The sequence below is a fragment of the uncultured Pluralibacter sp. genome (assembly GCF_913775985.1).
GTDB lineage: Bacteria > Pseudomonadota > Gammaproteobacteria > Enterobacterales > Enterobacteriaceae > Pluralibacter.
The window spans coordinates 1-49,753 of record NZ_CAJYMB010000029.1; the positions used below are offsets into that span (position 1 = coordinate 1).

Sequence of the window (49,753 nt, forward strand, 5' to 3'; positions counted from 1 at the left end):
TGCAGGCTATTTCCGGCGTGCATCAGCGCGCCGTAGCGATTTTTAAGCCCTTCCCGGTACAGCGTTTTTAGCCGACCGATATTTGAGGTGCCGTACTGCGCCAGCTCAATATCCTGACCCGGTGCGATATAGCACGGCATGCTGAGCGGCCACATGCGCTCGTCACCTATATTGCGGGCGGCAAAGCGGTGAACGTCGCGCAGCAGCGTGAGCATGTGATCGATATCGCCGTCGACCGGAGTAATAAACTCCAGCAGCGCTTCGGCAAAATCGGTAGTTATCCATTTGTGGGTCAGTGCTGAACCGAGCGCAGCGGGGTGCCCGGTTGTTGCCAGTGAGCCATCCGCGTTTACGCGCAGCGTTTCGCGCTCGAGACCGCGCTGGATCCCCTTTAATGCCTGAGGATGTTTTTCCAGCCAGGTCAGCGCCTGTGATACGTCCGGGATCAAATTGACCTCCCGCCTGTCGAAATTATTTTATTAAGCATAATTGCCATCGTTGACGAGTAAGAGTCTGCCCCAGCAGGCGTTATTTTCGCAGTCATTTTAGCCACGGGCAGCGCGGATAAACCGACGCGCCAATGAAAAGCTCGCGCCGCCCCGCAGGGCGTTCAAAATCCACTGGATCCTGGTCGGGCGCAGCCCGGGGCTAAACCGGCAGGGAAATCGCCTGATGCAGCAGGCTCCTGGGTCACAATCAGTCCAATTATTGCCACCACGTCATACCCTGCAGCGTTACGACTGTAATAAGCATATAGCGTAACGCCTTGCCAAGGCATAAAAAAAAGAGCACGGGTCCCCAGGCGACGCGCATCCAGCCGGCCAGCACACACAGCAGGTCGCCGATGACCGGCAGCCAGCTGAGCAGTAGCGCGGCGGCGCCGTAGCGGCTTAGCCAGCCCGCGGCCCTGTCCCGCCAGCGGGAAGTGCTTCGCATGGGAAACAGGCGCCCAAGAATAACGTTAGTTACCCCTCCAGCGCTATTACCGATTGTTGCGGTTAACGCCAGCAGCCACGGCTTGCTGACGCCGCCGAGCAGCATGCCGGTTAATACCAGTTCGGAATTGCCCGGCAGCAGCGTGGCGCTGAGAAAGCTGCTGGCCAATAAAGAGGCCAGCGGCAGCGCATCGGTCACAGCAGGCGCACGTCTACGGCATCCATGCCGGCCCGGCGGGCGGCCTCAAGGCCAAAGTCGGCGTCTTCGAATACCACACATTTTTCCGGCGCAACGCCCATCCGCTCGGCGCAGAGCAGGAAGGTATCCGGCGCCGGTTTATGATTCTGCACGTCGTCGGCGGCAACTACCGCACTGAAATACTGGCGCAGGCCAAGGTGGTTAAGCAGCGCTTCGGCAATCGCGCTTTCGCTGCCGGTACCGACAGACATCGGGCGGCGGCCGTGCCACGCTTTAACAACGTCAATCAGCGGCAGCGGGCGGACAGTGTCCAGCAGCATGGCTTTTACCGCCTGCGTTTTTTCCAGCGCCAGCTGATGCGGATCGAGCGTCGCCCGGTTGAGTTCAATGATTGCCTGCGCAATGCGCCAGGTGGGTGAGCCGTTCAGGCCAACAATGGCCTGCTCGTCAAAATGCATATCGTAACGACCGAGCACATCCCGCCAGGCCTGGCGGTGTGTGGGTTCGGTATCAAGGATGGTGCCATCCATGTCGAAAATCAGCCCTGCATAACGATCGTACATTAGGTCTCCGCCAGCAATATATAAGGAAGTTACTTTAGCTCAAACCGGGGAACTTGTCGCTGCCGCCAAAAACAGCAAAGGCACCTGACGGTGCCTTTGCTGGCGCAGAATGGGTTATTTTATCTGCATGTCGTTCTCAACGATGCGAACGCCGTTGATGTTGCGGGTGATCTCAATAGCCCGGTTAGCAATCTTCTGGGAAGAGACAAAGCCGCTCAGCTGAACGCGCCCCTTGAACGTGACCACTTTAATTTCAGAGGATTTCACGTCTTTATCGGCCAGCAGCTGGGATTTTACTTTGGTGGTAATGACTGAATCATCAATGTAACCGCCGGTGCTCTCCTTGGTGGAAGAACCCGCGCAGCCCGCCAGGGAGACTGCAACAATGGCGGCGGCGCCAAATGTACAAGCCGATTTAAACCATTTCATGGATTTCTCTCCTTGCTATCTAAAAATAGAGTCTGACTGCTATAAATTAGACGTAAATCAGAAAGATGCAAGCGTAAATGTGCAAACAGAAGCGGATTGAAGATGGGCAGAATTAGCCATCAAAACAAGTGGTAGTACAGGGGATTATTGACTGAAGGGGGATGGTGTTCTCAGGGAAGAGGGTGCTTGCGATAGACCCGCAAACCATGAAACAACAGTTTAGCTGTTATCTCGGAGAAGATGGTGCATCCGGGAGGATTACTCGGCTGCGCCTCGCCCTGCGGGCCGTTGCTGAAGCAACGTTATCCTCCCTGGTGCTTGCGATAATGCCGCAGACCATGAAACAACAGCTTAGCTGTTATCTCGGAGAAGATGGTGCATCCGGGAGGATTCGAACCTCCGACCGCTCGGTTCGTAGCCGAGTACTCTATCCAGCTGAGCTACGGATGCATTGGAAAAACTGATGTACTGCTGATACCGCGTGACGCGTAGATGGTGCATCCGGGAGGATTACTCGGCTGCGCCTCGCCCTGCGGGCCGTTGCTGAAGCAACGTTATCCTCCCTGGTGCTTGCGATAATCTCGCAGACCATGAAACAACAGTTTAGCTGTTATCTCGGAGAAGATGGTGCATCCGGGAGGATTCGAACCTCCGACCGCTCGGTTCGTAGCCGAGTACTCTATCCAGCTGAGCTACGGATGCATCGGGAAACTGATGTACTGCTGATATCACTGCAATGCATAAGACGACTTTCTGTCTTATGGGCCGCTGCTTAAGCAGCGTTCTCTTCCCTGGCGCTGAACCTGAGGTTTCAGACCACTCAACAACTTTGCCACCGTTATTGAAAGAAGAAGATGGTGCATCCGGGAGGATTACTCGGCTACGCCTCGCCCTTCGGGCCGTTGCTAAAGCAACGTTTTCCTCCCTGGCGCTTGCGATAAACTCGCATGCCATGAAACAACAGCCTGGCTGTCATCTCGTATAATATGGTGCATCCGGGAGGATTCGAACCTCCGACCGCTCGGTTCGTAGCCGAGTACTCTATCCAGCTGAGCTACGGATGCAAATGGCGGTGAGGCGGGGATTCGAACCCCGGATGCAGCTTTTGACCGCATACTCCCTTAGCAGGGGAGCGCCTTCAGCCTCTCGGCCACCTCACCATACGCCTCTTGCGAGTGCTTCGAAGAACTTGTTTAAGCTCATCGTCGCTGCGTGGCGCACATATTACTTTCTGGGACTTATAAGTCAATGGCTTTTTCCAACACTTTTATTTGATTGCACACTTCACGCGCAATCAGGCGTCAAAAACGGCAAAAAGAGTGAATTATCAACAAAGAATCATTGGTTATAGGCGGTTTAAGCCATTTTTAGAATGAGAGTCAGGGAGACAAAAAAGGAAGAAAAGCAGAGAAAAACGCGGGCGGGAAAGGTGTATGCGTCTCACCTTGCGGTGAGACGCATAAAAATCAGTAACTGGACTGCTGGGATTTTTCAGCCTGAATACGCTGGTAGATCTCTTCACGATGGACAGAGACTTCTTTAGGGGCGTTGACGCCAATGCGTACCTGGTTACCTTTTACCCCTAAAACTGTCACGGTGACCTCATCTCCAATCATGAGGGTTTCACCAACTCGACGAGTCAGAATCAGCATTCTTTGCTCCTTGAAAGATTAAAAGAGTCGGGTCTCTTGTATCCCGGCATTATCCATCATATAACGCCAAAACGTAAGCAATGACAAACACGTATCGTGTTTGCCGTCACGGCATTACCTTCTGGTAAACGTAAGTTTAGCCGATATACACAGTTTCAACCTGACTTTATCGTTATCGGTCTGGCTATGACAAGGCGCTCCGGCGAGAAGATCCGGGCGCCTGCCGTTTTTGTGTTCTTACAGTTTTGCGCTGACCCAGCCTTTAACGCTGGCCAGTGCGGCCGGGAGAGCCGCTGCATCCGTACCGCCGGCTTGCGCCATATCAGGACGACCGCCCCCTTTACCGCCCACCTGCTGGGCGACCATACCAATCAGTTCCCCTGCTTTAACCCGGTCAGTCACATCCTTAGAGACGCCAGAAATCAGAGAAACCTTACCGTCTGCTACCGTAGCCAGAACAATAACGGTCGAGCCGAGCTGATTTTTCAGATCGTCAACCATGGTACGCAACATCTTCGGCTCAACGCCGGCAAGCTCGCTCACCAGCAGTTTAACGCCATTGATCTCTTCTGCTTTACCGGAAAGGTTTGCACTCTCCTGCGCCGCCGCCTGCTCTTTCAGCTGCTGCAGCTCTTTTTCCAGCTGGCGAGTCCGCTCCAGCACCGAGCGCACTTTCTCGCTCAGGTTGTGGCTGTCGCCTTTCAGCAGCTGCGCTACGTCGTTAAGACGATCGCTGTCTGCGTGCAGGCTGGCAATCGCGCCTTCACCGGTTACCGCTTCAATACGGCGAATGCCGGCGGCGGTACCCGATTCTGAAACAATGCGGAACAGGCCGATGTCGCCGGTGCGCGAGGCGTGAGTACCGCCGCACAGTTCGGTTGAGAAATCGCCCATGCTCAGCACGCGAACGCGGTCATCATATTTCTCGCCAAACAGCGCCATAGCGCCTTTTGCCTTCGCCGCTTCAAGCTCCATGATGTTGGTTTCAATCGGCAGGTTGCGGCGAATCTGGCTGTTTACCATATCTTCGACCGCGCGGATCTCTTCCGGTTTCATCGCTTCGTTATGGGAGAAGTCAAAGCGCAGCGCTTTGTCGTTAACCAGCGAGCCTTTCTGCGCAACGTGGGTGCCGAGAATCTGGCGCAGCGCTTCGTGCATCAGGTGCGTTGCGGAGTGATTCAGGCGGATGCGCGCGCGGCGCGCGGCGTCCACGTCGGCCTGCACCGCATCGCCGACTTTCAGGGCGCCGGCGTTCAGTTTACCGATGTGGCCAATGGCCTGGCCGTACTTCTGCGTGTCGCTCACGGTGAAGCTGGCGTTGGCGCCTTTCAGCTCGCCTTTATCACCCACCTGGCCGCCGGACTCACCGTAGAACGGCGTCTCGTCGAGAACGACAACGGCGTCCTGGCCGGCAGCAATGCTGTCAACGCTCTTGCCGTCAACAAACAGCGCGGTGACTTTGCCGTTCAGCTCAAGATGGTCATAGCCTTTAAATTCAGAGGTGCCGTCAACGCGGATCATCGCGTTGTAGTCGGCACCGAAGCCGCTGGCATCGCGCGCGCGGCGGCGCTGCTCTTCCATCGCGGCTTCAAAGCCGGCTTCGTCAACTTTAATATTGCGCTCGCGGCACACGTCGGCAGTTAAATCTACCGGGAAGCCGTAAGTGTCGTACAGGCGGAAAGCGGTTTCGCCGTCCAGGGTATCCCCTTTCAGCTTCGCCAGCTCCTCGTCCAGCAGGGCCAGCCCACGCTCAAGGGTGCGGGCAAACTGCTCTTCTTCGGTTTTCAGCACCTGCTCAACCTGCGCCTGCTGGCGCTTGAGGTCTTCACCGGCGGCACCCATCACGTCAATCAGCGGCGCAACCAGCTTCCAGAAGAAAGTCTCTTTTGCACCCAGCATGTTGCCGTGGCGAATAGCGCGGCGGATGATGCGGCGCAGCACGTAGCCGCGGTTTTCGTTGGACGGGATCACGCCGTCCGCCACCAGAAACGCACAGGAGCGAATGTGGTCCGCGATAACCCGCAGGGATTTATTGCTGAGATCGGTTGCACCGGTCTCTTTCGCAACGGCTTTGATCAGGTTGCGGAACAGGTCAATCTCATAGTTGGAGTTGACGTGCTGCAGTACCGCGGTGATGCGCTCCAGGCCCATCCCGGTGTCGACAGACGGCTTCGGCAGCGGCTCCATCGTGCCGTCGGCCTGGCGGTTGAACTGCATAAAGACGATGTTCCAGATCTCAATGTAGCGGTCGCCATCTTCTTCCGGGGATCCCGGAGGGCCGCCCCAGATGTGGTCGCCGTGGTCGAAAAAGATTTCGGTGCACGGGCCGCACGGGCCGGTATCGCCCATCTGCCAGAAGTTATCTGACGCGTAAGGCGCGCCTTTGTTATCGCCGATGCGGATAATGCGCTCGCGCGGGACGCCAACGTCGTTAGCCCAGATATCAAAGGCTTCATCGTCGGTTTCGTAGACGGTCACCCACAGTTTTTCTTTCGGCAGGTTGAACCAGTTTTCACCGGTCAGCAGTTCCCACGCGTAGTTGATGGCGTCGTGTTTGAAGTAGTCGCCGAAGCTGAAGTTGCCCAGCATTTCGAAGAAGGTGTGGTGACGTGCGGTGTAACCGACGTTTTCCAGATCGTTGTGCTTACCCCCCGCGCGCACGCAGCGCTGGGCGGTGGTCGCGCGGGAATAATTACGCTTGTCGAGACCAAGGAATACGTCCTTGAACTGGTTCATCCCGGCGTTGGTAAACAACAGAGTCGGATCGTTGTTCGGCACCAGGGAGCTGCTGGCAACAACCTGGTGTCCTTTACTGTGGAAAAAATCGAGAAACGCCTGACGGATCTCAGCGGTGCTCTTGCTCATAATTATCCTGAAATCAAGCTAATGATGGTCGCAGTCAGCCGGTGAACAGTTTCTGTCCAACTGACTGACTGACGGAAAAAGTGGGAATAAGATAAGTTTTCTTTGGAGGGAAGTAAAATCCCGTATAGGGTCATTCGTCAATATTTCGCCAGATATTCTGAATATCCTCCATCAGATAGCCGCGATTGAGCAAAAATCGCTGAACTTTCACTTTCTCCGCAAAAGTTACCGGCAGCGGCTCGCCAAACTTGCGCTGCGCCTGCTCGCGGGCCTGCTGCTGCCAGTCGGTTTCGCAGTCGTACAGCGCGCTGTCTATCTCCGTTCGCGCGAGCCCTTTCTGGTTCAGCTCCTGGCGAATGCGCGCCGGGCCGTAGCCCTTGCGGCCACGGCTGGCGATAAACTGGCGGGCAAAGCGCGCGTCGTCGAGATAGCGGCACTCGTAGCACCACGCAATAACCTTTTCGACATCCTCAGGCGGCGCATCCGCCGGCTCAGGGCCGTTTTTGGTCATCACCGGCTGCCCCAGCTTGCGCCGCAGCTCGTGCTCGCTGTGATCCCGCATTGCCAGAATGCGGATAGCCCGGTCGAGCAGCCGCGCGTAGGCGGAGCGCCGGGGTTCGTTTTCAGACATAGATCTTTACCCGAATTAAAAAAACAAAAAGGGCCGCATCCGCAGCCCTCATTAACGTTAACATCAGTAGTAATCAGAAGTCTTCGTTAGTTTCTTCAACGTCGTTTTTGCCCGCCGCAGGAACCGGCTTGTCATCCTGATTGCTCAGCAGCAGCTCGCGAACTTTCTTCTCGATCTCTTTCGCCGCCGCCGGGTTCTCTTTCAGCCAGGAGATGGCGTTTGCCTTGCCCTGACCAATTTTGTCGCCGTTGTAGCTGTACCAGGCGCCCGCTTTTTCGATCAGCTTCTCTTTCACGCCGAGATCGACCAGCTCGCCGAGGAAGTTGATACCTTCGCCGTAGAGGATCTGGAACTCGGCCTGCTTAAACGGCGCGGCGATTTTGTTTTTCACCACTTTAACGCGGGTTTCGCTGCCGACAACGTTATCGCCCTCTTTCACCGCACCGATGCGGCGAATGTCCAGGCGCACGGAGGCGTAGAACTTCAGCGCGTTACCGCCGGTGGTGGTTTCCGGGTTACCGAACATCACGCCGATTTTCATACGGATCTGGTTGATGAAGATCAGCAGCGTGTTGGACTGCTTCAGGTTACCCGCCAGCTTACGCATCGCCTGGCTCATCATACGCGCCGCGAGGCCCATGTGAGAGTCACCGATTTCGCCTTCGATTTCCGCTTTCGGCGTCAGAGCCGCCACGGAGTCAACAACCAGCACGTCTACCGCGCCGGAGCGCGCCAGGGCGTCGCAGATTTCCAGCGCCTGCTCGCCGGTATCCGGCTGGGAGCAGAGCAGGTTGTCGATATCAACGCCCAGCTTGCGGGCATAGACCGGGTCCAGCGCATGCTCGGCGTCGATAAACGCGCAGGTTTTGCCTTCGCGCTGCGCGGCAGCGATAACCTGCAGCGTCAGGGTGGTTTTACCGGAGGATTCCGGACCGTAGATCTCTACGATACGGCCCATCGGCAGGCCGCCTGCGCCCAGCGCAATATCCAGAGAAAGCGAGCCGGTGGAGATCGTTTCGACATCCATAGTACGGTCTTCACCCAGGCGCATGATGGAGCCTTTACCGAACTGTTTTTCGATCTGGCCCAGTGCTGCCGCCAACGCTTTCTGTTTGTTTTCGTCGATAGCCATTCTTACTCCTGTCATGCCGGGTGTTAATACAGAGGAATTCTGTTTCGTTGCGCTAATTATACTGTATGGTCATACAGTATCAAGCATTTTGTCGAAATTGTTGCCACAGCATTCGCAGGGCAAAAATCGTCGCCTGGCGACGCACCGATTCCCGGTCGCCGTCGAAGCGTTCAACGTGGGTAATGCCCTGCCCGCTGGCGCAGGCAAGCCCGAACCACACGGTGCCGACGGGCTTCTCCGCGCTGCCGCCGTCCGGCCCGGCGATGCCGCTTACCGACAGCGCGTAGGTGGCTTTTGCTGCGCGCAGCGCCCCGACGGCCATCTCTGCAACCACTTGCTCGCTCACCGCGCCGTGGGCCTCAAGCGTCGCTTCACTCACGCCGATCATCTGGGCTTTTGCTTCATTGCTGTAGGTTACAAAACCGCGCTCGAACCACGCCGAACTGCCGGCAATATCGGTGAGGGTTTTGGCTATCCAGCCGCCGGTGCAGGATTCGGCCGTGGTGACCGTGGCGCGGCGCGCTTTCAGCGCCAGCCCCACCTGCTCGCTAAGCTGCATCAGTTCTGAATCTGTCATGGTATCCCGCCTTGCCGGATGAAAAGAGGTGACAAAGATAGCACTTCCGGCAGAGATATGGGGACGAGGTGGGAAATTTACGAGGGCGGTTCAGAAAAGGTTTCGCCCCGCCTGCGCGGGGCGAGAAAACGCTACTTCATGCTGTCGGCCAGCACATCCACGTTGTGGCGCATCATTTTCACATAGCTGTCCGCCACGCCGCCCGGCGCAGAGAGCGCTTCCGGGTAAAGCTCACCACCTGGCTGAGCGCCGGTGGCGGCAGCAATCTGTTTCACCAGACGTGGGTCGAGCTGGTTTTCCATAAACCAGGTGTGCACGTGCTCGGTTCTGATCTGCTTAATCAGCGCCGCCACGTGGGCCGCGCTGGCTTCGCTTTCAGAAGAGAGCCCCTGCGGTGAAAGGAAGGTGACGCCGTACGCCCGGCTGAAGTAGCCGAATGCGTCGTGGCTGGTCAGCACTTTACGCTTCGCCTTTGGAATGGCGGCAAAGCGCTGTTTCGCCCAGCTATCAATCTTGTCCAGCTCGGCGATGTAGGCCTGCGCGCTGGCGTCCATCGCGGCTTTGTCTTCCGGGTCGGCTTTCTCAAACCCGCGAAGAATGTTCTTCGCGTACAGCGCCCCGTTGGCGGCGCTGTTCCACGCGTGAGGATCGGTCACCTCTTTGCCGTCGTCTTCAAATTTGTGGGTCTTCACGCCATCAGAGGCGACAATCAGCTCGCCCTTAAATCCGGATGCCTTAATCAACCTGTCCAGCCAGCCCTCCAGTCCGAGACCGTTAACCACTACCACATCGGCCTTGCTGAGCAGCGCGCTGTCTTTCGGCGACGGCTCAAAGGTGTGCGGGTCGCCGTCCGGCGGCACCAGCGAATCAACGTGGACGTGCTCACCGCCCACCTGTTTTGCGATATCGCCCAGTACGGAAAAGCTGCTGACGACGTTAAGCGTTTTTGCCATTGCGCCCTGAGACGCCATGCCTGCTGCCAGCGCGAGCGCCAGCATAACTCCGGTACGTTTCATCATTATTGTTCCCCTATCCCCTCAATTTTCGCCAGCCGGCGGTAAACCGGCTGTGCGTGCCAAAAAAGACCGAAATGAAAAACACGCCGCTGGCGGTAAGAACAATCGCCGGCCCTGCGGGCAGATTCGCCGCCCAGGAGAGGCTGAGCCCCATCCACGCGCAGAAAACGCCGCTTGCCCCGGCCAGCAGCAGAATACGCGGCAGGGTGTTGGCCCAGCAGCGCGCCGCCACCGCCGGGAGCATCATGACGCCCACCGCCATCAGCGTGCCGAGCACCTGAAAACCCGCCACCAGGTTAAGTACCAGCAGCGCCAGAAACAGCCCGTGCAGCAGCGACGGCAGCCGGGGCGCGTTCACCTGCAGCCAGTCGCTGTCGAAAGCCTCGCTGACCAGTCCGCGATAAAACAGCGCCACGCAGAGCAGCGTCAGGCTGGCAACGCCTGCCACAAACAGGGCCGAATCGCGATCCACCGCCAGAATCGAGCCAAACAGCAGGTGCAGCAGATCCACGTTAGAGCCGCGCAGCGACACCAAAGTGACGCCGAGAGCCAGCGAGCCAAGATAGAAGCCGGCAAAGCTGGCATCCTCCTTAAGCGGCGTGCGGCGACTGACCCAGCCCGCCACCAGCGCAACGATGATGCCGGCAATGAAGCCGCCGACGGTCATCGCCAGCAGCGACATGCCGCTAAGTAGATAACCCACCGCTACGCCGGGCAAAATCGCGTGGGAGAGCGCGTCGCCCATCAGGCTCATACGCCGCAGCAGCAGAAAGACGCCGAGCACGGTGGTGCTGAGCGATAGCGCAATGCACACCACCAGCGCCCGGCGCATAAAGCCAAATTCGATAAACGGCTGAAAAAAAGTGTGCCAGATCATGCCTGCCCCGCCGCGGTAAAGTCCGGCAGCACATCCCGGGTGTCGCCCCAGCGCAAATGCCCTTTCCCGAGAAACAGAGTTTGCGGGAAGTGGCGCGTCACGCGCTGGTTGTCGTGCAGTACCGCCAGCACGGTTTGCCCCTGCTGATGCATGTCGAGGATAAAGCCCATCAGCGCCCGACTGGTGGCTTCGTCGATGCCGGTAAAGGGTTCGTCAAGCATCACCAGCGGCGCGGCCTGCACCATCACCCGGGCAAACAGCATCCGCTGAAACTGCCCGCCGGAGAGCGCCTCAATCGGCGTTTTCGCCATCGCCAGCAGCCCGACCCGCTCGAGGATCTCGTCAATTCGCCGCCGCTCGCCGGACAGCAGGCCCCGCAGCAGCGACACCCGCGGCCACGCGCCCTGGCTGACCACGTCGCGCACCACCAGCGGAAACTGCGACTCCAGCATGTGCCGCTGCGCCAGCCAGCCGATAACCGGCCGCTTCTGCGGCCAGCGAATACGCCCGCTGACCGGCGGCAGAAATCCGGCCAGGGTTTTCAACAGCGTGGATTTCCCGCAGCCGTTGAGTCCGACAATAGCGGTCATACTTCCTGCCGCCAGCGTGCCGCTCAGGGGCGGCGTAATGGCGGTACCTTCGTAGCCCGCCACCAGGTTATCCAGTTCGATCATGGGAGTGATATCGCCCAGCCCACCGCCAGCCACAGCAGCGCCAGCAGCAGCAGAGCGCCGCCCAGCCGCGCCGGCCCGGAGAGAGAGAAAAGAGAGAAAGAGTGCATTTTTACCTCACGTTATAACGTAACAATATACCGTCAATGACCGGAAGTAAAATAAGGGTGAAGCGGATGCTGTTTCGAAGTATGTCAAACGCCGCGCCCGCAGGCGCGGCAGGAGAGATTATTGACCGCGGGCCATAGAAACCGCCTGGCCGAGCTGCCAGACCGCCATCGCATAGTGCGTGCTGTGGTTATAGCGGGTAATGGCGTAGAAGTTCGGCAGGCCGTACCAGTATTCGTAGCCCGTTCCGACATCCAGACGCAGCAGGCTGGCTTTCTGGTTATTTCCCAGCGACTGGGTAGGCGACAGCCCCGCCGCCGCCAGCGTCGAGATGCTGTAGCGCGTCTTAAAGCCGTTCTCCAGGCCCGGCGCCTGTCCCATTGCCGGGACCGCAACCGGCTCGCCGGTCACCCAGCCGTGATGCTTGAAGTAGTTCGCCACGCTGCCGATGGCGTCGTCCGCATCCCACAGGTTGATATGCCCGTCGCCGTTAAAGTCCACCGCAAACTCTTTATAGGATGACGGCATAAACTGCCCGTACCCCATCGCCCCGGCGAAGGAGCCTTTCAGATCCAGCGGATCGTCCTGCTCGCTGCGGGCCATCAGCAGAAACGTTTCCAGCTCGCCGGAGAAGTAGGCCGCGCGGCGCGGATAATTAAAGGAGAGCGTCGCCAGCGCGTCGAGGATGCGGGTTTTACCCATCACGCGGCCCCAGCGGGTTTCCACCCCGATAATCCCAACGATAATTTCCGGCGGCACGCCGTAGACGCGCGACGCGCGGTTCAGCGCATCCTGATGCTCGTTCCAGAACACCACGCCGTTCTGCACGTTGTCCGGGGTGATGAATTTTTTACGGTAGCGCAGCCACGCGCCGTTCGGGCCGCTCGGCACCTGCGCCGTGGGCGCCTGCCTGTCCATCAGGTTCAGCACGTAGTCCAGCCGCTTCGCCTGGGAGAGGATTTCATGCAGCTGCTGGCGGTTAAAGCCGTGCTTGCTGACCATTCTGTCAATAAAGCGCTCGGCGTTGGGGTTGTTGGCGAAATCGCCGCCCATCATCGACACATCGTGTTGGGGCTCAAGCAGAAAACCGCCCGTCGGCGTACCGGCGGTCGTCGGGGCTTCTGCAACTTTGGGTTTGCTGCTGCACGCGGCGACCAGCACGCAGAGCGGAAGAAGAGTCAGGTAGCGACGCTTAAACATGTGAATTCCATTTAACTGAATCGGCAAGAGGGTAAGTATGGTAAAGCATGCGGCAACCCACAAGGAAGCGGCAGGCGGGGAAATTATTTGTTGCGGGGCTTTACCCCTTAACGTGAAGAAAATCGCATCTCTTCCACCCGACTGCCCCGCCAGCCCTAAAACAGCAATCCGATATTCGGCACAAGCAGGTGCCATCAACCTGCAGCACTTCTACCAGGCCGGGATCCTTTAAGCCCCAGCCGCTTTGCCAGCCGGTGCAGGTTGGCGACGTCCAGATCCAGCGCCCGGGCGGCGGCGGCCCAGTTGTTACCGCTGCGCTGAAGAGCCCGGGCGATGGCCTCGCGCTGGAATGTCTCGGTGGCCGCCCGCAGGCTCACGCCCTCCTCCTCCGGCGTGCTTACCGCAGCCGGGGCCGGCACTGCCGCTGCGGCTTCACCGCCGCGAAAGTGGCGGGGCTGGAGCACCACCTCTTCGCCCTCTCCTGCCGCCACCGCCAGCACAATCGCCCGGTGAACGGCGTGCTCCAGTTCGCGGACGTTGCCCGGCCAGGTGTACTCCAGCAGATAGCGGCGCGCCTCCGGACCGATAGCCACGCTGGCAAGGCCCATCCGCAGCCGGGCGCGCTCGCAGAAATTGCCCGCCAGCAGCAGCACGTCGTCGCCCCGCTCGCGCAGACCCGGGGCCGCGAGCGGGAAAACGCTGAGGCGGTGGAACAGATCGGCGCGAAAGCGCCCGGCCAGCACCTCTTCGCGCAGGTCGCGGTTGGTGGCGGCCAGCACCCGCACGTCTACCCGCAGGCTGCGGTCGTCGCCGACCCGCTGAATATCGCCGTACTGCAGCACCCGCAGCAGCTTGGCCTGCAGCGCCAGCGACAGCTCGCCTATCTCATCAAGAAACAGCGTGCCGCCGTCCGCCATCTCAAACTTGCCGCTGCGGCTGCTGATGGCGCCGGTAAACGCGCCTTTGACGTGGCCAAACAGCTCGCTCTCGGCCACGCTCTCCGGCAGCGCCGCGCAGTTAAGGTAGACGAGCGGGCTGGAGGCGCGCAGCGACTGCCGGTGAATAGCCTGAGCAATCAGCTCTTTGCCGGTGCCGGTTTCGCCGCTGATAAGCACGTTCAATTCGGTAGGGGCCGCAATGGCTATCTCTTTTTTCAGCTGCGCTACCGGCGCCGACAGTCCAATCATCTCCTGGGCCGCCTCGCCGCCGGGCGCGGCGGCGCTGCCCGGGCGCACGGTCTGGCTTTCCAGCCGGTCGATAAGCAGGGCGTTGTTCAGGGCGCCGGAGACCAGCGCGGCGATAAGCCGCAGGGACTCGTCGCTGAAATCGTCGAACTGGTGCGCGTCCATGCCGTCCAGGGTCAGCGCGCCAATCAGCGTTTGCCCGGCAAACAGCGGCAGCCCAAGGCAGGCGTGCACCTTCAGGGTTTCATGGTGCGGGATAAGCCCGTCGTAGGGGTCCGGCAGATCGCTGTCCGCCGGGAAGCGCACCACATCACCCGCGCGGGCGATGGCCTCCAGCCGCGGGTGCCCCTCCAGCATAAAGCGTCGGCCGAGCACGTCTTTTGACAGGCCGTCGATCGCCAGCGGAATAAACTGCCGCGCTTCGTAGCGCAGCAGCGCCGAGGCGTCGCACCCCAGCAGCTGGCGCAGGGTGGTAATAAGGCGGGAAAAGCGATCCGGATGACCGAGATCGCTCTGCAGTTCAATGGCCATTTTCGCCAGCGCCTGGGTGGAAAAATCCATAGCTCTCCATAGTCATAATGACTATTAACAGTGTCTTTTTGACAGCAATAACCATAGTCATTTTGACAAACACACGCAAGCCGTAATAATTAAAATGGTTAACTATCAATAAGATAAAATCTGGCACAGGTCTTGATATAGCCAGTCCACGTATCTGATTAACAACATCATTCGAGGACACCATGGCGATTCAGGTTAAAAACAATATTCAGTGGGTTGGGCAGCGCGACTGGGAAGTGCGTAATTTTCACGGCACCGAATACAAAACCCTGCGCGGCAGCAGCTACAACAGCTACCTGATTCGCGAAGAGAAAAACGTGCTGATTGATACCGTGGACCACAAGTTCAGCCGCGAGTTTGTACAGAACCTGCGGGGCGAGATTGCGCTGGAAGAGATTGACTACATCATCATTAACCACGCCGAAGAGGATCACGCCGGAGCACTCACCGAGCTGATGGCCTGCATTCCCGACACGCCGATTTACTGCTCCGCCAACGCCATCGACTCCATCAACGGCCACCACCACCATCCGGAGTGGAATTTCAAGGTGGTGAAAACCGGCGACAGCCTGGATATTGGCAACGGCAAGCAGCTCATTTTCGTGGAAACCCCGATGCTGCACTGGCCGGACAGCATGATGACCTACCTCACCGGCGACGCGGTGCTGTTCAGCAACGACGCCTTCGGCCAGCACTATTGCGACGAGCACCTGTTTAACGACGAAGTGGATCAGGCCGAGCTGTTCGAGCAGTGCCAGCGCTACTACGCCAACATCCTGACGCCGTTCAGCCGCCTTGTGACGCCGAAAATCACCGAGATCCTCGGTTTTAACCTGCCGGTGGAGATGATTGCCACCTCCCACGGCGTGGTGTGGCGCGATAACCCGACCCAGATTGTCGAACTGTACCTGAAGTGGGCCGCCGACTATCAGGAGGACCGCATTACCCTGTTTTACGACACCATGTCCAACAACACCCGAATGATGGCCGACGCCATTGCTCAGGGCATCAATGAAGTGGATCCCCGGGTGGCAGTGAAAATTTTCAACGTCTCGCGCAGCGATAAAAACGAAGTGCTGACCAGCGTATTCCGCTCGAAGGGCGTGCTGGCGGGCACCTCCACCATGAACAACGTGATGATGCCGAAAATTGCCGGACTGATGGAAGAGATAACCGGACTGCGCTTTCGCAACAAGCGCGCCAGCGCATTCGGCTCTCACGGCTGGAGCGGCGGCGCGGTCGACCGCCTCTCCACCCGGCTGCAGGACGCGGGCTTTGAGATGTCCCTGAGCCTGAAAGCCAAATGGCGGCCTGACACCTACGCGCTGGAGCTGTGCCGCGAGCACGGCCGCAGCATTGCCCGCCAGTGGGCGCTGTCGCCGCTGCCGCAGGCCGCCGCTCAACCCGCAGCTCCCGCCCAGACTGCGACCGCAGCAGAAACCGCCGATCTCGGTCCGTCGATGCAGTGCGGCGTCTGCCAGTGGATTTACGATCCGGCTAAAGGCGAGCCGAATCAGAACGTGGCCCCGGGCACCGCCTGGAGCGACGTCCCTGCCGACTTCCTGTGCCCCGAATGCTCGCTGGGCAAAGAGGTGTTTGACGTGCTGGCAACGGAGGCAAAATGACCCACGGCATTGTGATTATCGGCGCGGGCTTCGCCGCCCGCCAGCTGGTGAAAAATATCCGCAGGCTCGACGCAGCGGTGCCGCTGACCCTGATTGCCGCCGACAGCATGGACGAGTACAGCAAGCCGGAGCTGAGCCACGTAATCAGCCGAAATCAGCAGGCCAACGACCTGACGCTGCAAACCGCGGAGGCGTTCGCCGAACAGTATGATCTGAACCTGTTTCCCCGAACCTGGATCGCGGAGATCGACAGCGCCGCAAAGGTAGTGAAAAGCGCCGACCGCCGCTGGCAGTATGACAGCCTGGTGCTGGCCACCGGCGCCCGTACCGCGCTGCCGGAAGTACCGGGCCGCGATCTGCTGCTGACACTCAACAGCCAGCAGGAGTACCGGGTTGCGCAGCAGCCGCTGCGCGATGCCCGGCGGGTGCTTATCGTCGGCGGCGGACTTATCGGCTGCGAGCTGGCGATGGACTTTCAGCGGGCGGGGAAAATCGTCAGCGTGGTGGACAGCGGCGCCAGCCTGCTCTCCTCGCTGATGCCGCCGGAGGCGAGCGCCCGCCTCCAGCACCGGCTGGTGCAGAGCGGCGTGCGGCTGATGCTGAACGCCCGGCTGGGATCGGTAGAACAGCAGGACGGCGGCGTGCGGGCGACGCTGGACGACGGGCGCGAAATCGTTGCCGATGTGGCGCTGGCCGCCACCGGCCTGCGCCCGGAAACCGCCCTCGCCCGCCCGGCGGGCGCGGCGGTCAACGGCGGCATTGTGGTTGACCACCAGCTGCAGACCAGCGTCCCGGGCATTTTTGCCCTCGGCGACTGCGCCGAAATCGGCGGCGCGGTGCGGCCCTTTCTGCAGCCGGCCCTGCTCGCCGCCGCCTGCCTGGCGAAAAATCTGCTTGGCCAGCCCGCAGGACTGGCGCTGCCGCCGATGCTGGTTAAGGTCAAAACGCCGGATCTGCCCCTGCAGCTGGGCGGCGATGCCCGGCGGGCAGATTTACGCTGGGACATCGCCTGCGACGGCGAAGGGATGACGGCGCGAGGCGTGGACGACGGCGGCCGGCTGCGCGCCTTTGTGGTTAGCGAAGGGCGGATGAAAGAGGCATTCGCCCTGTTAAAAAGCCTGGCGTAGGCGCTATCGGTAATACCCGCAGGAACGACAAAGGCCGGATAAACCGGCCTTTGTGCAGTTTTCATCGCCCGGCGCCAGGCCGGAAAACCGTCGGTCAGGCGCTGGGCAGCGCGTCGTATCCCCGCCAGCGGTAAACCACCATCGACACAATCCAGCAGGCGACGAACAGGCCGATCACCACAAATCCGGCATTGCCGAGGTTGTCGTTAAGCGCGCCGACCATGTCCCACAGGCCGCCGCTGAGGTTGAATTTATCCATCACCAGCCCGAGCGCTTCAAGGCCGCCAATCACCAGCGCCACCACCACGGAGGTGCCGGTAATGGTCATGTTGTAGTAGAGCTTGCGCTGGGGCTTGTTAAAGGCCCAGCCGTAGGCGCCCACCATCAGCACGTTGTCGATAGTGTCCACCAGCGCCATGCCGCTGGCGAACAGCGCCGGGAAAATCATGATGCTCCAGATAGACATTCCGCTGGACGCGCCCGCAGCCGAGATCCCCAGCAGCCCCACTTCGGTGGCGGTGTCGAAGCCGAGCCCAAAAAGAAAGCCCACCAGATACATGTGCCAGCTGCGGTTGACCAGGCGGAAGGTTCTGCCGAACAGCCAGCTCATCATGCCGCCGGACGGCACCGCGTCGGCATTGAACGGCTTGCCCTGGCGAAACGCGCGGAAGCTGAGCCAGACGCTGCGCAGGATAACCAGGTTAACAAAGGCCATCGCCAGCAGAAACAGCGATGATACCGCGGTACCGATCAGGCTGCCGGTATCGTGAAACCAGCCCATTTTCTGCTGAAAGGCGGTCGCGGTGGCGGCGATGGCCGCCGAGGCCAGCACCACGATTGACGAGTGCCCGAGAGAGAACCAGGCCCCGACGCCGTACGGGCGGCGGCTCTGCTGCATCATTTTGCGGGTCACGTTGTCGATGGCGGCGATGTGGTCGGCATCCACCGCGTGCCGCAGCCCGTAGCCCCACGCCAGCAGGCTGGCGGCCATCAGCGAGCCGCTGTGGCCGAAAGTCTGCCACGCCCAGATCCAGGCCAGCAGATTTGCCATCGCCAGCCCCGCGACCAGCACCACCGCGCGCGGCTGCTGGCGTACTACCTTCATCAACATGTTTCGTTCCTTTGTTGCAGAGTGCGGGCGGCGGCAACCACCGCCTGCCCGTATGAAATTCCACCGTCGCCGGCGGGCAGCCGGTGCGGAAACAAACATTGATACTCGCTCAGGTGCGCCGCCAGCCGCTGGCGCAGTAGCCGGTTGTGCAGCACGCCGCCGCTGAACGCCAGGGTGGTAATGCCCCGCGCGCGCGCCTGCTCGCACATCAGCGCCGCCGCGCCGCGGGCCAGCGCATCGTGAAACGCCCACGCTTTCTCCCTCGCCCCGGCGTCCCAGGCAAACCAGCTGCGCCAGAAGGCCGCCAGATCCAGCGTATTGCCGAGCAAGGGCATCACCAGCGGATGATCTACAGCGCCGCCGCGTCGCGCCAGCGCCTCCAGCCGACAGGCCGCCTCCCCTTCGTAGCTCAGCGCCTGCGGCGCGCAGCCCAGCGCGCAGGCCACCGCGTCAAACAGCCGTCCGCAGGACGAGGCCTGCGGGGCGTTGATGCCGCGCGTCACCGCATTGGCCAGCGCGTCGATATTGGGCTGCTGGCGCAGCGCGTCCAGCGTGCGCCAGTGCGGGATGAACGCCATTCCCTGCGCCAGCAGGTTGCGCCACGGCTGGCGCGCCGCCAGATCGCCGCCGGGCAGCGCCACCGCTGGCAGGCCGCCCAAATGCTCGCACTCGCGGTAGTTAACCCGCAGGCACTCGCCGCCCCACAGCGCCCCGTCCTCGCCCATGCCGATCCCGTCGAGAACCAAGGCAATCACGTCGCCGCCGTCCAGCGGCCAGCCGTGCTCTGCAATGCAGGCCGCCGCGTGGGCGTGGTGATGCAGCACGCGCTCCCGGGGCAGATCCCGCTCGTCAAGCTCGCGGGCGGCGCGGTAGCCGGGATGCGCATCCAGCGCGATCCGCGCCGGGGTAAAATCGTAAATGGCCTGCATCCGCGCCAGCGCCCTGTGCCACTGCGCGGCGACGCCGTCGTCGCCCAGATCGCCAAAGTGCTGGCTCAGCACCGCCTGCCGCCCGCGCGCCAGGCAGAACGTATTTTTCATTTCTGCCCCGAGACACAGTATCGGCGGCACGTCTTCAAATCCCGGGGGCAGCGGCAGCGCGTCGGGCACGTAGCCCCGCGCCCGGCGCAGCATCGCCCCGTCCTCCTGCACCACCGAGTCGTCCATGCGCTGGACAATGTCGCGGTTGTGCAGCAGAAAGCCGTCGGCGATACCCGCCAGCGACGCCAGCGCTTCACCGTTGGTGATGGCGGGCGGCTGGCCGCTGGGGTTACCGGAAGTCATCACCAGCGGGCGGCCCAGCGCCTGCATGAGCAGGTGCTGGAGCGGATTAGAGGGTAGCACGATCCCCACCTCATTGAGTCCGGGGGCGATCCCTTTAGCCAGGCTGTTGACCCGCTGTTTATCCACCAGCACCACCGGCGCGGCGGGAGAGTGAAGCAAGGATTGTGCCAGCGGCGGCAGGTCGTCGGCGTTCGCCAGCATCACCGCCAGCGGCTTCCCCGGACGGCGCTTGCGCTCGCGCAGTCGCGCCACCGCCTGCTCGCTGCTCGCATCGCAGGCCAGGTGAAAGCCACCCAGCCCTTTAATCGCGACGATCTCGCCGTTCGCCAGGCTCGCGCAGGCGGCAGCCAGCGCTTCATCGCGGTGCAGCACCTGCTCCCCCCGCTGCCAGCTGAGCTGCGGCCCGCATTCGGCGCAGGCCACCGGCTGGGCGTGGAAGCGGCGGTCGCGGGGGCTGCGGTACTCCCGCTCGCAGGCCGGGCACAGCGGAAACGCTGCCATCACCGTCAGGGGGCGATCGTAGGGCATGGCGTTGATGATGGTGAAGCGCGGCCCGCAGTGGGTGCAGTTGATAAACGGATAGCCGAAGCGGCGGTTGCGCGGATCGTTCATCTCCGCCAGGCACTGCGGGCAGGTGGCGGCGTCCGGCACGATCTGAGTGCTCATGCTGCCCGCTCCGCTATTGAGAATAGTGAAATCCTCCGGGACGCGGGGCCACGAATAAGGCACGCACTCGGCGGCGTCAATACGCGCCAGCGGCGGGCAGCCGGCGCGCAGGGCGGCGACAAAGCCGCCCTCCTCTCCCGCGAGATGTATTAGCACCCCTTCCGCGTCGTTGCTGACGTCGCCGGTGCGGCCAAGCTCCTGCGCAAGCTGCCAGACAAACGGGCGAAAACCCACGCCCTGCACCTTGCCGCGAATGCGGATGGCCGTACCGGAAATCATCATCAGGCTGTCGCCGCCTCTTTCAGTCGCGTTTTCATCTGCTGGTAGGTGGTCTGCACCCAGTTTTCCGCCCGGTGCTGGTCGGCAATGGCGGCAAGCCGCACGGCGCAGTACTTGGTTTCCGGGGTTTTAGAGACCGGATCGAGATTGTCCTGGGTCAGCTCATTACAGGCGCCGATCCACCACTGGTAGGTCATATACACGCAGCCCGCGTTGATGCGCCCGCTGACGCTCGCCCGGCTGATCACCTTGCCGCGCCGGGACTCGACCCACACCAGCTCGCCGTCGGCGACGCCGAGCTGCCGGGCGTCCTCCGGATGCATCTGCACCCGGCCCGGCTCGTCCGCCAGCGCCTGCAGCGCCGCGCAGTTGCCGGTCATCGAGCGGCAGGAGTAGTGTCCAACCTCGCGCACGGTACACAGCACCAGCGGGAACTGGTCATCGATCACTTCCGCCGGCGCGCGCCACGGGGCGGCAAACAGGTGCCCCTTGCCGTCCGGAGTATCGAACTTGCCGCCTTCGTACAGGTACGGCGTACCCGGGTGCTCCAGCGTCGGACACGGCCACTGCACGTGGCCCATGCTGCCCATTTTTTCGTAAGTCGCGCCGAAAAACAGCGGGCACAGCGCGCGCATCTCGTCCCAGATTTGCTGGTTACTGTCGTAGTGCATCGGATAGCCCATTTCCCGGGCGATCAGCGAGATAATTTCCCAGTCGCGCTTGACGTTACCTTTCGGCTCCACGGCTTGTTCGAAGCGCTGGAAGCCGCGATCCGCGCAGGTAAACACGCCGCCGTGCTCCCCCCAGGAGGTGGCGGGCAGCAGGACATCCGCCTGCTCGGCGGTTTTGGTCATAAAGATATCCTGCACCAACACAAAGTCGAGGGCGGCAAAGCCTTTGCGCACCAGGCCAAGGTCGGCCTCGGTCTGCAGCGGATCTTCGCCCATGATGTAGTAGGCCTTAACCTTGCCCTCCAGCGCCAGGTGCGGCACTTCGGTAATGCGCACCCCGACCTCATCATCCATCAAGGCGCTGTCGATGCCCCAGGCGCGGGCGAATTTCTCCCGCACCTGCGGATCGGTGACATCCTGATAGCCGGGGAACTGGTTGGGCAGCACGCCCATGTCGCAGGCGCCCTGCACGTTGTTCTGCCCGCGTACCGGCCCGACGCCGACGTTCTTACGCCCGAGGTTGCCGGTGAGCAGCGCCAGGCTGGCGAGACCTTTGACCACGTCCACCGCCTGACCAAACTGGGTGACGCCCATGCCCCACATGATGGTGGCGGAAGGTGCGGCGGCGAAGATGCGCATTGCGTCGCGGATCTCTTTAGCGGACAGCCCGGTAAGGTGTTCGACGCGCTCCGGGGCGTAGTCCTGCACCTGTGCGCGGTAGGCATCAAGCCCGGTAGCGTGCTGCGATACCCAGGCTTTGTCGTACAGCTCCTCTTCCAGCAGCACGTAGCCGAAGGCGTTCACCAGCGCCATGTTGCTGCCGTTTTTAAGCTGCAGATGGCGGTCGGCGATACGCGCGCTTTCGATTCGCCGCGGATCGCAGACAATAATTTTCGCGCCCTTCTCTTTGGCTTTCAGCACCCGGCGGGCAACGATGGGATGGGAGTCGGCGCAGTTGTAGCCGAACACCAGCAGACAGGCCGAGTTTTCGATGTCGCCAATACCGTTGCTCATGGCGCCGTTGCCCAGCGTCTCCTGCAGGCCGGCCACCGACGGGCCGTGGCACACCCGGGCGCAGCAGTCGACGTTGTTGGTGTGCAGCACGCCGCGGGCGAATTTCTGCATCACGTAGTTGGTTTCATTCCCGGTCCCGCGCGATGACCCGGTGGTCATGATCGCCCGGGGGCCGAACTCTCTCTTAATCTCAGCGAGCTTTTTCGCCGTGTAGCGAATGGCTTCATCCCAGCTTACGGGCGTCAGCTTGCCCCCCTTTTCATAGCGGATCATCGGCTGCGTCAGGCGCGGCGTCAGCAGCCGGGTATCGTTAAGAAAATCCCAGCCGTAGTAGCCTTTCAGGCACAGTTCGTTCTGGTTGGTGACGCCGTCGGCGGCTTCTGCGCGGACGATTTTGTTGTTATCGACAACCAGATTCAGCTTGCAGCCGGCGCCGCAGTAGGGGCATACGCTCGTGATTTTTTTCATCAGTAACAGACCTGTTAAAAGTGAAGTACGTTGAGTGAGTTAGAAAGAGAGAGACATCGCGTCGTCCAGCGCGGCACGGCGGCGCTTTTCAGCGCTGAGCTTCTCAAGAGAGGCGCGATCGACGCAGTGCAGCGCGTGGGTCGGGCAGGCACTGACGCACGCCGGGCCGCTGGCGCTGTGGTGGCAGAGATCGCACTTGTTGGCTTCGGCTTTTTCCATCCGCACCTGCATGCTGGCGCTGTCGCGCACCACCGGGCGAACCACCACTTCCATCGCCCCGTACGGGCAAGCCACCACGCAGGTTTTACAGCCGATGCAGCGCTCCTGCATCACGTGGACAAAGCCGTTCTCGCGGGCAATAGCCCCATTGGGGCAGACGTTGGCGCACGGCGCGTCTTCGCACTGGCGGCAGGCGGTGGCGGTAGAGATATTTACGCCCTTGATGACGTGGATGCGGGGCAGAAAGGTCTGCGGGGTCAGCGCGGCGCAGTCCTGATCCTGCTGGTGGGACACCACGCAGGCCACTTCACAGGTGCGGCAGCCGATGCACTTGCTGGCGTCGGCGATAATAAAACGGTTCATTCACTTCTCCGGCGATTGTGATTACTGCCGGTGAATTGCATTATCCGTGCCAGAAATTAAATTCACTATTTATCAAACAGATAATAGGTTTTCAGCACAATCAGGCGCTGTCATCGTCATTTTTGTCAATGACGTCGAGAGGAGTGACGGCGGACAAGCGGTGCCGAGAGAGTACGATGAGGGATGAGCGCCTGGTGGGTTATCACGATGATGGACGGTTAGATCCGCTTTCGGATAGAAAGACGGCTTATAGGTATCAAGCACGAATGGTAATATATATTCCAATTTAAATCGCTCTGCTGAGGATGGGTAGTAAAGGACTTAGGTAGATTTATAGTGGAACGATTAAAATAGCAAAGACGATGATCAGGGAAATCTCTGGGTATTAATGAATATGGTCAAAGGGATTTTACGATATCGCTTTAGATCATTATCTAACGATTACTTCTTATGGAATCAACTAATATTAAGGATAATATGAATTACAATAATGAAATTATAAATCATTTGCAGGCTAATAAAATCCTTGCATTGAAATTAGATCGCGCATTAGCAGGCGTAGTAGAATCGGTATCTAACCAGTTAGAAACTATTGGCGCAGGTGCGAAACGTGGACTTTATTATACATCGTGCTTTACAGAAGAGTATCAGGATGTCTGTCAACGCCAGAAAAAAGAAGATATTCGTTTCAAAAACGGTGTTATTCATCTTCTTCAGAATCGTGACATTATCTATGACATGCTCAGCGTTTATTTTGAAGAGATATTTAGATATAAAACATCCGAACAGTTAGAGCATATAAAAAGTATGCTGATGGCTGTGAATATTCATATTGCAGCCACGTCACTGACAAACACTGGGTTTGCCTTAGCTACCGCAACTTTTGTTGCGACGGGTATGAATCTTAGTCTTGAAATGAGTGCACTTGCTGGACGAAAAATAAGTTTTGGGATTGCAAGTTTAGGTATGTACGGGATTGTTCAAAAAGCGGCCGATAGTGCGTACCGCCTATATATCTCTTATCCCGCTTATTACTCTGCACTATATAGCCAGGATTTGGAGATGATGTACTTCCTCATTGAGCCTCTATTTCAACGTGCTGATGCATTTAAAGCACAATGGATGTCAGATGATGGGATTAAAGACATAATAATTCGGATGGTGAGGTAATCATGATAAGTATCATCAAAAGGATATTTAGGAGATTATTTTTCTCTTTTTTTTATTACTATATTCCGACATTGCTTACAATATTATTCGCAGTATTTCAATGATTATTCCTCCCTGATAGTCCAATATGGCTTATACCTATATTTCTCATAATTATGATTATTATTTTTTAAAATAATCATAATACAAATTAATGGTGTATTTATAAGGAAATAACATGTCTACACCCGCACATTTATGGCTTGAAGATGAAAATGGCTCCCCTATCGTTGGTAGCTGCGTGATGCCGTTGCGCCTCGGCTCTATCGAGTTAAAATCTTTCGCTCACGGCGTTACTATTCCGGTAGACGCCAGCTGGGGAAAACTCACAGGTACTCGCGTTCACAAACCCATTACAATCGTAAAGGAGTTTGATCAGACAACGCCGCTGCTTTATCGAGCCGTCTGCGAGGGTAGAACAATGAAAAAAGCAACGATTAAAATGTACCGTATTCATGACTCGGGTATCGAGTCCGAGTATTTTAATATCATTATGGAGAACGTCAAATTCACAACGGTCTCGCCTTTCCTGTCTCCTAATGGTATGAGCAGCACTCATCTTGAAACGCTCGAATTACGCTATGAGGCAATAACCTGGAAATACACAGAGGGAAATATTATCTATCGTGATGCGTGGAACGATCGCTGCTGTGCGTGATTGTTAACGGTATCCGGGGGAATAAACTTCCCCGGATATCAAGGGAATAATCAATATCTATGGGCAATGTAGGCTCATTCAGCCCATTTTCTCCATCCCCCTACAGCGCCTCAAACCCCCCATTCCCTTCCCAGCCCGCCAGCCGCTGGTATACCGTGTCGACCGCCTCTTTGATCTTCTCGGTCATCGGGAAGTAGAAGCCGACAATATCCGGCTGAATGCCGAGGAAGATAACCTCGCCAACATCGTCCCGCAGCTGCTCAACCAGGTAGTTGAGAGGCATGTTGTGGGTGGTCATCATAAACATCTCGGCGATATCGTCCGGATCGACGATGCGGATCTCGCCCGGGTTCAGCCCCATGTCGGTAGCGTCAACGATCAGCAGGAGGTCTGGCCGCAGATCGCGCACGGCGACGGCTTCATTTTCCGGGGCGCTGCCGCCGTCGAGCACCTGCCAGCCTTGCGGCGGATTGGCGGCGCACATCTCTGCCAGTAGCGGCCCGGCGCCGTCGTCGCCCATCATGCTGTTGCCGACGCAAAGCAGTACGTTAGTCACGCAATCTCCTCACCATCAAATAGATAGCATTCTCCTGATGAATATCGTGCAGCATGCCGAGCAGCTGATTGCTCCACGCCTGCTGCGCCGGGGTCTGGCCCGCGCGCGCCGCGTCGAAGGCTTTTGCCAGCATCGTCACGTGGTTAATGTCGATAACGATTTCGCCGTACTTCGGCACGCCCTCCATTTTGCGGCGGGCGTCACTGCCCGCCTCCAGAGTGCCTATCCACGCCAGATAGTCGTCCCACGGGCAGTTTAGCGCCGCCTCCAGGCAGTCGATCACCCCGAGGTGGTGGCCGATGGCGAGACTGTAATAGACCACCTGCCGGGCCTTGTCCGGGGTATCGTCATTTTCATCGACAAACTTGCGGCTCAGCTGGCTGAACACCACGGTTTCACTCATCGGATCCGCGCCTCTTCCACCACCTGTGCAAGCTGCGCGACGATTTCATTGAGGCGCGGATCGGCTTCGGCATCGAGCCAGCGCTGCACCTGCCCTTCGCCCTGCGCCAGCTGGCGCAGGTAGTCGTCGGCGATCTGGCGGCCGTAGCGGTAGCCCGCCAGGCGGCGCGCGGCGCGATCCACCTGCACCCGCAGCGGCTGCACCATCTGCGGATGCAGAATGCCGGCGGGCCGGGCGTCCAGCTCGCCGGGAGCGCGGGCGTGGATTTTCTGCTCCAGCAGTCCCAGCGCCATAGCGAAGCCGTACAGGGTGGCGGCAGGCGTCGGCGGGCAGCCGGGAATGTAGACGTCCACCGGCACGATCTTATCGGTTCCGCCCCAGACGCAGTAGAGATCGTGGAAGATCCCACCGCTGTTGCCGCAGGCGCCGTAGGAGATGCAGATCTTCGGATCCGGCGCGGACTCCCACGCCCGCAGCGCCGGAGAACGCATCGCGCGGGTCACCGCGCCGGTGAACAGCAGGATGTCGGCGTGGCGCGGCGACGGCACCACTTTGATGCCGAAGCGTTCGGCGTCGAACAGCGGCGAAAGCGTGGCGAAAATCTCGATTTCGCAGCCGTTGCAGCCGCCGCAGTCAACGCGGTAGACATAAGCCGAGCGTTTAATTTTTTTCAGCAGCGACGCCTTCATGCTGGCAATGGACTCATCCACGGTCATCGGGACGGGCAGGCCGCTGGCGTCGCGCGGCCCCAGTAAATTACTCATCAGCTGGCCTCTTTCATGTGGCGAGTCAGTTCAATGCGCTCCGACGAGACCAGGCATTTCTGCCGCCTGCAGGCCGGACAGGTTTCAAAGCTCTCGCGGTGTTTTTCCGCCCGGCTGTCGCCGTTGTGCGCGAGCAGAGCAATGGCGTAATCAATCTCTTTTTGCACCGCGAACGGACGCTCGCAGACCCGGCAGCGGCAGAGATCAAAGCGCGACTGCGTAAGAAAGTCCTCTTTCTTCCACACCGCCAGCTCGTACTCCTGGGAAAGCCGAATTGCCGCAGTTGGGCACACCTCTTCGCAGCGTCCGCAGAAGATGCAGCGTCCGAGGTTGAACTGCCACGCCAGCTGGCCGTCGGCGAGATCGGTTTCCACCGTCAGGGCGTTTGACGGGCAGGCGTTGACGCAGGCCGCGCAGCCGATGCACTGCTGCGGGTTATGCTCGGGCTTGCCGCGAAAATTTTTATCGACCGGCATCGGCTCCAGCGGGTAGCGGCTGGTGGGCGTGCCGGTTTTAATCGCTTTTTTGATGAAATTAAACATGATCGCGTCCTATTTCAGCGGCGAGTTTTTGCGTTCGATGCTGTAGCGCTCAAGCTCTTTGTACGGCACGGTTTTGCTCTTCTTCTTGCGCACGTCCACCACCGTCATGCGGTCGGTGCAGGAGTAGCACGGATCGAGGCTGCCGATGATCAGCGGCGCGTCGGAGACCGTATTGCCGCGCAGCATGTAGCGCAGGGTCGGCCAGTTGGCGTAGGTGGCCGCCCGGCAGCGCCAGCGGTACAGCTTCTGGTTGTCGCCGGTCATGCTCCAGTGGATGTCATCCCCGCGCGGCGCTTCCGAGAAGCCGAGCGCGAAGCGGTGCGGAATGTAGGTGAAGCCTTCCACCATCAGCGGGCCGCCCGGCAGGTTGTCGAGGCCGTAATCAATCATGTTCAGGGCGGTGTAGACCTCGTTGATCCGCACTTTCAGGCGAGAGATAACGTCGCAGCCCTGCTCGCTGTGGACTTCCATCGGCAGCAGGCCGTAGCCGACGAACGGGTGATCGGCGCGGGTATCGCGGGCGTGGCCGCTGGCGCGCACCATCGGGCCGACGTTGCTGAAGTCGCGGGCAATCTCCGGATCGAGGCGGCCCACGCCAACGGTGCGCTGCTCCATGTTCGGCGTGCTGAGCAGCATCTCCACCAGATCCTGCACCTCGCGGCGCATCTGCTGCGCCAGCAGGCGGGTCTGGATCATGTCCTCTTTCAGCAGATCCCGGCGAATCCCGCCGATCAGATTCATGCCGTAGGTTTTACGCGCGCCGGTGAGGATCTCGGCCATTTTCATCGAGGTTTCGCGTACCCGGAAGAACTGCATAAAGCCGGAGTCGAAGCCGGTAAAGTGGCAGGCCAGGCCGAGGTTCAGCAGGTGCGAATGCAGGCGCTCAACCTCCAGCAGAATAGCGCGGATCATCTGCGCCCGCTCCGGCACCACGATGCCCATCGCGTTCTCCACCGAGGTGGTGTAGGCGGTGCTGTGGGCAAAGCCGCAGATGCCGCACACGCGGTCGGAGAGGAAGGTCACTTCGTTGTAGCCCATCCGGGTTTCCGCCAGCTTCTCCATGCCGCGGTGGACGTAGAACAGGCGGTAGTCGGCGTCGATGATGTTTTCGCCGTCAACGAACAGGCGGAAGTGGCCCGGCTCGTCGGACGTGACGTGCAGCGGGCCGATGGGCACCACGTTGTTCTTCTTGCTGCCCAGCTCGTTGATAAACTCGTAGGTCTCGCTGTCGGTGGTGGGTGCCGGGCGCTGGCGGTAATCCATGCTGTCCTTGCGCAGGGGATACAGCTCGTCCGGCCAGTCGTCCGGCAGCACCAGGCGGCGCTCGTCCGGCAGGCCCACCGGCACGAGGCCGTACATGTCGCGCACTTCGCGCTCGCCCCATACCGCCGCGGGGACCCGCGGCGTGACGGACGGATACTCCGGCTTGTCGGCGTCCACTTCCACCCGCACGGTGATCCAGCACTTCGTGCCCTTCTCCATCGACAGGACGTAGTAAACCGCGTAGTGGCCGTTCAGCTTGCGCTCGTCGTTGCCGAACAGCACCGACAGCCAGCCGCCCTGCTGGTAATAGAGATATTCCACCACTTCCGGCAGGTAGTTCAGCTTGACGGTGATCGTCAGCTGATCGCGGGTTTGCCAGGCTTCATCCAGCACCACGCCGGGAAACGCCTGGTGCAGCGCGGCCAGATAGTGTTGACCGATTTTTTGTTCAGACATGCGTAAACTCTCTTAAATCACGCCGCCAGCAAGGAGACGAAGGCTAAAAAGGCGAAGCCAAATCCGGCCCAGACGACCCGGGAGGTGGCGTTAAAGCGCAGGCGCGCCATGCTGTTTTCAAACAGGGCGATGCTCCCTACGCCCAACAGCAGCTTGATGGCGGCGATAAGTACCGCCAGCAGCAGGCCGCCGACGCTGAAAGTCTGCATCTGGCCCCAGGGCACGAACACCCCGAGGAACATCTGCAGCACCACCAGTTGTTTGAGGCTGATGCCCCACTTGAGCACCGCGAAGCCGCTGCCGCTGTATTCGGTCAGCGGCCCCTCCTGCAGCTCCTGCTCCGCCTCCGCAAGGTCGAAGGGCAGCTTGCCCATTTCGATAAAGGTGGCGAAAGCGCAGGCGCAGAGCGCCAGCAGCAGCGGCAGACTCTGCGCCGCGGGCCAGTGCTGCACCGTCGCGGCGATATTGCCGACGTAGGTAGAGTTAGCCACCAGCGCCGCCACCCACAGGCCGAGCAGCAGTACCGGCTCCACCAGCACCCCGAGCACCGCCTCGCGGCTGGCGCCGATGGCGGTAAACGGGCTGCCGGTGTCCAGCCCGGCGATGGCAAAGAAAAAGCGCGCTACGGCAAAGAGGTAGATAAGCGTGATCAGATCCGCCAGCGGCGGCAGCGGCGAGTCGACGGTGACAACCGGCAGCGCTGCGGCAATGGTCAGCATGATCCCGGTCATCACGAAAGGCGTCAGGCGAAACACCCAGCCGGACGCCGCCGGAGCAACGCTCTGGCGACCGAGCAGCTTGAACAGGTCGCGATACTCCTGCAGCACCCCCGGCCCGCGCCGGTTGTGCAGCCGCGCCCGCAGCACGCGGGTAACGCCGCTCAGCAGCGGCGCGAGCGCGAACAGCGCCAGCGCCTGAATAACGGCATAAAACAGATTCATGGTCAGGCTCCTCGGGAAACGACAATCACAACCAGCGCGGCCAGCTCGACAAGCGCCAGCACGCGCAGCACGCCGGGTGCCGCCGCGCTCTGCCAGCCGGGCACCAGGCGCAGCGGATTTAGCGTGTGGCGCAGGGCCAGCACCGGGGCGAACGCCTCTTTAATCGGCAGCGCAAAGCCGTGGGCGGTGATCACCATCGACGATTCATGCTCGTAGCCGCAGACCCACGCCTTGCCCCGGGTGCGGGCCGGCAGACGGTCACCCTTCATCAGGACGGCAATCAGGAACGGCAGCAGCGTGGCGGCAATCAGCAGCAGCGCAATCATCGGCTGGGATACCGCGGTATCGGCGGTGTGCAGCGGCAGCGGCACCGCGCTTTCCAGCAGCGGCAGCAGCCAGGGCGCGGCCACCCCGCCGATAATGCAGCAGGCGGCCAGCGCCGCGGTGCAGGCGGCCATCAGCAGCGGCGCGCAGCGCGCGTCCTCCGCTTCCCGGCTGCGCGGAGCGCCGAGGAAGGTCACGCCGTAGACTTTCGCCATGCACATCACCGCCAGCGCGCCGGTAATTGCCAGCCCTACCGCCAGCAACGGCCCGAGCAGGCGTCCGATAAAGCCGCCGTCGTGGCTCAGGCGGAAGAAGGCCTGATAGATAACCCACTCACCGGCAAAACCGTTGAGCGGCGGCAGCGCCGCCATCGCCATCAGCGCCACCAGCATCGCCAGCGCCGTCACCGGCATGCGCTTGCCGATGCCGCCGAGCTTCTCAATATCGCGATGTCCGGTGCGGAACCAGATGCTGCCCGCGCCGAGAAACAGGGTGGTCTTAAACAGAGTGTGGTTGAGCAGATGATAGAGGCCGCCCACCGTGCCCAGCGCGATCAGCGCCGGCTGGCGCAGGGCCACGCCGGTGACGCCCGCACCGAGACCGAGCAGGATAATGCCGATGTTTTCCAGGGTGTGGTACGCCAGCAGCCGCTGGATGTTGTGCTCCATCAGGGCATACAGGCCGCCGATGAATGCGGTAATTGCGCCCAGCACCAGCAGCGCCGCGCCCCACCACAGCGGCGGACGGCCGCCCAGCAGGGAGATAGTCAACACCCCGAGCAGGCCGACTTTCATCACCACGCCGGAAAACACCGCCGCCGCCGGGGCATCGGCGCTGGCGTGGGCCTGCGGCACCCAGCCGTGCAGCGGGATAATCCCCGCCAGCAGACCAAAACCCACGGTTCCTAACAGCCAGATATCGCTGCCGAGCGGCAGCAGCCGCGCGCGCTGGTTCAGCACCGCCAGATCCAGCGTGCCGTAGCGCTGCCAGGCCAGCCAGCAGGCCAGCGCCAGCAGCAGCGTGCCCAGCCGTCCGAGGACGAACCACGGCTTGCCTGAACTGGCGCAGCCGGTAAGGAACGCCGCGCAGAGGGCCATGATTTCCGCCATCAGCACCAGCCCGCCGAGGCTGCCCGCGACGATCGCGCAGGTAGCGGCAGCCAGCAGCAGGTTCAGCAGGCCACCCCGGCATTTCACCTGCGGATGACGGTGCCAGGCGATGTTGTAGAGGCTGACGAACAGCCCGCACAGCCCCAGCGTCAGCAGCCAGACCGCATTAAGCGGGGTCAGCAGCACCGCGTGATGAATCAGCGGCACCGTGCCGCTGGCGACGGTAGCGTTCAGCAGGGTGGTTATCGCCGCCGCGGTGGCGCACAGGCTGGCCGCCGCGCCGCCGAGACCGGCAATCAGGCCGCTGAAGGTTTTATTCATCTGCAGCAGCCACCCGGCGAGCGCCGCCGCGGTGAAGATCGCCACAGCGCTGTTAATCAGTGACAGAACCGTCATCGTCCCTCTCCGTCCAGAGACTGCAGCAGCGACAGGTCGCCGTAGTCAGTCATGATGTTCATTTCGCGTTTGCGGCGGCTCGCCCGATCGATATCGCGGCTGTCTACCTGCATCAGCGCGCCGGTAGGACAGGTGCGCACGCAGGCGGGCCCCTGTTCATCGAACTGGCACAAATCGCACTTCACGGCGATGGCGCGCACGCCGGGTATCCAGTCCAGCAGCGAGCTGACCCGGGCCGGGGCCGGCGGCGCGGGCAGCGCCTTCGGGGAGTTGGCATTGGCGGGAATATCCAGCGGGCGGCTGCCGCTAAATTCAATGGCGCCGAACGGGCAGGCGATACCGCACAGTTTGCAGCTCACGCACAGGCTTTCATTAAGCTGCACCGCCCCGTCCACTCGGGTAATGGCGTTGACCGGGCAGACCCCGGCGCAGGGCGCGTCTTCGCAGTGGTGGCAGAGCTGCGGTGCGGATTCTTTGTCGTTTCTCACCACCTGCAGGCGCGGCATCGACTGCAGGCCAACGCGGCGGTGGTTCTCGGAGCAGGCGGCTTCGCAGGTGCGGCAGCCGATGCAGACGCTGGGATCGGCAATTACAAAACGGTTCACCGGGCTATCCTCGGATGACAGTCATTTTTGACGAAAAGTGTGACGCAGTCGTCATTTTTGACGCTGACGCCGCGGGCGTAGTCAGGCATGCAGCGCCTGCCCCGACAGCAGCTGGGGGAGATCCACCGGCAGGTCGTTCTCAATGGCGTCGTACAGGCGCAGGTATACCGGCTCGATTTTTTGCAGGTAGTGGTTCAGCACCTGCTCTCTGTCAAGACAGCTGACACCATCATCCACGGTGCCGTCGCTGCCGAGATGCGCTTCGCCCACGGCAAGGCTCTCCGCGTCGTCGCGGGTGGCCAGCCGGTAGTGAATGGTGTGGCTGTTGAAGCCCGTATCCAGGGTGATGTGGATAAGAAAGTGGTCGAACAGCACGAAGCTCAGCCCTTCCGACGGCGTGCTGCTTACGGCGTGATGCAGGCGGGCTTTGGAGAGCGTAATGCCCTGTACCAGCGAGTTGCAGTAGCTGTGCCACAGCTTCTGCTGGCGGCGGTGGCGGTCGGCGATGTAATCCGCCTTTTCACTAATTTCCCAAATGGTCATCTCAAGGTACCCGATTTCAAATGTCACACCGGATAAGCACGTTTCATGCCATTTTTTATTTCATTGTTTCTAAAGGAAAATTAACGAGATCCGCGCCACCGCCGACATGTCATTTTCGTCATTTGCCCGTCGACATCGACAGTTTTGAATACCTGGCATCGTTATTGCATTTATGGCGCATCACCCCTCGGGAGGCAGCATGCACGAAATCACCCTCTGCCAGCGCGCGCTGGAAATCATTGAGCAGCAGGCGGCGAATAACGGCGCCCGCCGCGTCACCGGCGTGTGGCTCAGCGTCGGGGCCTTCTCCTGCGTCGAGCCCGCGGCGCTCAACTTCTGCTTTGAGCTGGTGTGCCGGGGAACCCTGGCGGAAGGCAGCGCTCTGCATATTGAAGAGCAGCAGGCGGAGTGCTGGTGCCCGACCTGCCGCCAGTACGTGCAGCTGCTGTCGCCGCACGTCCGGCGCTGTCCGCAGTGCCAGAGCAGCGAATTAAGGATCGTGGCCGACGACGGCTTGCAGATCAAACGCATTGAGATAGATCAGGAGTAAATTATGTGTACAACCTGCGGTTGCGCAGACGGCAACCGGTATATTGAAGGCGACGAGCGCAACCCGCACTCCGCCTTTCGCAGCGCGCCGTTCGCGCCGGTGTCCCGCCCGGCCCTGCGCATCACCGGGCTTCAGGCGCCGGACTTTGCCCCGGCGCGCTCCGCCGAGGGGGATCTGCATTACGGCCACGGCGAAGCGGGCACCCACGCCCCCGGCATGAGCCAGCGCAAAATGCTGGAAGTCGAAATCGACGTGCTCGATAAAAACAACCGGCTGGCGGCACGCAACCGCGCCCGCTTTGACGCCGCCCGCCAGCTGGTGCTGAATCTGGTCTCCAGCCCCGGCTCCGGCAAAACCACCCTGCTGACCGAAACCCTGCTGCGCCTGAAGGGCAATACCGCCTGCGCGGTCATTGAAGGGGACCAGCAGACGGTCAACGACGCGGCGCGCATTCGCGCCACCGGCACCCCGGCGATTCAGGTGAATACCGGTAAAGGCTGCCACCTCGACGCGCAGATGATTGCCGACGCCGCGCCGCGCCTGCCGCTGGACGACGGCGGCATTCTGTTTATTGAAAACGTCGGCAACCTGGTGTGTCCGGCGAGCTTCGATCTGGGCGAGCGCCACAAGGTGGCGGTGCTGTCGGTCACCGAGGGCGAAGACAAGCCGCTGAAATATCCGCACATGTTCGCCGCCGCGTCGCTGATGCTGCTGAACAAGGTGGATCTGCTGCCGTACCTCGATTTCGACGTCGACGCCTGCCTGGCGAACGCCCGGGCGGTCAATCCCGACATTGAGATCCTGCTGGTCTCCGCCACCAAAGGCGACGGTATGGACCGCTGGCTGGCATGGCTGGAGGCGCAGCGATGTGCATAGGCATTCCGGGCCAAATCGCCCACATTGACGGCTGCCAGGCCAAAGTGGACGTCTGCGGCATCCTGCGCGATGTGGATTTAACCCTGGTGGGCGCCTGCGACGAGCGGGGAGAGCCGCGCCTGGGACAGTGGGTGCTGGTTCACGTTGGCTTCGCCATGAGCCTGATTGACGAGGCGGAAGCCCGGGACACGCTGGCGGCGCTGCAAAATATGTTTGAGGTAGAGCCGGACGTCGGCGCCCTGCTCTACGGCGAGGAGTAGCCATGCGCTTTGTTGACGAGTACCGCGCGCCGGAGCAGGTGATGAAGCTCATCGACCACCTGACCCAGCGCGCCGCGCTGCTGGACGCCACGCCCCGGCACCCGCTGCGGATCATGGAGGTATGCGGCGGCCACACCCACGCCATCTTTAAGTTTGGCCTCGATCAGCTGCTGCCGGAGAATATCGAGTTTATTCACGGCCCCGGCTGCCCGGTATGCGTGCTGCCGATGGGCCGGATTGACACCTGTACCGAGATAGCCCGCCGCCCGGAAGTGATCTTCTGCACCTTCGGCGACGCGATGCGCGTCCCGGGGCGCGACGGCTCGCTGATGCAGGCCAAAGCGCGCGGCGCCGACGTGCGCATCGTCTACTCGCCGCTGGATGCCCTGGCGCTGGCGCAGCAGAATCCCGATCGCAAAGTGGTCTTTTTTGGTCTCGGCTTCGAAACCACCATGCCCGCCACCGCCGTAACCCTGCGCCAGGCGCGCGGGCTCGGGCTCGACAACTTTTTCGTCTTTTGCCAGCACATCACCCTGATCCCCACCTTAAAAAGCCTGCTGGAGCAGCCGGATAACGCCATTGACGCTTTCCTCGCCCCCGGACACGTCAGCATGGTGATCGGTACGGAGGCTTACGGCTTCATCGCCGACGCCTATCGCAGGCCGGTTGTGGTGGCTGGATTCGAACCGCTTGATCTACTGCAAGGCGTTGCCCTGCTGGTTGAGCAGAAAATAGCGCACCGCAGCCGGGTGGAAAATCAGTACCGCCGGGTGGTGCCGGACGCGGGCAACCGGCTGGCCCAGGAGGCCATTGCCGAGGTGTTTACCGTTACCGGCGACAGCGAGTGGCGCGGTCTGGGCCTGATTGAAGATTCCGGGGTGCGGCTCACCGCGCCCTATCAGCAGTTTGACGCCGAAGCCCACTTTCGCCCGGCGCCGCAGTCGGTGTGCGACGATCCCCGCGCCCGCTGCGGCGATGTGCTTACTGGCCGCTGCAAGCCGCACCAGTGCCCGCTGTTCGGCACAACCTGCAATCCGCAGAGCGCCTTCGGGGCGCTGATGGTCTCCTCCGAGGGCGCGTGCGCCGCCTGGTATCAGTATCGCAGTCAGGAACCTAGCCAATGAAAAATATTCAGATAGCCCACGGCAGCGGAGGCCGGGCAATGCAGCAGCTGATCGACGAGCTGTTTATGAAGGCCTTCAACAATCCGTGGCTGGCGGAGCAGGAGGATCAAGCCCGGCTGGATCTGGCGGCGCTTACAGCGCGTGGCGACCGGCTGGCGTTCTCCACCGACAGCTACGTTATCGATCCGCTGTTCTTTCCCGGCGGCAACATCGGCAAGCTGGCGGTGTGCGGTACCGCCAACGACGTGGCGGTGAGCGGCGCAGTGCCGCAGTTTCTCTCCTGCGGGTTTATTATTGAAGAGGGGCTGGAGATGGCCCTGCTGGCGCAGGTGGTGGACAGCATGGCGCACACTGCCCGGGAAGCCGGGATTGCCATTGTCACCGGCGATACCAAAGTGGTGCCGCGCGGCGGCGTCGACAAGCTGTTTATTAACACCGCGGGGATGGGCGCTGTTCCGGCGGAGATCCGCTGGGGCGCCCGCCAGCTGGCGGCGGGCGACGTGCTGCTGGTCAGCGGCACGCTGGGGGACCACGGTGCGGCGATCCTTAACCTGCGCGAGCAGCTCGGACTGGAAGGCGAGCTGGTCAGCGACTGCGCGGTGCTGACGCCGCTTATTCAGAGCCTGCGCGATCTGCCCGGCGTCAGGGCGCTGCGCGACGCAACCCGCGGCGGCGTCAATGCGGTGGCCCACGAGTTTGCCGCCGCCAGCGGCTGCGGGATTGAGTTGAACGAAGCGGCCCTGCCGGTGAAGCCCGCGGTGCGCGGCGTGTGCGAGCTGCTGGGGCTGGACGCCCTCAACTTCGCCAACGAAGGCAAGCTGGTGATAGGCGTCGCGCGCGAGTGTGCCGACGAGGCGCTGGGCCGGCTGCGCGCGCATCCGCTGGGCCGCGACGCGGCGATTATCGGCGAGATGACGACGCAAACCGGCGTGCGGCTGAACGGGCTGTACGGCATTAAACGCACCCTGGATTTACCTCACGCCGAGCCGCTGCCGCGCATCTGCTGAGGCGCTTTTTACTCTCCCCACAACGTTACGCGGGCCCGCTTTGCGGCCTGATGTGGCAGGGGCCTGTTTTTGAATTTCTTTTTTGCGCCGCGCGGGCGGCGCATCTGGACAAGCGCAATGTCATATACCCCCATGGGCGAACTCGGACAGCAGGGGCTGTTTGATATAACCCGAACACTTTTACAGCAGCCGGATCTGACCAGCCTCAGCAACGCCCTTACTGGCCTGGTGAAGCGTTCGGCGCTGGCAGACTGCGCCGCGCTGCTGCTCTGGACGCCCGGCCACCACCGGGTGCGCTATTTCGCCCATGAAGACAGCGGCGCGCCGGTGGAGTATGAAGATGAAACGGTGCTGGCCCACGGCCCCGCCCGGCGGCTGCTGTCACGCCCGGAGACGCTGCTGTGCCGCGCGGAGGAGTTCAGCGACGCCTGGCCGCAGCTGATGAACGGCGGGCTGTACGCGCCCTTTGCCCACTACGCTCTGCTACCGCTGGCCGCCGACGGCCGCATTTTTGGCGGCTGCGAGTTTATCCGCCGGGACGACCGGCCCTGGAGCGACAAAGAGCTGCAGCGCCTGCACGCGCTGGCGCAGATCGTGGCGGTGGTCAGCGAGCAGATCCAGAACCGGATGAGCAATAACGTCGATTACGATTTGCTGTGCCGCGAGCGGGACAACTTCCGCATTCTGGTGGACATCACTAACGCAGTGCTGTCCCGGCTGGATATTGAGGAACTGGTGGGGGAAGTGGCGAAAGAGATCCACCACTACTTCAGCATCGACGCCATCAGCGTGGTGCTGCGCAGCAGCGTCAAGGGCAAGCTGAACGTCTACTCCTCGCACTATCTGGACGCCAATAGCCCGGTACACGACCGGACCGTCGCTGACGAGAGCGGCACCCTGTCGGAGCGGGTGTTTAAAAGCAAAGAGATGCTGCTCATCAACCTGCACGAGCACGATGCAATGGCGCCCTACGAGCGGATGCTGTTTCGCATCTGGGGCAATAACATCCAGACTCTGTGCCTGCTGCCGCTGATGTCCGGCGACACCATGATCGGCGTACTCAAACTGGCCCAGTGCGACGAAAAAGTGTTTACCACCGCCAACCTGCGGCTGCTGCGCCAGATTGCCGAGCGGGTCGCCATCGCGGTGGATAACGCCCTCGCCTACCAGGAGATCCACCGCCTGAAAGAGCGGCTGGTGGATGAGAACCTCGCCCTCACCGAACAGCTGAACAACGTCGACAGCGAGTTTGGCGAAATCATCGGCCGCAGCGACGCCATCATTCGCGTGCTGCGCCAGGTGGAGATGGTGGCGCAAAGCGACAGCACGGTGCTGATCCTCGGCGAGACCGGTACTGGCAAGGAGCTGTTCGCCCGCGCCATCCACAACCTCAGCGAGCGCAACAGCCGCCGGATGGTGAAGATGAACTGCGCCGCGATGCCCGCCGGGCTGCTGGAGAGCGACCTGTTTGGCCACGAGCGCGGGGCCTTCACCGGCGCCAGCGCCCAGCGCATCGGGCGCTTCGAGCTGGCGGATAAAAGCTCGCTGTTCCTCGACGAAGTGGGCGATATGCCGCTGGAGCTGCAGCCGAAGCTGCTGCGCGTCCTGCAGGAGCAGGAGTTCGAGCGCCTCGGCAGCAACAAGCTTATCCGCACCGACGTGCGGCTGATCGCCGCCACCAACCGGGATCTGAAACAGATGGTGGCGGACAGGGAGTTTCGCAGCGATCTCTACTACCGGCTGAACGTGTTCCCCATCTGCCTGCCGCCGCTGCGCGAGCGCCCGGAAGATATTCCGCTGATGGTAAAGGCGTTCACCGCCAAAATAGCCCGCCGCCTCGGACGCCAGATCGACAGCATTCCGGCAGATACCCTGCACCAGCTGGCGAAAATGGAGTGGCCCGGCAACGTGCGCGAGCTGGAGAACGTTATCGAGCGCGCGGTGCTGCTGACTCGCGGCAGCGTGCTGCAGCTTTCCCTGCCCGAGATGTACAGCCGCTCCGGCGCGGAGCCGGCCCCGGCCGCCGAGCCGCTCCGCGAAGGCGAGGACGAGTACCAGCAGATTGTGCGGGTGCTGAAGGAGACTAACGGCGTGGTATCCGGGCCAAAAGGCGCGGCGCAGCGCCTGGGACTCAAGCGCACGACGCTGCTGTCGCGGATGAAGCGGCTGGGGATTGATAAGGATGCGCTGGGGGGAAATTAAGCCCGGCGAAAATAATAGCCCCGGCAGCGGCACACGTCTCGCACCGCGCCGGGATAAAAGTCAAACGTCCAGTAGCCACTTCTGCGCAGGGGTCAGGCGGCTTTCAGTTTCCGGCGTCAGCCAACGCCGCTGATCCTGCTGGGCAGTATCGTTCCTGTCGATGTAAAGACCGTGCAGCACCCGGCGGCGGGTGCCAAGCGTGTTGCGGGTACCGCCGTGCCAGGCGTGGGCGTTATAAATCATCACGCTGCCCGCCGGGGCTTCAAAAATCACCTCATCAGGATGACGCGCGTCCACGTCCGCCAGCGCCTCTTCCGGCAGCTCGCGCCGCAGATGGGTGGCGGGCACAATCCGCGGGGCGCCGTTAGCGGCGCTCAGATCGTCAATCGCCCAGATGGTATTCACCAGATGCACTTTCGGAAAGTCGTGCCGCGTTTTTTTCCAGTCGGCATGCAGCGGCTGGTGGCCGCCGTTGCGCAGCGCCTCGCGGGCATTAAGGCTGGAGATTTTAAACTCGCCGTTAAAAACGTAGCGGCAGGCGGAGAGGATCAGCGGATGGCACCAGACCTTTTCCCACACCGTCCCTTTGTTGATCAGGTTGGCGATGCGGGTGGCTGTGGCCTCCTGGTGGTGTTCAATGGCCAGATTATCCCCCTCCTGCGTCACCAGCGCGTCAATGCGCTCGCGCATTGCCGCCAGCCACGCCGCGTCGGCGACGCCTTCCACCACCGTGTACCCCTGCGTATCCAGCTCTTCTCTCATTTTCGCCGGCAGCGCGCAATCTGCCCCCAGTGCCGCCAGCCATACTTCCGCCTGATTCTGCATACCCTGCCCCTTTGCGTTAACCATCTCACAACATATTCACAAAAATACTGCAAAGACGGCGGCAATTCTGTATGAGAGAGATACGGAAAACTGGACGATTGTGCGCTTCGCCATAAAGTGTGAGGCGGCTCATTGTCCAGAAAGAATGGCGGAGAGAGTGAGAATGTCCGATCAAATTATCGCACTGCTGCGCGATATTGTGGCGCAGCAGTGCCGCTGGCGGGTACGCTTCCCGACACAGAACGCAGGGGCCCCCGGGCTGGCTATGCGCGTGCCCTTTCCGCGTCTGGAAATTATGCTGGAAGGCGAGATGTGCGATCTTGCGCTGGGTATTGATAGCCCGCATCTGCGCGCGGGACAGGCGCTGTATATTCCCGCCGGACGCTGGAATCTGCCCCAGTGGCGCGGTCCGGCAGTGCTGCTGAGCATTCTTTTTGGCAAGCAGAAGCTTGGCTTCAGCCTGCAGCGCTGGGACGGACAGCAGATGACGAGCATCAGCAAGGAAAACGTAGCGAGACTGGGGCCGAGGGTAGGCTCCTACCTGCTAATGCCCCTTAACGAGCTGGCGCTGCTGCCCGCTGAACCCACCGCGCAAATTGTCTTCGCAGGATTGATTAGCCACTGCTGCGATCAGCTGACGCATCTGCCGACCAGCCTCAGCAAAAGCGAGGCGCTGCTGCGGGCTATTCAGGAGTATCTGCAGGAAGAACCCGGCCAGCCCCTCAGCCGCGAGAGCGTTGCCAGGCATTTTCACATCACGCCCAATTATCTATCGCATCTGTTTCAAAAGGTCGGGCAGACGGGCTTTAACGACTATCTGACGGGGCTGCGTCTGGAGCAGGCAAAAGGGCTGCTGCGGGGCTATGACATGAAAGTGAAAGAGATTGCGCACCGCTGCGGGTTCGAGGACAGCAATTATTTTTGCCGCCTGTTTCGCCGCCACACCGCGCGCTCGCCCACCGAGTACCGCAGGCACTGCCGGACGCTGTAGGCTATTTCTTCGGGCGGTATTTTTCCGGCAGCTCGGGGACCGGACGGCGGTCGTCAATCAGGTGGCGGACGGTCAGCAGCGGATGGCGCCAGAGCATTCGCGGCCCCGCCCAGCGCATTACCTGCTTCATCTCTTCGCGTTTCGCAGGCTGATAGCAGTGCACCGGGCACTGCTTGCAGGCGGGCTTCGCCTCGCCGAACACGCATTTATCAAGGCGCTTATCGGCGTAGGCATTCAGGCTGACATAGTGTTCCGGGTCCGCAACGGCATCCGGGCAGCGCGATGCATAGAGGGCAATCATCCGGCGGATGGTGAGCTTTTCGCGCTGGATGCGCTTTCCGGCCATGGGAAACTCCTGCAGGGGTAAAGATGTATCAATAATACCCCTTATGGCCGATTGTGACCACCGCCGCAGGTGCGCGCCGGTGGCTGCGGTAGCTAGCCGAACAGTTTTGCCAGCAGGCGCTGCAGGAAACCTTTTGGCTCTTCTTCAACTTTGCGGGCAGGCTGTAGCGCATCAGCGGCTGGTTTAACAGCATCGTTGGCGGCCTCAACGCGCTTTGCGGCCTGGGTTCCGGCCAGCGCGGCGATAGCGGCTTTGGCGTTCTCAACGGAAGATTCAGCGTTGTCGCTCATGGCCAGGCCTTCCGCCAGCACCACTTCCACATCGGTAATGCCGATAAAGCCGAGGAACAGCTTCATATACGGCGTAACGAAGTCGTTCGGGCTGCCGTCGTAAATACCGCCGCGGCTGCTGATAACAATCGCTTTTTTACCGGTCACCAGCCCCTGGGCGCCCGCTTCGGTGTAGCGGAACGTTTCCCCGGCGCGGGCAATCAGGTCAATCCAGGTTTTCAGCTGGGTTGAGATGTTGAAGTTGTACATCGGCGCGGCAATCACCAGCACGTCGTGGCTTTTCAGCTCGCTGATCAGGGTATCTGACAGGTCGCGCACTTGTTTCTGACGGTCGTTGGCGTTGGTGCCGGCGGAAAAGCCGGTAACCACTTCCCCGTCCAGCTCCGGCAGCGGTTCAGCGGCCAGATCGCGCACAGTAACGCTATCCGCAGGATGGGTTTTCTGCCACTGCGCGGTGAGATAGTCGACAAGTTTGCCCGACTGGGAATAGTCCCCGAGAATGCTGGATTTGAGAACGAGAAGGCGTGACATGAATGACCCCTGTAAGCGTGTGCAATTAGTTAATCACTTTGTTGAATCACGCTATCCTGCGGTCAAACGCACTTAAAAGACAGCGAAATACTTAGGTAATAGAGTTCAAAAAATTTGAATGTTTGTTGGCGGAATGTGCGATTTTTGGGGGAATGCCGTGTTCTGGCTATCGACCATGGGCTAAGCATTCAAAATTAAGATTAATTGCTTTGAATGGCGGCAATCGAATTAATATTTAGCGTAATCGAATCAAATAACAGACACCGTTAATAATCAACCATCACTTAGTTTTCTTAATCTCTAAATAATCCAAAAATCATAAAAACCTTAATTCCATATGGTTACAATCATCGATATACTCGTTAAATATCTTTTTGGGAAATTAGATGATGGCTTTACATGGAAAACTCATTCTTAACGGTGCCGATTACGTGCCGTTCAATTTGTATGGCGTAGGCGTATTTATGGCTTTTTCTGGTAACGGTATCTATCGAAATAAAGGAGCATGCAGTGCAATACCAAACGACGGGCCGCTACCGCCGGGGAAATACTGGATTGTTGAGCGCGGTATGGGAGGGCCTGGATCGTGGATTAAAGCTAAATCTCAGGATTTGTTTAACAAAATTTATAACGGCGCTGAGTTTGGTCGCAGTGAGTGGTTCGCCTTATATAAGGATGACTTAGGGATAGACGATGGCACTTGGATTGATAATGTACATCGTGGGTTATTCAGACTTCACCCTGGTAAACACTCTGAAGGATGCATAACGATCGCACATAATTCAGATTATGCACTCATCAGAAATGCGCTCATGAATACTAATCTGATACAGGTGCCTTGCATGCGCTCGCTTCTGGCGCGAGGTTGGGTGGAGGTCGTTACTCATGGCACTAATGCTTGCCCGTAGAGCTGCAAAAGTAGCCCTTTACATGGCAATTTCTTTACTAACAGGCCGTATACTGGGGAGCCCGGAAGAATGGTTGAGTCATGGCTGTGTATCACGACTGGGTCATATAATTTATGGGCCAGGTGAAATAGGTGCCGATAACTTTTACGATCTCTACTTTTATATCTCTGTTATTACTATTTTTACAGTGACAACGTTTATTTATATTTTATTAACGAATGCAATTAGCAAGATAAGGAAAAGTTAACATGCCAATTCCTCCCTATATGTGGCTCAAAGATGATGGTGGGGCAGATATAAAAGGCTCCGTTGATGTTCAGGACCGTGAGGGTAGTATTGAAATCATAGGGTTAAGTCACGGAGTCAACTTACCCGTTGATAGCTCTAACGGTAAGATTACGGGAACGCGGCAGCACTCTTCTATGATGATTGAAAAAGAGGTTGATAGTTCAACGCCCTATCTTTATAAAGCAGCAGCAACGGGCCAAACATTAAAAAGTGCAGAAATATGATTTTATCGCATTAGCGACGCCGGGCAGGAAGTGTGTTACTACACAGTATTCCTGGAAAACGTAAAAATCACTGGTGTTAACTGCGGTGTACCTAACGTTAAACTTGCTGGTAATAATCAAATGAATCACATCGAAAGTGTGAGCCTACAATATGAAAAGATAACGTGGCGAATCGTTGATGGCAATATCTAATATATGGATGCATGGAATGAAAGACAAACAGCATAATAGATGAACTGATGGATACAATGGACATCATTTTAATGAAAAGTATTCAAGATCAGGTTTTAGACTGCTTTAAGGATCAAATATCAACCAGCTTAGGTAAAAACTGGAATGAAATCCCATTGCAACTTGATTATGACTTATTTGATGCTCCCGGTGACGATCTGCATGAAGCTTTAAATAAATTTTAATGTTGATCTTACCAGTGTTAAATGGTCGTGTTACTTCCCCTGGGGAAATACTCCTTTGCTGACTCGGTGGTTTAAAGTTAAGCGGAAGGATGTTGAAAGAAATCGTAAGCCTCTAACCGTCAAAATGTTTGCCAAGTCAGAGGAAGCTGGAAAATGGCTTTATGACTGATAAATCAGCAGTGTTATATTTATAGAGCAGGCAACATAAACGGAAACTTACACATTAAAAGTGGCTATCTCTACCATTAACTTACAAGACAACCGTTCAGGATGAATACAAACTGCTGGATTATCAACGCCAGAGCAGAAAAAAAATTCATTACACCTCGACTATTTAAAAGGCGCCTTAATGGACTCAGGGTCAATAGTCACTTGGTCAGACAAGCATTGAGAAGTGGATCAAATAGCAAGACGAAAATGGGCGAACTTTTTGCGCGTCTCTTCAAGAGTGGCTTCAATCTTCGCGGAGGACTGCCCTGTTTCAACAGCCGTAGACGTAACCACTGAGCGAACGATGTCAGCACGAGACGGCTTAGTGTAGCTTGCCTGCGTTTTTTGTTGTTACTCATGATCGTTCCCGAAGGGAAAATCTGGGCTGAAAAGGCAGAAAAAACATAACACTAAGGCTTCTACATCTATTCAAACCGGCCCATCCTACACTTATTTAGTGGGCCGACTCCATCTCAGTAAGCAGCACCGCCATTCCTTCATTAAGCCATGAAGTTCGCCGAACGAATATGCTGCCCCCTCCTTATTTCCTGTGCACCTCCGCTCTTTACTGGCCCCGCAAAATCCAGCAGCATCAGAAAATTACCTGAACAGGATCGCCTCACCATCCAACGGATGAATCACAGCACCTGTCGATGCTAAGATACGCCCTTACAAAAACGTCAGGCACGCTTATCGCTCGTCCATCTGAATTGACCATCGGCCTCGCCACATCCGGCAGCCCGGTGATTATCATGGATTGACCCACAATCACCCTGAGGATTGTTGCCTCGCGTAAACCGCGCGCGCCGCGCTGACAGAGCCCGGACGCCCCGGCGCAGCGTTGGATTGCGCTGTGCTTATCGAGGTTTACCGCAGAGTCTTTGGAGCACGAATAACGCCATGAACATGAGTGAAATCAACATGAAAGAGTCTATCGAGCAAGACTTTTCCAGCCACACCCCGATGATGCAGCAGTACCTGAAACTCAAAGCCCAGCATCCGGAAATCCTGCTTTTTTACCGCATGGGCGACTTCTACGAGCTGTTCTACGATGACGCGAAGCGCGCGTCCCAGCTGCTGGATATCTCCCTGACCAAGCGCGGGGCGTCCGCCGGTGAACCTATTCCGATGGCGGGCGTTCCCCATCACGCAGTGGAAAACTATCTCGCGAAGCTGGTGAACCTGGGTGAGTCGGTGGCTATCTGCGAGCAGATCGGCGATCCGGCCACCAGCAAAGGGCCGGTGGAGCGCAAAGTGGTGCGCATCGTGACGCCGGGCACCATCAGCGATGAGGCGCTGTTGCAGGAGCGTCAGGACAATCTGCTGGCGGCTATCTGGCAGGATAGCAAGGGATACGGCTTTGCCACCCTCGATATCAGCTCCGGGCGCTTTCGCCTGAGCGAGCCGGCGGACCGCGAGACGATGGCCGCCGAGCTGCAGCGCACCAATCCCGCGGAGCTGCTGTATGCCGAAGATTTTGCCGAGATGGCGCTGATTGAGAATCGCCGCGGCCTGCGCCGCCGTCCGCTGTGGGAGTTTGAAATCGACACCGCCCGCCAGCAGCTTAATCTACAGTTCGGTACCCGGGATCTGGTGGGCTTCGGCGTAGAGAACGCGCCCCGCGGCCTGTGCGCCGCCGGCTGTCTGCTGCAGTACGTCAAAGATACCCAGCGCACTTCCCTGCCGCACATTCGCTCCATCACCATGGAGCGCCAGCAGGACAGCATCATTATGGATGCGGCCACCCGCCGCAATCTGGAGATCACCCAGAATCTGGCCGGCGGCGTTGAGAATACCCTGTCGTCGGTGCTGGACAGCACGGTCACGCCGATGGGCAGCCGGATGCTGAAGCGCTGGCTGCACATGCCGGTGCGCGACACCGCGGTGCTGACGGGCCGCCAGCAGACCATCGGCGCGCTGCAGGAGCGCTGCGGCGAACTGCAGCCGGTGCTGCGCCAGGTAGGCGATCTGGAGCGCATCCTGGCGCGGCTGGCGCTGCGCACCGCCCGCCCGCGGGATCTGGCGCGCATGCGCCACGCCTTCCAGCAGCTGCCGGAGCTGCGCGCCCAGCTGGCGGAAGTAGACTGCGCCCCGGTGCAGAAACTGCGCGAGAGCATGGGCGAGTTCACCGAGCTGCGCGAGCTGCTGGAGCGTGCGGTAATTGAAGCGCCGCCGGTGCTGGTGCGCGACGGCGGGGTTATCGCCCCCGGCTATAACGAAGAGCTGGACGAGTGGCGGGCACTGGCGGATGGCGCAACCGACTATCTCGACAAGCTGGAGATCCGCGAGCGCGAGCGCCTGGGGCTGGACACCCTGAAAGTGGGCTACAACGCCGTTCACGGCTACTACATTCAGATCAGCCGCGGCCAGAGCCACCTGGCGCCCATCAACTATGTGCGGCGCCAGACGCTGAAAAACGCCGAGCGCTACATCATTCCGGAGCTGAAAGAGTACGAAGACAAAGTGCTGACCTCCAAGGGCAAGGCGCTGGCGCTGGAGAAGCAGCTGTACGACGAGCTGTTCGACCTGCTGCTGCCGCACCTGGGAGATCTGCAGCAGAGCGCCGCCGCACTGGCGGAGCTGGACGTGCTGGTGAACCTCGCCGAGCGCGCGGACACGCTCGGCTATGCCTGCCCGACCTTCAGCGACAAGCCGGGGATCCGCATTACTGAAGGCCGCCACCCGGTGGTGGAGCAGGTGCTGAACGAGCCGTTTATCGCCAACCCGCTGAACCTCTCGCCCCAGCGGCGGATGCTGATCATCACTGGCCCGAACATGGGCGGTAAGAGTACCTATATGCGCCAGGCAGCGCTGATTGCTCTGCTGGCCTATATCGGCAGCTACGTCCCGGCGCAGAAGGCGGAGCTTGGCCCTATCGACCGCATCTTTACCCGCGTCGGCGCGGCGGACGATCTGGCTTCCGGGCGCTCCACCTTCATGGTGGAGATGACCGAAACCGCCAATATCCTGCATAACGCCACCGAGAACAGCCTGGTACTGATGGATGAAGTCGGGCGCGGCACCTCGACCTACGACGGCCTGTCGCTGGCGTGGGCCTGTGCGGAAAATCTGGCGAACCGCATCAAAGCGATGACCCTGTTCGCCACCCATTATTTTGAGCTGACCCAGCTGCCGGAAAAAATGGAAGGCGTTGCCAACGTGCATCTCGACGCGCTGGAGCACGGCGATACCATTGCCTTTATGCACAGCGTGCAGGACGGCGCGGCCAGCAAGAGCTACGGTCTGGCGGTGGCGGCCCTGGCGGGCGTGCCGAAAGAGGTGATCAAGCGCGCGCGCCAGAAGCTGCGCGAGCTGGAGAGCCTGTCGCCCAACGCGGCAGCCACCCAGATTGACGGCACCCAGATGTCGCTGCTGTCGGTGCCGGAAGAGACCTCCCCTGCAGTAGATGCGCTGGAGAATCTCGATCCCGATACCCTGACGCCGCGGCAGGCACTGGAGTGGATTTACCGGCTGAAAGCGCTGGTATAAAACGGGCGCTGTAGTAAAAACGTGCCGGGCAAGCGTCAGCTGCCCGGCATTTTTTTAGCGCTTATCCGCCGCCAGCAGCGGCGGAATGGTGGGCACCTGCGGTGCGTTATCAATATCGCTCTGGGTCATGCGAAACGCCTCAGGGTAGTGCTCCCGGGACGTGCGGCGCAGCGGTTCGGTACTGCGCCAGGTGTAGAGGCAGTGCTGGCACTGGTAAACCGTCCAGACCTCTTTTACCGGCGATGTCGCCATTACCTCAATGCGCGCGTCGGCGCAGCGTGGACAGATCATTATCTTCTCCTTATTGACGGAATTAGCGGGCGGCCAGCATGGCGGTGAGTTTCTCCGCCCAGGCTTTGGTTTCCGGCAGATCCTGCACCGGCTGGCTGTAGTGGCCGCGCCTGTCCGGCGCCACCGGCGTAGTGGCATCAATGATCAGCTTGTCGGTGATCCCGGCCGGGCTGGAGCCAGGATCCAGCTCCAGCACCGACATGTTCGGCAGCTGCACCAGATCTCCTGCCGGGTTGACCTTCGACGACAGGGCCCACATCACCTGCGGCAGGTTAAACGGATCGACATCCTCATCCACCATAATCACCATCTTCACGTAGCCGAGGCCGTGCGGCGTGGTCATTGCCCGCAGGCCTACCGCGCGGGCAAAGCCGCCGTAGCGCTTTTTGGTGGAGATGATTGCCAGCAGGCCGTGGGTGTACATGGCGTTAACTGCCTGTACTTCCGGGAACTCGGCTTTCAGCTGCTGGTAGAGCGGCACGCAGGTGGCCGGGCCCATCAGGTAGTCAATTTCCGTCCATGGCATCCCGAGATACAGCGACTCGAAGATAGGCCGCGTGCGATACGACACTTTATCAATACGTACTACGGTCATGTTGCGGCCGCCGGAGTAGTGGCCGGTAAACTCACCGAACGGGCCTTCGATCTCCCTTTTGCGGCCTTCAATCACGCCTTCGAGGATCACTTCCGATCCCCAGGGCACGTCGAAACCGGTCAGGGGTGCTGTCGTAATGGGATACGGGCTTTCCCGCAGCGCGCCCGCCATCTCATATTCCGACTGATCGTATTTCAGCGGCGTGGCACCCATCAGGGTAATGATCGGATCGTTGCCGAGGGTAATGGCAATCGGCAGATCCTGGCCGCGCTCTTCCGCTTTATGCAAGTGCAGGGCGATGTCGTGCATCGGCACCGGCTGCAGGCCCAGCTTGCGCTTGCCCTTCACTTCCATGCGGTAGATGCCGACATTCTGCTTGCCGAAGTTGTCCGGATCGGTCGGATCGCGCGAGACTACGCAGGCTTTGTCGAGATAAAAGCCGCCGTCGCCGTCGTTGAGGCGAAACAGCGGCAGGAGATCGAACAGGTTAATCTCTTCGCCGTCGACGCTGTTCTGCGCCCAGGGCGGGTTGTCCCGTCGCTCCGGGGCCACCGGGAAGTTGTCCCAGCGGCGGATAAAGGTTTCAATCTGCTGCTTCACCGGCGTGTTGGGCGGCAGGCCCAGCGAAATGGCGTGATTCTGCCACGAGCCAATGGTGTTCAGGGCTACCCGGGCATCGGTGAAGCCGCGAATATTGTCGAACCACAGCGCGGGCGCGCCGTCGCCGATGCGGCCGGTGGCGTTCGCTGCCGCCGCAAGATCCGGTTCGGCATCCACCTCTTCATTAATGCGCAGCAGCTGTCCCTGCGCCTCCAGCGCCTGGAGAAAACTGCGTAAGTCGTCAAAAGCCATATTAACTCTCCTGTTGAGGGTACGACGCGGCCTGCAGCCCCTGCCAGCGCCGGGCACGAGGGTTTTGCAGACCAAACTGATCCATCACGCGGGTAATAATGTGCTGGTTGATATCGTCCACGGTTTCGGGATGGTTGTACCAGGCGGGCATCGGTGGAACCATCGCCACGCCCATCCGGGACAGGGCCAGCATGTTTTCCAGATGAATGGTGCTGAGCGGCATCTCCCGCGGTACCAGCACCAGTTTGCGCCCCTCTTTAAGCACCACGTCCGCCGCCCTGCC

The 49,753-nt window shown here is 60.1% G+C and carries 46 protein-coding genes, 4 tRNA genes and 3 pseudogenes; 16 read left to right on the top strand and 37 right to left on the bottom strand.

Annotated features, from left to right (window positions below; translation table 11 throughout):
• The 18 genes and pseudogenes from QZ766_RS03700 to norR all read right to left on the bottom strand — a co-directional run.
• Positions 1-449, bottom strand: a pseudogene (locus tag QZ766_RS03700) (glutamate--cysteine ligase); the annotation flags it as partial.
• Positions 450-705: 256 nt separating this feature from the next.
• On the bottom strand, positions 706-1,134 hold the full coding sequence (locus tag QZ766_RS03705) for a YqaA family protein (RefSeq protein WP_297197421.1): 429 nt from the start codon (positions 1,132-1,134) through the stop codon (positions 706-708).
• Positions 1,131-1,697 (bottom strand): fructose-1-phosphate/6-phosphogluconate phosphatase, encoded by a 567-nt coding sequence (yqaB, locus tag QZ766_RS03710; RefSeq protein WP_297197424.1) that lies wholly within the window; start codon positions 1,695-1,697, stop codon positions 1,131-1,133. Before yqaB ends, QZ766_RS03705 begins: the two co-directional genes overlap by 4 nt.
• A 114-nt stretch (positions 1,698-1,811) precedes the next feature.
• Complete coding sequence (locus tag QZ766_RS03715; protein ID WP_297197427.1) at positions 1,812-2,126, bottom strand: BON domain-containing protein; 315 nt, start codon at positions 2,124-2,126, stop codon at positions 1,812-1,814.
• Positions 2,127-2,499: 373 nt separating this feature from the next.
• A tRNA-Arg gene (locus QZ766_RS03720) sits at positions 2,500-2,576 on the bottom strand.
• A gap of 175 nt (positions 2,577-2,751) precedes the next feature.
• Positions 2,752-2,828 (bottom strand) — tRNA-Arg (locus QZ766_RS03725).
• A gap of 285 nt (positions 2,829-3,113) precedes the next feature.
• Positions 3,114-3,190: transfer RNA gene (locus tag QZ766_RS03730), tRNA-Arg, on the bottom strand.
• A gap of 3 nt (positions 3,191-3,193) precedes the next feature.
• Positions 3,194-3,286: transfer RNA gene (locus QZ766_RS03735), tRNA-Ser, on the bottom strand.
• A gap of 306 nt (positions 3,287-3,592) precedes the next feature.
• Positions 3,593-3,778: a carbon storage regulator CsrA gene (csrA, locus tag QZ766_RS03740; RefSeq protein ID WP_000906486.1), complete on the bottom strand. Its 186-nt coding sequence runs from the start codon at positions 3,776-3,778 to the stop codon at positions 3,593-3,595.
• A gap of 237 nt (positions 3,779-4,015) precedes the next feature.
• On the bottom strand, positions 4,016-6,643 hold the full coding sequence (gene alaS / locus QZ766_RS03745) for an alanine--tRNA ligase (protein ID WP_297197441.1): 2,628 nt from the start codon (positions 6,641-6,643) through the stop codon (positions 4,016-4,018).
• 130 nt (positions 6,644-6,773) lie between these two features.
• Positions 6,774-7,274, bottom strand: a complete 501-nt coding sequence (gene recX, locus QZ766_RS03750) for a recombination regulator RecX (RefSeq protein ID WP_297197444.1) — start codon at positions 7,272-7,274, stop codon at positions 6,774-6,776.
• 73 nt (positions 7,275-7,347) lie between these two features.
• Positions 7,348-8,406: a recombinase RecA gene (gene recA, locus QZ766_RS03755; protein ID WP_297197447.1), complete on the bottom strand. Its 1,059-nt coding sequence runs from the start codon at positions 8,404-8,406 to the stop codon at positions 7,348-7,350.
• 79 nt (positions 8,407-8,485) lie between these two features.
• Positions 8,486-8,983, bottom strand: a complete 498-nt coding sequence (gene pncC / locus QZ766_RS03760; RefSeq protein ID WP_297197450.1) for a nicotinamide-nucleotide amidase — start codon at positions 8,981-8,983, stop codon at positions 8,486-8,488.
• Positions 8,984-9,114: 131 nt separating this feature from the next.
• Entirely contained in the window at positions 9,115-9,999 is an 885-nt protein-coding gene (locus QZ766_RS03765) for a metal ABC transporter substrate-binding protein (protein WP_297197542.1), read from the bottom strand.
• Positions 10,000-10,012: 13 nt separating this feature from the next.
• Positions 10,013-10,876, bottom strand: a complete 864-nt coding sequence (locus QZ766_RS03770; protein ID WP_297197454.1) for a metal ABC transporter permease — start codon at positions 10,874-10,876, stop codon at positions 10,013-10,015.
• Positions 10,873-11,550 carry an ATP-binding cassette domain-containing protein gene (locus QZ766_RS03775; RefSeq protein ID WP_297197457.1) on the bottom strand — a complete coding sequence of 226 codons (678 nt, stop codon included), beginning with the start codon at positions 11,548-11,550 and terminating at the stop codon, positions 10,873-10,875. Before QZ766_RS03775 ends, QZ766_RS03770 begins: the two co-directional genes overlap by 4 nt.
• 225 nt (positions 11,551-11,775) lie before the next feature.
• Positions 11,776-12,855: a lytic murein transglycosylase B gene (gene mltB, locus QZ766_RS03780; protein WP_297197459.1), complete on the bottom strand. Its 1,080-nt coding sequence runs from the start codon at positions 12,853-12,855 to the stop codon at positions 11,776-11,778.
• A 194-nt stretch (positions 12,856-13,049) separates the two neighbouring features.
• A complete protein-coding gene (norR, locus tag QZ766_RS03785) occupies positions 13,050-14,600 on the bottom strand; it encodes a nitric oxide reductase transcriptional regulator NorR (protein ID WP_297197462.1) in 1,551 nt (516 codons plus the stop codon).
• A gap of 182 nt (positions 14,601-14,782) precedes the next feature.
• On the opposite strand from norR, the gene norV reads away from it, so the two are divergent.
• Both norV and norW read left to right on the top strand, forming a co-directional pair.
• On the top strand, positions 14,783-16,225 hold the full coding sequence (gene norV, locus QZ766_RS03790; RefSeq protein ID WP_297197466.1) for an anaerobic nitric oxide reductase flavorubredoxin: 1,443 nt from the start codon (positions 14,783-14,785) through the stop codon (positions 16,223-16,225).
• Positions 16,222-17,352, top strand: coding sequence for an NADH:flavorubredoxin reductase NorW (gene norW, locus QZ766_RS03795; RefSeq protein WP_297197467.1), 1,131 nt, complete (start codon positions 16,222-16,224; stop codon positions 17,350-17,352). The genes norV and norW overlap by 4 nt, the downstream gene beginning before the upstream one ends.
• Positions 17,353-17,446: 94 nt before the next feature.
• Here norW and QZ766_RS03800 read toward each other — a convergent pair whose 3' ends face one another.
• From QZ766_RS03800 to hydN, 4 genes are read right to left on the bottom strand one after another with little or no spacing between them, the layout of a single operon-like run.
• Positions 17,447-18,463 (bottom strand): HoxN/HupN/NixA family nickel/cobalt transporter, encoded by a 1,017-nt coding sequence (locus QZ766_RS03800; protein ID WP_297197468.1) that lies wholly within the window; start codon positions 18,461-18,463, stop codon positions 17,447-17,449.
• The gene (hypF, locus tag QZ766_RS03805) at positions 18,457-20,694 is read right to left on the bottom strand and encodes a carbamoyltransferase HypF (protein WP_297197470.1); all 2,238 of its coding nucleotides are present in this window, start codon (positions 20,692-20,694) and stop codon (positions 18,457-18,459) included. Before hypF ends, QZ766_RS03800 begins: the two co-directional genes overlap by 7 nt.
• The gene (gene fdhF, locus QZ766_RS03810) at positions 20,694-22,844 is read right to left on the bottom strand and encodes a formate dehydrogenase subunit alpha (protein ID WP_297197473.1); all 2,151 of its coding nucleotides are present in this window, start codon (positions 22,842-22,844) and stop codon (positions 20,694-20,696) included. Before fdhF ends, hypF begins: the two co-directional genes overlap by 1 nt.
• 39 nt (positions 22,845-22,883) lie before the next feature.
• A complete protein-coding gene (gene hydN, locus QZ766_RS03815) occupies positions 22,884-23,426 on the bottom strand; it encodes an electron transport protein HydN (RefSeq protein WP_297197478.1) in 543 nt (180 codons plus the stop codon).
• A 477-nt stretch (positions 23,427-23,903) separates the two neighbouring features.
• Here hydN and QZ766_RS03820 point away from each other — a divergent pair, with 477 nt between their 5' ends.
• Both QZ766_RS03820 and tssD (QZ766_RS03825) read left to right on the top strand, forming a co-directional pair.
• Positions 23,904-24,596 carry a hypothetical protein gene (locus QZ766_RS03820; RefSeq protein ID WP_297197544.1) on the top strand — a complete coding sequence of 231 codons (693 nt, stop codon included), beginning with the start codon at positions 23,904-23,906 and terminating at the stop codon, positions 24,594-24,596.
• Between the two features lie 217 nt (positions 24,597-24,813).
• A complete protein-coding gene (gene tssD, locus QZ766_RS03825; RefSeq protein WP_297197482.1) occupies positions 24,814-25,293 on the top strand; it encodes a type VI secretion system tube protein TssD in 480 nt (159 codons plus the stop codon).
• Positions 25,294-25,393: 100 nt separating this feature from the next.
• Here the strand turns inward: tssD (QZ766_RS03825) and hycI are convergent, their stop codons facing one another.
• The 9 genes from hycI to hycA all read right to left on the bottom strand — a co-directional run bounded on the left by hycI (position 25,394) and on the right by hycA (position 33,195).
• A complete protein-coding gene (gene hycI, locus QZ766_RS03830) occupies positions 25,394-25,849 on the bottom strand; it encodes a hydrogenase maturation peptidase HycI (RefSeq protein ID WP_297197485.1) in 456 nt (151 codons plus the stop codon).
• Positions 25,842-26,252, bottom strand: a complete 411-nt coding sequence (locus QZ766_RS03835; RefSeq protein WP_297197487.1) for a formate hydrogenlyase maturation HycH family protein — start codon at positions 26,250-26,252, stop codon at positions 25,842-25,844. The genes hycI and QZ766_RS03835 overlap by 8 nt, the downstream gene beginning before the upstream one ends.
• Complete coding sequence (locus tag QZ766_RS03840) at positions 26,249-27,016, bottom strand: NADH-quinone oxidoreductase subunit B family protein (protein ID WP_297197490.1); 768 nt, start codon at positions 27,014-27,016, stop codon at positions 26,249-26,251. The genes QZ766_RS03835 and QZ766_RS03840 overlap by 4 nt, the downstream gene beginning before the upstream one ends.
• Positions 27,016-27,558 carry a formate hydrogenlyase complex iron-sulfur subunit gene (locus tag QZ766_RS03845; RefSeq protein ID WP_297197491.1) on the bottom strand — a complete coding sequence of 181 codons (543 nt, stop codon included), beginning with the start codon at positions 27,556-27,558 and terminating at the stop codon, positions 27,016-27,018. Before QZ766_RS03845 ends, QZ766_RS03840 begins: the two co-directional genes overlap by 1 nt.
• A 9-nt stretch (positions 27,559-27,567) precedes the next feature.
• Positions 27,568-29,277 carry a formate hydrogenlyase subunit HycE gene (hycE, locus tag QZ766_RS03850; protein ID WP_297197494.1) on the bottom strand — a complete coding sequence of 570 codons (1,710 nt, stop codon included), beginning with the start codon at positions 29,275-29,277 and terminating at the stop codon, positions 27,568-27,570.
• Positions 29,278-29,294: 17 nt separating this feature from the next.
• Positions 29,295-30,218 carry a respiratory chain complex I subunit 1 family protein gene (locus tag QZ766_RS03855; protein WP_297197496.1) on the bottom strand — a complete coding sequence of 308 codons (924 nt, stop codon included), beginning with the start codon at positions 30,216-30,218 and terminating at the stop codon, positions 29,295-29,297.
• 2 nt (positions 30,219-30,220) lie between these two features.
• On the bottom strand, positions 30,221-32,047 hold the full coding sequence (hycC, locus tag QZ766_RS03860; RefSeq protein ID WP_297197499.1) for a formate hydrogenlyase subunit 3: 1,827 nt from the start codon (positions 32,045-32,047) through the stop codon (positions 30,221-30,223).
• Positions 32,044-32,652 (bottom strand): 4Fe-4S dicluster domain-containing protein, encoded by a 609-nt coding sequence (locus tag QZ766_RS03865; RefSeq protein WP_297197502.1) that lies wholly within the window; start codon positions 32,650-32,652, stop codon positions 32,044-32,046. Before QZ766_RS03865 ends, hycC begins: the two co-directional genes overlap by 4 nt.
• Positions 32,653-32,733: 81 nt before the next feature.
• A complete protein-coding gene (gene hycA / locus QZ766_RS03870) occupies positions 32,734-33,195 on the bottom strand; it encodes a formate hydrogenlyase regulator HycA (protein ID WP_297197505.1) in 462 nt (153 codons plus the stop codon).
• Positions 33,196-33,394: 199 nt separating this feature from the next.
• Here hycA and hypA point away from each other — a divergent pair, with 199 nt between their 5' ends.
• The 6 genes from hypA (at position 33,395) to flhA (ending at position 39,214) form a co-directional block, all read left to right on the top strand.
• Positions 33,395-33,745, top strand: coding sequence for a hydrogenase maturation nickel metallochaperone HypA (gene hypA / locus QZ766_RS03875; RefSeq protein WP_297197508.1), 351 nt, complete (start codon positions 33,395-33,397; stop codon positions 33,743-33,745).
• 3 nt (positions 33,746-33,748) lie between these two features.
• The gene (gene hypB / locus QZ766_RS03880) at positions 33,749-34,621 is read left to right on the top strand and encodes a hydrogenase nickel incorporation protein HypB (protein WP_297197511.1); all 873 of its coding nucleotides are present in this window, start codon (positions 33,749-33,751) and stop codon (positions 34,619-34,621) included.
• Entirely contained in the window at positions 34,612-34,881 is a 270-nt protein-coding gene (locus QZ766_RS03885; protein ID WP_297197514.1) for a HypC/HybG/HupF family hydrogenase formation chaperone, read from the top strand. Before hypB ends, QZ766_RS03885 begins: the two co-directional genes overlap by 10 nt.
• Positions 34,882-34,883: 2 nt before the next feature.
• Positions 34,884-36,005 (top strand): hydrogenase formation protein HypD, encoded by a 1,122-nt coding sequence (gene hypD / locus QZ766_RS03890; protein ID WP_297197516.1) that lies wholly within the window; start codon positions 34,884-34,886, stop codon positions 36,003-36,005.
• Positions 36,002-37,012 (top strand): hydrogenase expression/formation protein HypE, encoded by a 1,011-nt coding sequence (gene hypE / locus QZ766_RS03895; protein WP_297197519.1) that lies wholly within the window; start codon positions 36,002-36,004, stop codon positions 37,010-37,012. Before hypD ends, hypE begins: the two co-directional genes overlap by 4 nt.
• 117 nt (positions 37,013-37,129) lie before the next feature.
• Positions 37,130-39,214: a formate hydrogenlyase transcriptional activator FlhA gene (flhA, locus tag QZ766_RS03900; RefSeq protein ID WP_297197521.1), complete on the top strand. Its 2,085-nt coding sequence runs from the start codon at positions 37,130-37,132 to the stop codon at positions 39,212-39,214.
• Positions 39,215-39,274: 60 nt separating this feature from the next.
• Here the strand turns inward: flhA and QZ766_RS03905 are convergent, their stop codons facing one another.
• Positions 39,275-40,039 carry a phytanoyl-CoA dioxygenase family protein gene (locus QZ766_RS03905; RefSeq protein WP_297197524.1) on the bottom strand — a complete coding sequence of 255 codons (765 nt, stop codon included), beginning with the start codon at positions 40,037-40,039 and terminating at the stop codon, positions 39,275-39,277.
• A gap of 163 nt (positions 40,040-40,202) precedes the next feature.
• Here QZ766_RS03905 and QZ766_RS03910 point away from each other — a divergent pair, with 163 nt between their 5' ends.
• Positions 40,203-41,030, top strand: coding sequence for an AraC family transcriptional regulator (locus QZ766_RS03910; protein ID WP_297197526.1), 828 nt, complete (start codon positions 40,203-40,205; stop codon positions 41,028-41,030).
• A gap of 1 nt (position 41,031) precedes the next feature.
• Here QZ766_RS03910 and QZ766_RS03915 read toward each other — a convergent pair whose 3' ends face one another.
• Both QZ766_RS03915 and QZ766_RS03920 read right to left on the bottom strand, forming a co-directional pair.
• Entirely contained in the window at positions 41,032-41,376 is a 345-nt protein-coding gene (locus QZ766_RS03915; RefSeq protein ID WP_297197528.1) for a nitrous oxide-stimulated promoter family protein, read from the bottom strand.
• A 92-nt stretch (positions 41,377-41,468) separates the two neighbouring features.
• Positions 41,469-42,197, bottom strand: a complete 729-nt coding sequence (locus tag QZ766_RS03920; protein ID WP_297197531.1) for an FMN-dependent NADH-azoreductase — start codon at positions 42,195-42,197, stop codon at positions 41,469-41,471.
• A 389-nt stretch (positions 42,198-42,586) separates the two neighbouring features.
• On the opposite strand from QZ766_RS03920, the gene QZ766_RS03925 reads away from it, so the two are divergent.
• The 5 genes and pseudogenes from QZ766_RS03925 (at position 42,587) to mutS (ending at position 47,732) form a co-directional block, all read left to right on the top strand.
• Positions 42,587-43,105, top strand: a complete 519-nt coding sequence (locus QZ766_RS03925; protein ID WP_297197547.1) for a DUF2778 domain-containing protein — start codon at positions 42,587-42,589, stop codon at positions 43,103-43,105.
• Entirely contained in the window at positions 43,083-43,352 is a 270-nt protein-coding gene (locus QZ766_RS03930) for a hypothetical protein (protein WP_297197534.1), read from the top strand. The genes QZ766_RS03925 and QZ766_RS03930 overlap by 23 nt, the downstream gene beginning before the upstream one ends.
• Position 43,353: 1 nt before the next feature.
• Positions 43,354-43,809: pseudogene (tssD, locus tag QZ766_RS03935) on the top strand (type VI secretion system tube protein TssD).
• Positions 43,810-43,865: 56 nt separating this feature from the next.
• Positions 43,866-44,202, top strand: a pseudogene (locus QZ766_RS03940) (DUF1493 family protein).
• Between the two features lie 962 nt (positions 44,203-45,164).
• Entirely contained in the window at positions 45,165-47,732 is a 2,568-nt protein-coding gene (mutS, locus tag QZ766_RS03945) for a DNA mismatch repair protein MutS (protein ID WP_297197549.1), read from the top strand.
• A 54-nt stretch (positions 47,733-47,786) separates the two neighbouring features.
• Here the strand turns inward: mutS and QZ766_RS03950 are convergent, their stop codons facing one another.
• The 3 genes from QZ766_RS03950 to QZ766_RS03960 all read right to left on the bottom strand — a co-directional run.
• Entirely contained in the window at positions 47,787-48,023 is a 237-nt protein-coding gene (locus QZ766_RS03950; RefSeq protein WP_297197536.1) for a non-oxidative hydroxyarylic acid decarboxylases subunit D, read from the bottom strand.
• A 22-nt stretch (positions 48,024-48,045) separates the two neighbouring features.
• Entirely contained in the window at positions 48,046-49,470 is a 1,425-nt protein-coding gene (locus tag QZ766_RS03955; RefSeq protein ID WP_297197538.1) for a non-oxidative hydroxyarylic acid decarboxylases subunit C, read from the bottom strand.
• Position 49,471: 1 nt separating this feature from the next.
• Positions 49,472-49,753 (bottom strand): UbiX family flavin prenyltransferase (locus QZ766_RS03960; RefSeq protein WP_297197540.1); only part of this gene is annotated, 282 nt, incomplete at its 5' end.

Excerpts from the sequence above, each read along its gene's own strand:
- fdhF (WP_297197473.1), bottom strand. The coding sequence starts at position 22,844 with ATGAAAAAAATCACGAGCGTATGCCCCTACTGCGGCGCCGGCTGCAAG.
- hypB (WP_297197511.1), top strand. The coding sequence starts at position 33,749 with ATGTGTACAACCTGCGGTTGCGCAGACGGCAACCGGTATATTGAAGGC.
- hypD (WP_297197516.1), top strand. The coding sequence starts at position 34,884 with ATGCGCTTTGTTGACGAGTACCGCGCGCCGGAGCAGGTGATGAAGCTC.
- QZ766_RS03765 (WP_297197542.1), bottom strand. The coding sequence starts at position 9,999 with ATGAAACGTACCGGAGTTATGCTGGCGCTCGCGCTGGCAGCAGGCATG.
- QZ766_RS03770 (WP_297197454.1), bottom strand. The coding sequence starts at position 10,876 with ATGATCTGGCACACTTTTTTTCAGCCGTTTATCGAATTTGGCTTTATG.
- alaS (WP_297197441.1), bottom strand. The coding sequence starts at position 6,643 with ATGAGCAAGAGCACCGCTGAGATCCGTCAGGCGTTTCTCGATTTTTTC.
- QZ766_RS03715 (WP_297197427.1), bottom strand. The coding sequence starts at position 2,126 with ATGAAATGGTTTAAATCGGCTTGTACATTTGGCGCCGCCGCCATTGTT.
- QZ766_RS03955 (WP_297197538.1), bottom strand. The coding sequence starts at position 49,470 with ATGGCTTTTGACGACTTACGCAGTTTTCTCCAGGCGCTGGAGGCGCAG.
- QZ766_RS03920 (WP_297197531.1), bottom strand. The coding sequence starts at position 42,197 with ATGTCACGCCTTCTCGTTCTCAAATCCAGCATTCTCGGGGACTATTCC.
- mutS (WP_297197549.1), top strand. The coding sequence starts at position 45,165 with ATGAAAGAGTCTATCGAGCAAGACTTTTCCAGCCACACCCCGATGATG.
- hypF (WP_297197470.1), bottom strand. The coding sequence starts at position 20,694 with ATGATGATTTCCGGTACGGCCATCCGCATTCGCGGCAAGGTGCAGGGC.
- hypA (WP_297197508.1), top strand. The coding sequence starts at position 33,395 with ATGCACGAAATCACCCTCTGCCAGCGCGCGCTGGAAATCATTGAGCAG.
- QZ766_RS03835 (WP_297197487.1), bottom strand. The coding sequence starts at position 26,252 with ATGAGTGAAACCGTGGTGTTCAGCCAGCTGAGCCGCAAGTTTGTCGAT.
- QZ766_RS03910 (WP_297197526.1), top strand. The coding sequence starts at position 40,203 with ATGTCCGATCAAATTATCGCACTGCTGCGCGATATTGTGGCGCAGCAG.
- QZ766_RS03885 (WP_297197514.1), top strand. The coding sequence starts at position 34,612 with ATGTGCATAGGCATTCCGGGCCAAATCGCCCACATTGACGGCTGCCAG.
- flhA (WP_297197521.1), top strand. The coding sequence starts at position 37,130 with ATGTCATATACCCCCATGGGCGAACTCGGACAGCAGGGGCTGTTTGAT.
- tssD (WP_297197482.1), top strand. The coding sequence starts at position 24,814 with ATGTCTACACCCGCACATTTATGGCTTGAAGATGAAAATGGCTCCCCT.
- pncC (WP_297197450.1), bottom strand. The coding sequence starts at position 8,983 with ATGACAGATTCAGAACTGATGCAGCTTAGCGAGCAGGTGGGGCTGGCG.
- recA (WP_297197447.1), bottom strand. The coding sequence starts at position 8,406 with ATGGCTATCGACGAAAACAAACAGAAAGCGTTGGCGGCAGCACTGGGC.
- norR (WP_297197462.1), bottom strand. The coding sequence starts at position 14,600 with ATGGATTTTTCCACCCAGGCGCTGGCGAAAATGGCCATTGAACTGCAG.
- mltB (WP_297197459.1), bottom strand. The coding sequence starts at position 12,855 with ATGTTTAAGCGTCGCTACCTGACTCTTCTTCCGCTCTGCGTGCTGGTC.
- hydN (WP_297197478.1), bottom strand. The coding sequence starts at position 23,426 with ATGAACCGTTTTATTATCGCCGACGCCAGCAAGTGCATCGGCTGCCGC.
- QZ766_RS03840 (WP_297197490.1), bottom strand. The coding sequence starts at position 27,016 with ATGAGTAATTTACTGGGGCCGCGCGACGCCAGCGGCCTGCCCGTCCCG.
- QZ766_RS03950 (WP_297197536.1), bottom strand. The coding sequence starts at position 48,023 with ATGATCTGTCCACGCTGCGCCGACGCGCGCATTGAGGTAATGGCGACA.
- QZ766_RS03905 (WP_297197524.1), bottom strand. The coding sequence starts at position 40,039 with ATGCAGAATCAGGCGGAAGTATGGCTGGCGGCACTGGGGGCAGATTGC.
- QZ766_RS03925 (WP_297197547.1), top strand. The coding sequence starts at position 42,587 with ATGGCTTTACATGGAAAACTCATTCTTAACGGTGCCGATTACGTGCCG.
- QZ766_RS03855 (WP_297197496.1), bottom strand. The coding sequence starts at position 30,218 with ATGAATCTGTTTTATGCCGTTATTCAGGCGCTGGCGCTGTTCGCGCTC.
- norW (WP_297197467.1), top strand. The coding sequence starts at position 16,222 with ATGACCCACGGCATTGTGATTATCGGCGCGGGCTTCGCCGCCCGCCAG.
- QZ766_RS03800 (WP_297197468.1), bottom strand. The coding sequence starts at position 18,463 with ATGTTGATGAAGGTAGTACGCCAGCAGCCGCGCGCGGTGGTGCTGGTC.
- QZ766_RS03845 (WP_297197491.1), bottom strand. The coding sequence starts at position 27,558 with ATGTTTAATTTCATCAAAAAAGCGATTAAAACCGGCACGCCCACCAGC.
- hycA (WP_297197505.1), bottom strand. The coding sequence starts at position 33,195 with ATGACCATTTGGGAAATTAGTGAAAAGGCGGATTACATCGCCGACCGC.
- hypE (WP_297197519.1), top strand. The coding sequence starts at position 36,002 with ATGAAAAATATTCAGATAGCCCACGGCAGCGGAGGCCGGGCAATGCAG.
- hycE (WP_297197494.1), bottom strand. The coding sequence starts at position 29,277 with ATGTCTGAACAAAAAATCGGTCAACACTATCTGGCCGCGCTGCACCAG.
- QZ766_RS03775 (WP_297197457.1), bottom strand. The coding sequence starts at position 11,550 with ATGATCGAACTGGATAACCTGGTGGCGGGCTACGAAGGTACCGCCATT.
- QZ766_RS03930 (WP_297197534.1), top strand. The coding sequence starts at position 43,083 with ATGGCACTAATGCTTGCCCGTAGAGCTGCAAAAGTAGCCCTTTACATG.
- recX (WP_297197444.1), bottom strand. The coding sequence starts at position 7,274 with ATGTCTGAAAACGAACCCCGGCGCTCCGCCTACGCGCGGCTGCTCGAC.
- yqaB (WP_297197424.1), bottom strand. The coding sequence starts at position 1,697 with ATGTACGATCGTTATGCAGGGCTGATTTTCGACATGGATGGCACCATC.
- hycC (WP_297197499.1), bottom strand. The coding sequence starts at position 32,047 with ATGACGGTTCTGTCACTGATTAACAGCGCTGTGGCGATCTTCACCGCG.
- QZ766_RS03915 (WP_297197528.1), bottom strand. The coding sequence starts at position 41,376 with ATGGCCGGAAAGCGCATCCAGCGCGAAAAGCTCACCATCCGCCGGATG.
- norV (WP_297197466.1), top strand. The coding sequence starts at position 14,783 with ATGGCGATTCAGGTTAAAAACAATATTCAGTGGGTTGGGCAGCGCGAC.
- QZ766_RS03820 (WP_297197544.1), top strand. The coding sequence starts at position 23,904 with ATGAATTACAATAATGAAATTATAAATCATTTGCAGGCTAATAAAATC.
- csrA (WP_000906486.1), bottom strand. The coding sequence starts at position 3,778 with ATGCTGATTCTGACTCGTCGAGTTGGTGAAACCCTCATGATTGGAGAT.